51 protein-coding genes and 1 pseudogene (1 of these 52 only partly in view) are annotated in these 56718 nt (G+C 63.1%); 27 read left to right on the forward strand and 25 right to left on the reverse strand.

Annotated features, from left to right (window positions below; all coding sequences use genetic code 11):
- The first annotated feature begins 111 nt into the window (after window positions 1–111).
- A complete protein-coding gene (locus NKJ78_RS28040; RefSeq protein ID WP_352460732.1) occupies window positions 112–693 on the forward strand; it encodes an NAD(P)H-dependent oxidoreductase in 582 nt (193 codons plus the stop codon).
- Window positions 693–1274, forward strand: coding sequence for an NAD(P)H-dependent oxidoreductase (locus tag NKJ78_RS28045; protein ID WP_352460731.1), 582 nt, complete (start codon window positions 693–695; stop codon window positions 1272–1274). The genes NKJ78_RS28040 and NKJ78_RS28045 overlap by 1 nt, the downstream gene beginning before the upstream one ends.
- A gap of 169 nt (window positions 1275–1443) precedes the next feature.
- Here the strand turns inward: NKJ78_RS28045 and NKJ78_RS28050 are convergent, their stop codons facing one another.
- The 5 genes from NKJ78_RS28050 to NKJ78_RS28070 form a co-directional block, all read right to left on the reverse strand.
- The gene (locus tag NKJ78_RS28050; protein ID WP_352460730.1) at window positions 1444–3891 is read right to left on the reverse strand and encodes a GcvT family protein; all 2448 of its coding nucleotides are present in this window, start codon (window positions 3889–3891) and stop codon (window positions 1444–1446) included.
- Complete coding sequence (locus NKJ78_RS28055) at window positions 3888–5069, reverse strand: pyridoxal phosphate-dependent aminotransferase (RefSeq protein ID WP_023706109.1); 1182 nt, start codon at window positions 5067–5069, stop codon at window positions 3888–3890. The genes NKJ78_RS28050 and NKJ78_RS28055 overlap by 4 nt, the downstream gene beginning before the upstream one ends.
- Window positions 5069–5968, reverse strand: coding sequence for a homocysteine S-methyltransferase family protein (locus NKJ78_RS28060; RefSeq protein WP_023730672.1), 900 nt, complete (start codon window positions 5966–5968; stop codon window positions 5069–5071). Before NKJ78_RS28060 ends, NKJ78_RS28055 begins: the two co-directional genes overlap by 1 nt.
- Window positions 5965–8418 carry a GcvT family protein gene (locus tag NKJ78_RS28065; RefSeq protein ID WP_352562754.1) on the reverse strand — a complete coding sequence of 818 codons (2454 nt, stop codon included), beginning with the start codon at window positions 8416–8418 and terminating at the stop codon, window positions 5965–5967. The genes NKJ78_RS28060 and NKJ78_RS28065 overlap by 4 nt, the downstream gene beginning before the upstream one ends.
- A gap of 94 nt (window positions 8419–8512) precedes the next feature.
- Window positions 8513–9055, reverse strand: coding sequence for a helix-turn-helix domain-containing protein (locus NKJ78_RS28070; RefSeq protein WP_352460736.1), 543 nt, complete (start codon window positions 9053–9055; stop codon window positions 8513–8515).
- Between the two features lie 281 nt (window positions 9056–9336).
- On the opposite strand from NKJ78_RS28070, the gene NKJ78_RS28075 reads away from it, so the two are divergent.
- Window positions 9337–10041: a nitroreductase gene (locus NKJ78_RS28075; protein WP_023700347.1), complete on the forward strand. Its 705-nt coding sequence runs from the start codon at window positions 9337–9339 to the stop codon at window positions 10039–10041.
- Window positions 10042–10059: 18 nt separating this feature from the next.
- Here NKJ78_RS28075 and NKJ78_RS28080 read toward each other — a convergent pair whose 3' ends face one another.
- The 5 genes from NKJ78_RS28080 to NKJ78_RS28100 all read right to left on the reverse strand — a co-directional run bounded on the left by NKJ78_RS28080 (window position 10060) and on the right by NKJ78_RS28100 (window position 16841).
- Window positions 10060–11502: an MFS transporter gene (locus NKJ78_RS28080; RefSeq protein WP_352460727.1), complete on the reverse strand. Its 1443-nt coding sequence runs from the start codon at window positions 11500–11502 to the stop codon at window positions 10060–10062.
- Between the two features lie 153 nt (window positions 11503–11655).
- Window positions 11656–12273 (reverse strand): sarcosine oxidase subunit gamma, encoded by a 618-nt coding sequence (locus NKJ78_RS28085; protein WP_050588551.1) that lies wholly within the window; start codon window positions 12271–12273, stop codon window positions 11656–11658.
- Window positions 12266–15277 carry a sarcosine oxidase subunit alpha gene (locus NKJ78_RS28090; protein ID WP_352460726.1) on the reverse strand — a complete coding sequence of 1004 codons (3012 nt, stop codon included), beginning with the start codon at window positions 15275–15277 and terminating at the stop codon, window positions 12266–12268. The genes NKJ78_RS28085 and NKJ78_RS28090 overlap by 8 nt, the downstream gene beginning before the upstream one ends.
- The gene (locus tag NKJ78_RS28095; protein ID WP_023710790.1) at window positions 15274–15570 is read right to left on the reverse strand and encodes a sarcosine oxidase subunit delta; all 297 of its coding nucleotides are present in this window, start codon (window positions 15568–15570) and stop codon (window positions 15274–15276) included. The genes NKJ78_RS28090 and NKJ78_RS28095 overlap by 4 nt, the downstream gene beginning before the upstream one ends.
- A gap of 11 nt (window positions 15571–15581) precedes the next feature.
- Entirely contained in the window at window positions 15582–16841 is a 1260-nt protein-coding gene (locus tag NKJ78_RS28100; RefSeq protein WP_023699269.1) for a sarcosine oxidase subunit beta family protein, read from the reverse strand.
- Window positions 16842–17159: 318 nt separating this feature from the next.
- Here NKJ78_RS28100 and NKJ78_RS28105 point away from each other — a divergent pair, with 318 nt between their 5' ends.
- The 14 genes and pseudogenes from NKJ78_RS28105 to NKJ78_RS28175 all read left to right on the forward strand — a co-directional run bounded on the left by NKJ78_RS28105 (window position 17160) and on the right by NKJ78_RS28175 (window position 34499).
- Window positions 17160–19649 (forward strand): mechanosensitive ion channel family protein, encoded by a 2490-nt coding sequence (locus NKJ78_RS28105; protein WP_023739104.1) that lies wholly within the window; start codon window positions 17160–17162, stop codon window positions 19647–19649.
- A 145-nt stretch (window positions 19650–19794) separates the two neighbouring features.
- Complete coding sequence (locus NKJ78_RS28110; RefSeq protein ID WP_023670370.1) at window positions 19795–20058, forward strand: hypothetical protein; 264 nt, start codon at window positions 19795–19797, stop codon at window positions 20056–20058.
- Window positions 20059–20265: 207 nt separating this feature from the next.
- Entirely contained in the window at window positions 20266–21699 is a 1434-nt protein-coding gene (locus NKJ78_RS28115) for a UbiA family prenyltransferase (RefSeq protein ID WP_023739103.1), read from the forward strand.
- Window positions 21700–21702: 3 nt separating this feature from the next.
- Window positions 21703–23055, forward strand: a complete 1353-nt coding sequence (locus tag NKJ78_RS28120) for an FAD-binding oxidoreductase (protein WP_023739102.1) — start codon at window positions 21703–21705, stop codon at window positions 23053–23055.
- A gap of 124 nt (window positions 23056–23179) precedes the next feature.
- Window positions 23180–23623 carry an EamA family transporter gene (locus tag NKJ78_RS28125; protein ID WP_023688097.1) on the forward strand — a complete coding sequence of 148 codons (444 nt, stop codon included), beginning with the start codon at window positions 23180–23182 and terminating at the stop codon, window positions 23621–23623.
- Entirely contained in the window at window positions 23620–24627 is a 1008-nt protein-coding gene (locus tag NKJ78_RS28130; RefSeq protein WP_023739101.1) for an NAD-dependent epimerase/dehydratase family protein, read from the forward strand. Before NKJ78_RS28125 ends, NKJ78_RS28130 begins: the two co-directional genes overlap by 4 nt.
- 67 nt (window positions 24628–24694) lie before the next feature.
- Window positions 24695–26125 carry an aspartate aminotransferase family protein gene (locus tag NKJ78_RS28135; protein WP_352460735.1) on the forward strand — a complete coding sequence of 477 codons (1431 nt, stop codon included), beginning with the start codon at window positions 24695–24697 and terminating at the stop codon, window positions 26123–26125.
- Between the two features lie 33 nt (window positions 26126–26158).
- On the forward strand, window positions 26159–27385 hold the full coding sequence (locus tag NKJ78_RS28140; RefSeq protein WP_352460725.1) for a hypothetical protein: 1227 nt from the start codon (window positions 26159–26161) through the stop codon (window positions 27383–27385).
- Window positions 27382–28139, forward strand: a pseudogene (locus NKJ78_RS30860) (FkbM family methyltransferase). Before NKJ78_RS28140 ends, NKJ78_RS30860 begins: the two are co-directional and overlap by 4 nt.
- A 154-nt stretch (window positions 28140–28293) precedes the next feature.
- The gene (locus NKJ78_RS28155; RefSeq protein WP_352460722.1) at window positions 28294–30855 is read left to right on the forward strand and encodes a GcvT family protein; all 2562 of its coding nucleotides are present in this window, start codon (window positions 28294–28296) and stop codon (window positions 30853–30855) included.
- 90 nt (window positions 30856–30945) lie between these two features.
- Window positions 30946–31791, forward strand: coding sequence for a DUF1194 domain-containing protein (locus NKJ78_RS28160; protein ID WP_023691008.1), 846 nt, complete (start codon window positions 30946–30948; stop codon window positions 31789–31791).
- Window positions 31792–31889: 98 nt separating this feature from the next.
- Window positions 31890–32840, forward strand: a complete 951-nt coding sequence (locus NKJ78_RS28165) for an ABC transporter substrate-binding protein (RefSeq protein ID WP_023688106.1) — start codon at window positions 31890–31892, stop codon at window positions 32838–32840.
- A gap of 91 nt (window positions 32841–32931) precedes the next feature.
- Entirely contained in the window at window positions 32932–33705 is a 774-nt protein-coding gene (locus NKJ78_RS28170; protein WP_023688107.1) for an ABC transporter permease, read from the forward strand.
- Window positions 33702–34499 carry an ABC transporter ATP-binding protein gene (locus tag NKJ78_RS28175; protein ID WP_023696446.1) on the forward strand — a complete coding sequence of 266 codons (798 nt, stop codon included), beginning with the start codon at window positions 33702–33704 and terminating at the stop codon, window positions 34497–34499. The genes NKJ78_RS28170 and NKJ78_RS28175 overlap by 4 nt, the downstream gene beginning before the upstream one ends.
- 14 nt (window positions 34500–34513) lie before the next feature.
- On the opposite strand, the gene NKJ78_RS28180 is transcribed toward NKJ78_RS28175, so the two are convergent.
- The 3 genes from NKJ78_RS28180 to NKJ78_RS28190 all read right to left on the reverse strand — a co-directional run bounded on the left by NKJ78_RS28180 (window position 34514) and on the right by NKJ78_RS28190 (window position 36485).
- The gene (locus NKJ78_RS28180; RefSeq protein ID WP_348524244.1) at window positions 34514–35452 is read right to left on the reverse strand and encodes a GlxA family transcriptional regulator; all 939 of its coding nucleotides are present in this window, start codon (window positions 35450–35452) and stop codon (window positions 34514–34516) included.
- 349 nt (window positions 35453–35801) lie between these two features.
- Window positions 35802–35936, reverse strand: coding sequence for a hypothetical protein (locus NKJ78_RS28185; RefSeq protein ID WP_023681787.1), 135 nt, complete (start codon window positions 35934–35936; stop codon window positions 35802–35804).
- Window positions 35937–36299: 363 nt separating this feature from the next.
- Window positions 36300–36485 (reverse strand): hypothetical protein, encoded by a 186-nt coding sequence (locus NKJ78_RS28190; protein ID WP_023681786.1) that lies wholly within the window; start codon window positions 36483–36485, stop codon window positions 36300–36302.
- Between the two features lie 202 nt (window positions 36486–36687).
- On the opposite strand from NKJ78_RS28190, the gene NKJ78_RS28195 reads away from it, so the two are divergent.
- Window positions 36688–37587, forward strand: coding sequence for a LysR substrate-binding domain-containing protein (locus NKJ78_RS28195; protein ID WP_023670389.1), 900 nt, complete (start codon window positions 36688–36690; stop codon window positions 37585–37587).
- 123 nt (window positions 37588–37710) lie between these two features.
- Here NKJ78_RS28195 and NKJ78_RS28200 read toward each other — a convergent pair whose 3' ends face one another.
- The 10 genes from NKJ78_RS28200 to NKJ78_RS28245 form a co-directional block, all read right to left on the reverse strand.
- A complete protein-coding gene (locus NKJ78_RS28200; protein WP_023818043.1) occupies window positions 37711–38661 on the reverse strand; it encodes an alpha/beta hydrolase in 951 nt (316 codons plus the stop codon).
- 251 nt (window positions 38662–38912) lie between these two features.
- Window positions 38913–39080: a hypothetical protein gene (locus tag NKJ78_RS28205; protein WP_196813564.1), complete on the reverse strand. Its 168-nt coding sequence runs from the start codon at window positions 39078–39080 to the stop codon at window positions 38913–38915.
- Between the two features lie 186 nt (window positions 39081–39266).
- On the reverse strand, window positions 39267–41336 hold the full coding sequence (locus NKJ78_RS28210) for an ASKHA domain-containing protein (RefSeq protein ID WP_352460721.1): 2070 nt from the start codon (window positions 41334–41336) through the stop codon (window positions 39267–39269).
- Between the two features lie 7 nt (window positions 41337–41343).
- Window positions 41344–41694, reverse strand: coding sequence for a hypothetical protein (locus NKJ78_RS28215; protein ID WP_156929758.1), 351 nt, complete (start codon window positions 41692–41694; stop codon window positions 41344–41346).
- A gap of 22 nt (window positions 41695–41716) precedes the next feature.
- The gene (locus NKJ78_RS28220; protein ID WP_023688111.1) at window positions 41717–42697 is read right to left on the reverse strand and encodes a methyltetrahydrofolate cobalamin methyltransferase; all 981 of its coding nucleotides are present in this window, start codon (window positions 42695–42697) and stop codon (window positions 41717–41719) included.
- 80 nt (window positions 42698–42777) lie between these two features.
- On the reverse strand, window positions 42778–43869 hold the full coding sequence (locus tag NKJ78_RS28225; RefSeq protein ID WP_352460720.1) for a methylenetetrahydrofolate reductase: 1092 nt from the start codon (window positions 43867–43869) through the stop codon (window positions 42778–42780).
- On the reverse strand, window positions 43866–44489 hold the full coding sequence (locus tag NKJ78_RS28230) for a methylenetetrahydrofolate reductase C-terminal domain-containing protein (protein ID WP_352460719.1): 624 nt from the start codon (window positions 44487–44489) through the stop codon (window positions 43866–43868). The genes NKJ78_RS28225 and NKJ78_RS28230 overlap by 4 nt, the downstream gene beginning before the upstream one ends.
- Window positions 44482–44784, reverse strand: a complete 303-nt coding sequence (locus tag NKJ78_RS28235; RefSeq protein WP_023670397.1) for a virulence factor — start codon at window positions 44782–44784, stop codon at window positions 44482–44484. The genes NKJ78_RS28230 and NKJ78_RS28235 overlap by 8 nt, the downstream gene beginning before the upstream one ends.
- Before the next feature lie 188 nt (window positions 44785–44972).
- Complete coding sequence (locus NKJ78_RS28240) at window positions 44973–45755, reverse strand: formyl transferase (RefSeq protein WP_352460718.1); 783 nt, start codon at window positions 45753–45755, stop codon at window positions 44973–44975.
- Between the two features lie 110 nt (window positions 45756–45865).
- Complete coding sequence (locus NKJ78_RS28245) at window positions 45866–46441, reverse strand: DUF4893 domain-containing protein (protein WP_027050291.1); 576 nt, start codon at window positions 46439–46441, stop codon at window positions 45866–45868.
- Between the two features lie 84 nt (window positions 46442–46525).
- Between NKJ78_RS28245 and NKJ78_RS28250 the strand changes: the two genes are divergently transcribed.
- Window positions 46526–47092 carry a hypothetical protein gene (locus NKJ78_RS28250; RefSeq protein WP_352460717.1) on the forward strand — a complete coding sequence of 189 codons (567 nt, stop codon included), beginning with the start codon at window positions 46526–46528 and terminating at the stop codon, window positions 47090–47092.
- A gap of 15 nt (window positions 47093–47107) precedes the next feature.
- Here NKJ78_RS28250 and NKJ78_RS28255 read toward each other — a convergent pair whose 3' ends face one another.
- Complete coding sequence (locus NKJ78_RS28255; protein WP_352460716.1) at window positions 47108–47749, reverse strand: DUF1638 domain-containing protein; 642 nt, start codon at window positions 47747–47749, stop codon at window positions 47108–47110.
- A gap of 65 nt (window positions 47750–47814) precedes the next feature.
- Here NKJ78_RS28255 and NKJ78_RS28260 point away from each other — a divergent pair, with 65 nt between their 5' ends.
- On the forward strand, window positions 47815–47955 hold the full coding sequence (locus NKJ78_RS28260; RefSeq protein ID WP_023670401.1) for an entericidin A/B family lipoprotein: 141 nt from the start codon (window positions 47815–47817) through the stop codon (window positions 47953–47955).
- Between the two features lie 88 nt (window positions 47956–48043).
- Here the strand turns inward: NKJ78_RS28260 and NKJ78_RS28265 are convergent, their stop codons facing one another.
- Complete coding sequence (locus tag NKJ78_RS28265) at window positions 48044–48742, reverse strand: cobalamin B12-binding domain-containing protein (RefSeq protein WP_352460715.1); 699 nt, start codon at window positions 48740–48742, stop codon at window positions 48044–48046.
- 262 nt (window positions 48743–49004) lie between these two features.
- On the opposite strand from NKJ78_RS28265, the gene NKJ78_RS28270 reads away from it, so the two are divergent.
- The 7 genes from NKJ78_RS28270 to NKJ78_RS28300 form a co-directional block, all read left to right on the forward strand.
- Window positions 49005–50579 carry a trimethylamine methyltransferase family protein gene (locus NKJ78_RS28270; RefSeq protein ID WP_023670403.1) on the forward strand — a complete coding sequence of 525 codons (1575 nt, stop codon included), beginning with the start codon at window positions 49005–49007 and terminating at the stop codon, window positions 50577–50579.
- 89 nt (window positions 50580–50668) lie between these two features.
- Entirely contained in the window at window positions 50669–51355 is a 687-nt protein-coding gene (locus NKJ78_RS28275; protein WP_023830542.1) for a hypothetical protein, read from the forward strand.
- Window positions 51356–51458: 103 nt separating this feature from the next.
- A complete protein-coding gene (locus NKJ78_RS28280; RefSeq protein WP_352460714.1) occupies window positions 51459–52196 on the forward strand; it encodes a dienelactone hydrolase family protein in 738 nt (245 codons plus the stop codon).
- 95 nt (window positions 52197–52291) lie between these two features.
- A complete protein-coding gene (locus NKJ78_RS28285) occupies window positions 52292–53470 on the forward strand; it encodes a BaiN/RdsA family NAD(P)/FAD-dependent oxidoreductase (protein WP_352460713.1) in 1179 nt (392 codons plus the stop codon).
- 215 nt (window positions 53471–53685) lie between these two features.
- Window positions 53686–54246: an RNA polymerase sigma factor gene (locus NKJ78_RS28290; protein ID WP_023696454.1), complete on the forward strand. Its 561-nt coding sequence runs from the start codon at window positions 53686–53688 to the stop codon at window positions 54244–54246.
- Window positions 54247–54248: 2 nt separating this feature from the next.
- On the forward strand, window positions 54249–56357 hold the full coding sequence (locus tag NKJ78_RS28295) for a vWA domain-containing protein (protein ID WP_352460712.1): 2109 nt from the start codon (window positions 54249–54251) through the stop codon (window positions 56355–56357).
- A gap of 240 nt (window positions 56358–56597) precedes the next feature.
- Window positions 56598–56718: the beginning of a hypothetical protein gene (locus tag NKJ78_RS28300; protein ID WP_023724232.1), read on the forward strand. Its footprint extends 146 nt past the window's final position; 121 of the gene's 267 nt are visible here — the first part of the coding sequence; the start codon lies at window positions 56598–56600; its stop codon lies off the right edge, out of view.

Consider the following 56718-nt stretch of genomic DNA (forward strand, 5'->3'; position numbering starts at 1 on the left):
CAAGGGGGGAGATTGGCAGCCTGAACGCCGCGGCCAATCTCCCCCCTTGCGGGGGAGATGCCCGGCAGGGCAGAGGAGGGTGCCTCGCGCCCACCTCGCAAGTATTTCCCCATGAAAGTCCTCGTCCTCTACGCACACCCGGTGGAGACCAGCTTCAATGCAGGTCTGCACCGCACGATCGTCGAGCGGCTGACGGCCGCCGGCCATGAGGTCGACGATTGCGATCTCTATGCCGAGGATTTCGACCCCAGGCTGACGCGCGGGGAGAGGCTGGATTATCATAACCAACGCAGCCCTGCGGACCCGGCCGCGCCCTATGTCGAGCGGCTGCTCAAGGCCGAGGCGCTGGTGCTGTCATATCCCGTCTGGAACTACGGCTTCCCGGCCATCCTGAAAGGCTTTTTCGACCGCGTGTTTCTGCCCGGCGTGTCGTTCAAATTGGTCGACGGCAAGGCGCAGCCTTCGCTCCACAACATCCGCAAGCTGACCGCCGTCACCACCTATGGCGGCAGCCGCTTCCGCGCCATGCTGATGAGCGATCCGCCACGCAGATTGGTCAAGCGGATGCTGCGCGCGACGATCAGGCCCGGCGCCTCGGTGTCCTACCTCGCTCATTATTCGATGAACCTGTCGACCGACGAGACGCGGGCAGCCTTCATGGCCAAGGTCGCGGCCGGGATGGATGAATTCTGATGCGCGTGCTAGTGGTCTATTGCCATCCGGTGCCCGAAAGTTTTTGCGCCGCGATCAGAGATACCGCCGTCGACGTGCTGAAGGCGCGGGGTTGGGAGGTACGGCTGCTCGACCTCTATGCGGAGAAATTCGATCCGGTGATGGGCTGCGAAGAGCGACGCGCCTACAATGAGCGGGCGCCGGAGGATCCGGCCCTAAAACCGCATTTCGAGCATCTCGCCTGGGCTGAGGCGATCCTGTTCATCTATCCGACCTGGTGGTACGGGCTGCCGGCCATGCTGAAGGGCTGGCTCGACCGGGTCTGGGCGACCGATGTCGCCTTCAAGCTGGGCAAGGGGCGCATCACGTCGCTGATGACACATGTCACCAGGGTCGGCGTCATCACCACCTGCGGCGCGCCGACCTGGTGGAGCGTCGTCGTCGGCCAGCCCGGCCGCAAGACCTTGCTGCGCGGTATGCGCGCGCTGTGCGCCCGCCGCTGCCGGACGTTTTTCCTGGCGCACTACCTGATGGACGCCTCGACGCCAAGGACGAGGGCGGCGTTTCTGGTGAAAGTGCGGGCGAAGCTGGAGCGGTTTTGAGCTTCTTCACCCTACCCCTTGTGGGGAGGGTCGCGCAGCAAATGCCGCAAGGCGGCTTTTGCGAAGCGGGGTGGGGGGTCTCGTAGGGCGCACCCCCACCCCGTCTCGCAATCGCCGCTTCGCTCCGACTGCGAGCCGACCCTCCCCACAAGGGGAGGGTAAAAAGGTGCTACATCCTCGTCCGTTCCGCCTTGGGATCGTACATCGGCTTCAGCGATGCTTCCGCCGCAAAACGCTCGCCGGCGATCTCGATCTCGTAGGACGAGGCCAGCACATCCGCCTCGCTCTCGCCCTGGCAGGGCACATAGCCCAGTCCGATCGCGCCGCCGAGATGGTGGCCGTAATTCCCCGATGTGATCGGGCCGACGATCTTGCCGTCGCGCAGGATCGCCTCGTTGTGGAAGAGCAGGGGTTCAGGGTCTTTCAAACGGAACTGCACCAGCCGGCGCGACAGGCCGGCTTCTTTTCTCTTCAGCACCGCATCGCGGCCGATGAACTCGCCCTTGGCGGTTTTGACCGCAAAGCCGAGGCCGGCCTCCAGCACATTGTCCTCGTCGGTGATGTCGTGGCCGAAATGCCGAAACGCCTTTTCGATGCGACAGGAATCGAGCGTATGCAGGCCGCAAAGTTTCGGGCCGACATCCGCCCCCGCCTCATCGATCGCCTCGAAAACATGGGCAGCCTGGTCGGTAGAGACATAAAGCTCCCAGCCGAGTTCGCCGACATAGGTGACGCGGTGGGCGCGGGCGAGGCCCATGCCGATCTCGATCTCCTGGAAGGTGCCGAACGGATTGTTCTCGTTGGAGAAATCGTTAGGGCTGACTTTCTGGATCAGCTTTCGCGCATCCGGACCCATCAGGCAGAGCACGCTTTCTGCCGCCGTCACATCGGTGATGACAACGAATTCCTCGCCGACATGCCGCCGCAGCCAGGCGAGATCGCGTTGCAACGTCGCGCCCGGTACGACGAGGAAATAGGCCGTGTCCGACAGCCGCGACACGGTAAGATCGCTCTCGATGCCGCCGCGCTGGTTGAGCATCTGAGTGTAGACGATCTTGCCCGGCGCCACGTCCATGTCGTTGGCGCAGAGCCTTTGCAGGAACGCGCAGGCATCGCGGCCCTCGACACGGATCTTGCCGAACGAGGTCATGTCGAACAGGCCGACCTTGTTGCGGACCGCCAGGTGTTCCTCGCGCTGGTTGTCGAACCAGTTCTGCCGCTTCCAGGAATAGCGGTATTCGCGCTCTTGCCCTTCGCGGGCGAACCAGTTGGCGCGCTCCCAGCCGGCGACTTCGCCGAAGACCGCGCCGCGCGCCCTCAGGTGTTCATGCAGGGGCGATCGCCTGACATTCCTGGACGTTGCCATCTGCCGGTAGGGGAAATGGTCGGCATAGAGCAGGCCGAGCGTCTCGGAGACCCGCTCCTTGAGATACCTACGGTTCTTCTGGAATGGCTGGGCGCGGCGGATGTCGACTTCCCAGAGGTCGAAGGGCGCTTCGCCGTCATTGATCCACTGCGCCAGCACCATGCCGGCGCCGCCGGACGACACGATGCCGATCGAGTTGTAGCCGGTCGCCATCCAGTAGCCCGACAGCTCCGGCGCTTCGCCGAGATAGTAGCGGTCGTCGGGGGTAAAGCTTTCGGGGCCGTTGAAGAAGGTGTGAATGCCGGCGGTTGCCAGCATCGGCATGCGGTTGACGCCCATCTCGAGGATCGGCTCGAAATGCTCCATGTCCTCCGGCAACTGGTCGAAGCAGAAATCCTCGCTTATGCCGTCCATGCCCCAGGGCTTGGCCACCGGCTCGAAGGCGCCGAGCATCATCTTGCCGGCGTCTTCCTTGTAGTAGGCGCACTCATCCGGCACGCGCAGCACCGGCAGCCGGCCAAGGCCGGGGATCGGCTCGGTGACGAGATAAAAATGCTCGCAGGCATGCAGCGGGATGGTGACGCCGTTCTGGGCGCCGAGTTCGCGCGCCCACATGCCGGCGCAGTTGACGACGATGTCGGCCTCGATCGTGCCCTGGTCGTCGCCTTGCGCCCACGACACGCCGGTGACGCGACCGGCCTTGGTGTGGACCTTGGTGACCTTCACATTCTCGACGACTGTGGCGCCGCGCTGGCGGGCGCCCTTGGCCAGCGCCATGGCGATGTTGGCGGGATCGCACTGGCCGTCGAGCGGCAGATGCACGGCGCCAACCACATCGGACACGTTGAGATGCGGGTACATCTGTTTGACTTCGGTGGGCGAAATCTCGCGCACATCGACATCGAAGGCGCGGGCGAGCGAGGCCTGCCGGTAAATCTCGTGCTTGCGCTCCTCGGTCAGCGCCACGGTGATCGAGCCGACCTGGCGCATGCCGGTGCCGACTTCCGTTTCGGCTTCCAGCTTGACGTAGAGGTCGGCCGAATATTTGGCCAGCCGCGTCATGTTCTGCGAGCCGCGCAGCTGGCCGATCAGGCCGGCGGCGTGCCAGGTCGTCCCCGAGGTCAGCTGCTTGCGTTCCAGCAGCACGATGTCGGTCCAGCCGAGCTTGGCCAGGTGGTAGGCGACCGAACAGCCGGAGACACCGCCGCCGATAATAACCGCGCGGGCCTTGGTGGGAATGCTTCTGGTCATGCGGCCTCGCGGCGATAGCCGGATGCGAAGCGGCGCAGGCGTTTTGCGGCTTCCTGAAGCACCGGCTCCGGTTGGCAGAGGCTGATGCGGATGTGGCCGGCAGCGGCCTTGCCGAAGCTGGAACCCGGCATGACGCCGACACTCTCCTGGTCGAGAAAGGCCCAGGCGAATTTCTCGTCGTCGGGCTCGACGGCGGAGATGTCGAGCATGACATACATGCCGCCCTCCGAGCCGTGCACGCTGATATTGTTCATGCCGCGCACGGCGTCGAGCAGGACGGTGCGGCGCGCCGCATAGCGCTCGGCGATTTCCTTGACGCCATAGCGGTTCTCCAGCGCCTCGGCGCAGGCGATCGAGATGAAGGCCGGCAGGCCGTAGGTCGTCACCAGATTGAGATTGGTCAACAGCGTGATCATCTGCGTCGGGCCGGTCAGCCAGCCCATGCGCCAGCCGGTCATGCCGTGGCTCTTGGACATCGAATTGATGACCAGCGTGCGCTCGGCCATGCCGGGCAGGCCGCGCGGCGAGATGTGCTCGCCGCCGCCGAGCGTCCAGTAGACCTCGTCCGACAGCAGCCAGAGATCGTGCTCGCGGCAGATCTCGGCCAGCTCTTCCAGACGCTCACGCGAATAGACGGCGCCGGTCGGGTTGTTCGGCGTGTTGATCAAAATGGCGCGCGTGTTGGGCTTGAGCGCCGCGCGGATCATCTCGGCGTGCGGCTGGAAACCGTCTTCGGCCGGTGTCTCGACGACGGTGAAGCTGGCGCCGGCGGCGCTGAACGTGTTGGGATAAGTCGCGTAGTAGGGCGCCACCACGATAGCGTGGTCGCCCTGGTCGAGAACGGCCTGCACGGCCGCGTAAAGGGCAGCCTGGCCGCCCGGCGTGGCGATGACTTGGTCAGGTGCCGTCTCGACCCCGGTGCAAGCGGTCGAGGCCGCCGCCATCGCCCTGCGCAGGCGCGGAACGCCGGGAAGCGGGGTGTAGTGGTGGTTGCTGCCGCGAACCGCCGTCACGCAGGCTTCGATCGTCTGGCTCGGCGTATCGAAATCATGGTCGCCGACCGACAGCATGATGATGTCCTGGCCGGCCTCCTTGCGGGCCCATGCCTCGGTGTGGACCTCCCAGCCATCTTTGCCCGAAGGCACGATGCCGGAAATGCGCGATGAGGGTCTGGGCATCAGGATACTCCCGAGATTTCGTGGCCGGCCTGTTCGAGCTGATCGCGCAACGCGGCGATGTGGGCAGGGCCGACTTCGCAGCAGCCGCCGACGATGGTGGCGCCAGCGGCGACCCAGCCGAGCGCCTGGTCGGCATAGGCATCCGGATCAAGGTCGTGGCGTGCGTGCAGCACTTCGACCGTTCCGCCATGCTTGAGCGCTTCGACAGAGGTGAAGCCATTGGCATAGGCGCCGACCGGGCCGCCGAGGGCAATCAATTCGGGCAGTGCCGCGGCGATAGTTTCTGGCCGGCAGCAATTCACCAGGCGCGCTGCAACCGTCAGGCCGTCGAGGGCGTCCGCCGCTGCCGCTATTGTTTCGCCGCTGCGCAGCCGCGCCGCGCCGTGATCGGCGAGCGTCCAAGATACCCAGACAGGTTTGCCGCTTTCCGACGCAGCGGTAACGGCCGCACGGCCTTCCTCGGCTGAGGCCATGGTCTCGCACAGGAACAGGTCGACGCCATCGGCCTGCTCTGCGACGATGCGGCGATAGATGTCCAGCGTCTCCTGGAACGATATGGTCAGCGCCGGCGCATAGCTGCCGAACAGCGGTGACAGGCAGCCGGCGATCGCTGCATCGCCTGCCTCGTCGCGTGCCTGTCTTGCCAATTCGATGCCGCGCTTCTGCAAGGGCTTGAAGAGGTCTTCTGCTCCTTCCCGCGCGAGCCGCTCCGGCGTTGCCGAATAGGTGTTGATGGTGATGACGCGAGCGCCGGCCCGGATGAATTCGGCATGCAGGTCACGCACCAGATCCGGCTCGTCGATCAGCACCCTGGCCGACCAGAGCGGCGTCGGCTCGGAGCTGCTGCGGCGGACCAGTTCCTGGCCCATGCCGCCATCGGTGAGAATGACTTTCTTCATGCTCTCAGTCTTTCGTTTTTCGGATCCCACAGCGGCTCGTCTTTCTGCACGACTGCCTTGAAACGATCGCCAAAAATTTCAATCTCGATCGCGGTATCGGGTTCAGCCAGGTCGGCGCGCAGCATGCCGAGCGCGATCGATTTGTCGATGCGATGCCCCCAGCCGCCGGACGTCGTCTCGCCGACGATCTTGCCGTCATGCCAGAGCGTCGACACGGACGGCGCGTCGCAATCGCCTGGGTTTTCGACCACCAGCGTGACGAAGCGCTTCTTCACGCCTTGCTGCTTTTCGTTCTGCAGGGCTGCCTTGCCGCGGAAGTCGGGCTTGTCCCATTTGACGAAGCGCTCGAGCCCGCCCTGCAGGACCGTATAGTCGGTCGACAGGTCGCCCTTCCAGGTCCGGTAGCCCTTTTCGAGGCGCAGCGAATCCAGCGCATACATGCCGAACGGTTTCAGACCGTGTTTTTGTCCCGCCGCCCAGATGGCGTCGAAGATGGCGGCGGTGTCTCCCACCTTGGTGTGGATTTCCCAGCCGAGTTCGCCGGCGAAGGATACCCGCACCAGCTTCGCCCAGCGGCCGGCGATGGTGGTTTCCTGATGCGTCAGCCAGGGCAGCGAGAGATCCGCGCCACAGACATCGGCCAGGATCTTGCGCGAATTGGGGCCGGCGAGGATTTGCGTCGAATAGTCTTCGGTCCTGTCGGTGAGGGTGAAAGCCGCGTCCTTCGGCAGGCGCGACTTCAGCCATTCGAAATCGTGCCACTGCGCTACCGCCGCGGTGATCAGCGTCATCTGCTCTTCGCCATGGCGCACCACCGACATCTCGGTGACGATGCGGCCCTTGTCGTCGGCGAAATAGGCGAGGCCGATTCGGCCGGGCTTGGGCACCAGACCGGTGACCTGCAGTGCCAGCCATTCGGCTGCACCAGGACCTTCGAGGTTGAAGCGCGAGAAGCCGGGCAGGTCCAGAATGCCGGCGGCGTCGCGCACCGCCAGGCATTCTTCGCGCACGCGGTGCTGCCACGGCCCGTCGCGGCGGAAGGTGAGTGTTGCTTCTTCCGACGTGTCGTCACCGGGTTGCGCATACCAGGTGGCACGCTCCCAGCCATTATAGGCGTCGAACTGGGCGCCGAGTGCCTTGATGCGATCGTGGATCGGCGACAGCTTGCGGTCGCGCCCGGCCGGCCAGGCATGGCGCGGAAACTGGATGGCGTATTCGTTGCCGTAGATCTCCATACCCTTGGCGACACTATAGTCGGGGGCGGCCGCAAATGAGGTGAAGCGGCGCGGGTCGCAGGACCACATGTCCCATTCGGTCTGGCCTTGCGTCACCCATTCGGCCAGCACCTTGCCGGCACCGCCGCCCTGGGCGATGCCGAAGGTGAAGACACAGGCCTCGAACGCATTGGGAACGCCGGGCATCGGACCGATCAGCGGATTGCCGTCCGGCGCGTAGGGGATCGGCCCGTTGATCACCTTGGACAGGCCGGCAGTGCCCAGGATCGGCACGCGGGCTACGGCATCGGCAAGGTAGTGCTCGAGACGGTCGAGATCGTCGGGGAAGAGCTGGAAGGAAAAATCCTCCGGCATCGGGTCGTTGTGGGTTGCCCAATGCGCGCGGCAATTGCGCTCATAGGGACCGAGATTCATGCCGTTCTTTTCCTGGCGCAGATAGTAGGAGGTGTCGACGTCGCGCAGCAGCGGCAGCTTCTTGCCCTGCTCCTTCGACCACGCCACCAGTTCCGGGATTTCCTCGAACAATATGTATTGATGGCTCATCACCATCATCGGCACGTCTCGGCCGAACATCTTGCCGACTTCCGCCGCACGGTAGCCGGCGGCGTTGACGACGATCTCGCAGCGGATCTCGCCTTGCGGTGTCTCGACCACCCATTCATCGTTCTCGCGGCGCACGCCCGTGACCGGGCAGAAGCGGACGATTTTCGCCCCCATGTCGCGCGCGCCCTTGGCCAGCGCTTGCGTCAGCTGCGCCGGGTCGATGTCGCCATCGCTCGGGTCGTAGAGCGCGCCTTTCAGATCATGCGTCTCGATGAAGGGGTAGCGGCGCTTGATCTCGTCGGTGCCGACAATGTCGATGTCCATGCCCTGGTAGCGGCCCATGCCCTTGGCGCGCTGGAACTCCTGCATGCGTTCCTTTGTATGGGCAAGCCGCAGCGAGCCGGTGACGTGATAGTTCATGGGATAGTCGACCGCGTCGGCGAGGCCGCGATAGAGCTCGGTCGAATAGCGCTGCATGTTCATCAGCGACCAGGACGACGAGAAGGTCGGCACATTGCCGGCGGCATGCCAGGTCGAGCCTGACGTCAGCTCGTTCTTTTCGAGCAGCACGCAGTCGGTCCAGCCCGCCTTGCACAGATGGTAGAGCGAGGAGGTGCCGACGACACCGCCTCCGATGATCACCACGCGCGCCGTGGTCGGCAAACCGGCCATATGCTTCTCCCAAACCTGAAGCGCGCTGCGCTTCTATCTTTTTGCTTGATGCATGTCGTTTCCCAAACCGCTGCACACTTTGGGCGACATGCATTCAATAAACAGGCGGCGAAACCACCCAGATGACCACGGCCGGCTCGGTGCCGGGATTGCGCCAGCGGTATGGCTTGCGCTCGAAGCGGAAGGAATCGCCTTCGACGAGCCGGTGCCAGACGCCGGCTATCTCGATCTCGAAAATGCCAGAGGCGATGTAGCCGGCTTCCTCGGTTGGCCGCAGCTGCTCGCTCTTCATCTCGGCGCCCGGCGCGAAGATCGAACGCACCATCTCGAAACTACCGCCGAGATCGGGCGACAGAAGCTCCTCCACCAGGCCAGATTCGCTTGTGCCAAGCGTGCGCCGGCTGCCGGCGCGCACGACAAAGCCGCGCTCCTTTTCGATCGGCACGTCGTGGCTGAAGAACAGGCTGAGCGGCACGCCGAACAGGTCTGCGAAAGCCCTGAGGTCGCCAAGTGAAGGGATAGACAGGCCGCGCTCGACCTGGCTGACCCAGCCGACAGAGCGGCCAAGCTTCAGCGCGATCTCAGCCAGCGTCAGCCCGCGCGCCTTGCGCAGCGCACGGATGTCGCTCGCCAGCAGGCGCTCGTCAGGTCCCTGCAATGTTTTGGGAATAGCTGGGGCCAAAACGCTCACTTGATGAAAATCTGGAATGAATTTCATGAGAGCTCATGTCCGTGAAAAAATCAAGCGGATTTTCATGGGCACACAAGATTTGCTTGCGCCATTTTGGCGGTTCATGCAAAGGCTCTGGCACGAGCGGCGGGTGTGGGAATGCGGGTCGGCGACCAAGGATTGAAATCTGCGCAAGGTCTTCTCCGATAGCCGGTTCGGCTTTCGAAGTGTGCGCAAAGGGACGGCCCATGCTGGAAAAAAACGGCCTGGCAGCGCATAACGCGGCTGTTGTCGACGAGGCGATCATCTCGCGCCGTTCAGTGCGCGCCTTCCTGCCCGACATGGTCGATGACGAGACGATCCGAGCCATTCTTGGCGTCGCCGCGCGCGCGCCTTCGGGCACCAATATGCAGCCCTGGCGGGTCTATGTCGTCAAGGGCGAGGTCAAGCAGCAGATCACCGATGCCATCCTGAATTCCGGTATCCGCGCCGAAAAGGCCGATTGGGACGAGTATCGCTATTACCCCACCCAGTTCTTCGAGCCGTATCTCACCCGCCGCCGCGCCAACGGTTTCGGGCTCTACGGGGCACTCGGCATCGGTCGCCGCGAGGTCGACAAGATGCGCGCCCAGCACGACCGCAACTTCGTCTTCTTCGACGCGCCGGTCGGCATGATCTTCACCATAGACCGGCGGCTGAACCAAGGCTCGTGGATCGACTACGGAATGTTCCTGCAGAACATCATGGTGGCGGCGCGAGGCAGGGGCCTGCACACCTGCCCGCAGGCCGCCTTCGCGCCCTATCACCGGCAGATCCGGCCGGTGCTCAACATTCCCGACGAGGAGATCGTCGTCTGCGGCATGGCGCTAGGCCTCGAGGACACCTCCAAGCCCGAAAACGACTTCCGCACCGACCGCGTGCCGCTGGAAGAGTGGGTGACGTTCAGCGAATAGGGCTCGGCTAACGGCGCCTTATTCCACGTTCATCTGCGCGCCATGGCCGCTGACATGGGCGCCGTCCTGCGGTGTCAGTCTGAGATAGGCGATCAGCGCGCAGAGCGTGATGACGCCCTCGACCACGAACAGGATGCGGAAATCGTTGGTCACCGCCGGCCCGCCGCCGGCCAGGAACGACAGCAGCGCCGCCGCCAGGCCGACGCTGATCGCCACCCCTAGCTGCCACAGTATGTAGTAGAGCGCGCTGAAGCGGGCGAGCTGGTCGGGCGCGATGTCGGAATAGGCGAGATTGCCGGTCGACGCCCACTGCGCCGAGCGCAGGACACCGAAGGCAAAGATATAGGCAAGCACGATCCAGACCGGCGTGGTTGCCTCTATCAAGGCGAAGCCCGCTACCATGGCAGCAACGATCGGCGTGTTGACGACCAGCACGCGGCGAAAGCCGAAGCGGTTGAGCAGGCGCGGCATGAAGACACGCATGATCAGCGAGCCGATTGCGGCAACGAAAGTCAGCGATCCCGCCTGCACCGCGCTCATGCCGAAGCCGAGCTGGAACATCAGCGGCAAAAGAAAAACGACCGAGCTCAGGCCGATCGTGTCCAGCCCACCACCGGTGAGGAAGGAGATGCGAAAGGTGCGGATGCGCAGGAGTTTCAGGTCCAGCAAGGGGTTGCGGGCGCGCAGGCAGTAGAAGGAAGCAAGCGTCAGGATGACGATCGCCAGCGCCAGCTCGGCCGCGATCATGCTGCCGGCGGCGTCTTTCGCCGCAAGCGAATCCATGCCGAAGACCAGCAGGACCATGCCGCCGCCGACCAGCAGGAAGCCCGGGAAATCGAACGGCGTGCGCACCGGTTTGGTAACAGTCGGAAACAGCGAGGCGGCAAGAACGGCCGCCGCCAGCGCGAACGGCACGTTGATGAAGAAGATCCAGCGCCAGGAGATATAAGTCGTCAGCGCGCCGCCGACCAGCGGGCCGACCAGCGGTCCGGACTGGCCGGCCAGCGAAATATACATGTTGATCTTCAGCGTGCGGCTGCGCGGGAAGGTCGACAGGATGACGACCTGGCCGAGCGTCCCCATCAAGGCGCCGCCGAAGCCTTGCAGCGCGCGGGCGCCGACCAGCGTCCAGATGTCGTTGGACAATCCGCACAGCGCCGATGACGCGGCGAACACCAGCAAGGCGAAGCAGTAAACGTTGCGCAGGCCGAAGCGGTCGGCGGCCCAGCCGCCGAGCGGCATCGAGATGATCAGGCTGGCGACATAGACGGTGATCAACAGGCCGAGCTGGCTCGGCGGCCGGCCGAGGCTGTCGCTGATGCCGGGCAGGGCGGTGACCACGACATTCTGGTCGAGGCTGGTCATGAACACGCCGCAGGCGACCGTGAGCGGCAGCAGGAGCAAGGCTCTGGCCGACACATCGGCGCAATCCGTGGCGCCGGCGGATAGTTCTGCGGTCATGGGGATGTTCGAACCAAACGACGATGCCGACTCTGAGACGGGATCTTTTTAATCCCCTGGGCCGGTTGGGCCACGTTCCCCACCATGGGCTTCCATTGGAGCATTCTCTAGCGGCAGAACCGGCTGGCCTTGAGGCCAGAACGGCTTTTGGCCCTACTGAACCTCGTAGCCGACCTCCTCGCTGGCATGGCAGAGCGCCTTCCAGAACGATCGGGCGAAGGAGCGGAAGACATAGATGTCGAACTGGTCGGCGCCGGTGCGCTGGATCTGCGCAAAGACGTCGTGATGGGTGGTCGAACGGCCGGAGCCTGTGGGGAAGGCGGGCAGGGCGAAGTCGATGGCGAAGAATTTCGCCAGCACCCATTCGGCCTTAGGGCCGGCGATGCGGATAGCGGTGCGGCCATGCGACAGGTCGGTGATCGTGCCGATTGCCGGGGTTACGTCCCCAGCAAAACTCGCCGCCAGGCCCTCGGCCTCGTCGACGACTGTGAATTTTCCAGGCGCGAAACCGAACACGGCCTTGCCGTCCTTGGCGAGACCGCCGCCGGCGCCATCGGGCAAATCGAGGCCGGTGACCTTGCCGATCACGTCGATCAGTTGCTTTTCCGCGCCCGGCCACGCGGCCAGCTGCAGGATCGAGCCCGGCCGGGTCTCGGTCAGGATGACATCGACGCCATGCTCGAAATTGCCGTGCGAACCCGGATGGGACACCGGCTCGAGCGGCGAGAGGCGCTCGGGTGATTGGCGTTCGGGTGATTGGCGCTCAGCCATGCATGCGGCTCCCGTCCGGGTCGTAGAAATGGTTGGAGACGATCTCGACCGGCCCGAACCGCTTGCGCAGCGGATCGGAGACGAATGCCCGGGTGCCATGGCGCGCCTTGCCGCCCTCGACCAAAGCCAGCGCGATGTGCTTGCCCAGCGCCGGCGAGTAGCAGCAGGCGGTGATATGGCCGATGGAGTCGTGCGGATTGGCTTCGTCCAGTTCCTCGACGAGGTGGGCTCCGCCATTGAACGGCCGATTGTCGAGCGAGACTAGGCCGACCAGCTGCAGCCGCTCGGGCGCGATCAGGCCTTCGCGGTCCATCATCGCCGAGCCGATGAACGGCTTCTTCTTCGACAGCATCCAGTCGAGATGCAGGTCGCGCGCCGTAGTGCGCCCGTCGATCTCCGCGCCGGTGACATGGCCCTTTTCGATGCGCATCGTGCCCAACGCCTCCAGCCCGTAGGTGACCAGGCCGAACGGCTTGCCGGCTTCGACAAGCGTTTCCCAGACATGGGTGCCGTAGCCGGCGCCGCAATAGACCTCGAAGGCCATTTCTCCGGAGAAGGACAGCCGGCAAATCATCACCGGCACGCCTGATATCTCGCCGCGCACGATGCCCATGAAGGGCAGGGCTGTGTTGTCGACGGCGGTGCCGGTGACGCAGGCGGCGAGGATGGCCCGCGCCTTCGGCCCGCCGATGGCCGCGCCCGCCCATTCGTCGGTTACCGAGGTGACATGCACTTTGAGTTCCGGCCAGATGACGTCGAGGAAATATTCCAGATGCTGCATCACCTTGCTGGCGTTGGCCGTGGTGGTCGTCATCAGGAAATCCTGTTCGCCAAGCCGCCAGGTGGTGCCGTCGTCGAAGGCCAGCCCGTCCTCACGCAGCATCAGGCCGTAGCGGGCCTTGCCGACGGGGAGGGTGGAAAACATGTTGGTGTAGACGCGGTCGAGGAATTCGCCCGCATCCGGCCCCTGAACGGCGATCTTGCCCAGCGTCGAGACGTCGACGATGCCGGCGCTTTCGCGCGTCGCCCTGGCTTCACGGACATAAGCCTGCTCGACCGTCTCCCCGGCAAGGCCGTAGATCATTGGTCGATACCAGAGGCCAGCGGAATACATCGTCGCGCCATTGGCGAGGTGCCAGTCATGCATCGGCGTCAGCCGCTCCGGCTTCAGATCGCCGAAACGCTCGGCAGCGAGCGAGCCAATCGACACCGCGGAGTAGGGCGGGCGGAAGCGGGTCGTGCCGACTTCGGGGATCGGCTTGCCCAACGCCTCGGCCATGATGGCGAGACCCGGAACGTTGGAGTTCTTGCCCTGGTCGGTCGCCATGCCGAGCGTGGTGTAGCGCTTCAGGTGCTCGACCGAGACGAAGCCTTCGCGATGCGCCAGCCGCACGTCTTCGGCGGTGACATCATGCTGGAAGTCGACGAAGCTTTTGCCTTTCACCTTGATCTCGAACACCGGAGCCGGATCTGGGTTTCCCGGGGCTGCTTCGACATCCGGCAAGGCTGCCGGCGCAGCCGCTCCGCCCGCTGCGGACAAGCCGGCTGCGCGGCCCTCAGTGATTGCTTCGATGGTCGAGAAGCTTCCGTTGAAAGCACCCGCACCAATCCATTGCTGATTTGGCCAGCGCTGTTGCGTTTGCTTTGGCGGCAGGAAGGCCTGGCGCGCAGGATTCCACTCGGCTCTCGCGCCAGCCTGGCTGGCGAGGTGGATGGTCGGCGACCAGCCGCCCGACATCAGCAGGCTATCGGCGTGGATGCTGCGGGCGTCACCGCTGAGCGCGCCCGAGGTCATGTCGAAGCGCTGCACCTTGAGGCCGGAGAGCGCCTTGCCGCCTTCGGTGGCGACCACGGCATGGCCGGAGAGGATTTCGGCTTCGGCCTCGGTGGCGAGGCTGCGCATTTCGGCCGAAAGCTCGGGGCGCACATCGACGATGGCGACAATAGCCGCCCCGGCCTTCCTCAGCGCCAGCGCCGAGCGATAGGCGCTGTCATTGTTGGTGAACAGCGCGATCCTGTCGCCGGGCAGCACGCCATAATCGTTAGCATAGCGCTCGGCGGCATGCGCCAGCATGACGCCCGGCCGGTCATTGCCGGGGAACACAAGCGGCCGCTCGAAAGAGCCGGTGGCCAGCACCACCGTCTTGGCGCGGATCGCCCAGTAGCGATGGCGCGGCTCGCCCTTGCCGGGCGTTTCCTTGTGGTCGGTGACGCGCTCGAGCGCGGCTAGCGTGTTGCCGTCGTAATAGCCCCACACCGTGGTGCGCGGCAGCAGGCGGACCGTGTCATGGCCTTCGAGTTGGCTGACGGTGCGCGCCGCCCAGTCGGCGGCCGGCGCGCCGTCGATGGCCTCGCCGGACCAGTTGGCCGAGCCGCCGAAACGCGGCCCGAGTTCGGCCAGGATGACGCGCGCGCCCTGGTCGGCAGCGGCCTTGGCGGCTGACAGGCCGGCCGGGCCGGAGCCGACCACCAGCACGTCGCAAAACGCGTTCATGCGCTCGTAGCGCGAGGTGTCGGCGGCAATACCGGCGCGGCCCAGGCCGGCGGCGCGGCGGATGAAATGCTCGCAGAACATCCAGAAGCGGGTGCCTTTCAAGGGGCCGAAGACAGGGCCCATGAAGGTCTTGTAGTAGAAGCCGGCGGCCAGGATCTTGCCGCCGAGCTGGTTGACGGCGTTGATGTCCCAGGCGAGCGAGGGAAAGCGGTTCTGGCTGACGGCCACCAGCCCGTCATAGATCTCGACCATGGTTGCGGCGATGTTGGGCTCGCGCACTTCGCCGCGCAGCACCGTCACCAGCGCGTTCGGTTCCTCGACGCCGGCCGAGAGCAGGCCGCGCGGGCGGTGGTATTTGAACGAGCGGCCGAAAAGCGTCACGCCGTTGGCAAGCAGCGCCGAGGCCAGCGTGTCGCCGCCATGGCCGGTGTAAGGCGTGCCGTCGAAGGTGAAGCGGATGGTGCGCAGGCGGTCGATGCGGCCGCCGGTCTCGGTGCGGCGCGGGCTCACGACTTGCCTCCGGCCTTGTGCCGGGCACCGGCATTGTGGTCGACGCGGGCGAAACCGGTGCTGGAAATCTCATGCGTGACCGTGTTGCGCACCATCCTCAGATGGGTGCGGCAACCGCCGGAATGCTGCCAGATCTCATTGTGGTCGCCGGCCGGGTTCAGCCGGTCGTAGACATAGGCGTTCCAGGCGTCGAGATCCTGCGAGGCGGGCTGCGGGCGCTCGCGGTTGCCGTCGCCTTGATAGGTGAACTCGATGACGTCGCGCGGGCCGCAATAGGGACAAGTGATAAGCATTTGTTTGAACCCTAATGCAGCCGGGGCGTTGCGCCCTGGCCCTTGTCGTCGATCACCAGGCCGCGATAAAAACGGTCGAGCGTGAAGGGCGCGTTGAACGCGTGCGGCTCATCCTTGGCGATGGTGTATGCAAAGCACCAGCCCGAGGCCGGCGTCGCCTTGAAGCCGCCATAGCACCAGCCGCAATTGAGATACATGCCCGGCAGCGGGCCGGTGGTGATGATCGGCGAACCGTCCATCGACATGTCGCAGACGCCGCCCCAGGAGCGCAGCATGCGTACACGCGCAAGGCCGGGAAACAGCGCCAGCATCTCGCTCATCACCTCGTCGACGATGGGCAGGTTACCGCGCTGGGCGTAGCTGTTGTAGCCGTCGATATCGCCGCCATAGACGAGGCCGCCCTTGTCGGACTGCGACATATAGAAATGGCCCATGCCGAAGGTCAGGACCGTGTTGCAGAACGGTTTCAGCGACTCTGTCACGAAGGCCTGCAGCACATGGCTCTCGATCGGCATCCTGTCGATGCCGGCAAGCTGCATCACCCGTCCGGTGCTGCCGGCAACGGCCACGGCGACTTTCTTGCCGCGGATCTCTCCGCGCGTCGTCTGTACGCCGGTGATGCGGTCGCCGTCGCGCAGGAAGCCGGTGACCTCGCAATTCTCGACGATGTCGACGCCGCGTCGGTCGGCGCCGCGCGCATAGCCCCAGGCAACCGCATCGTGCCGGGCGGTGCCGGCGCGTGGCTGCATCAGGCCGCCGACGATGGGAAAGCGCGCGGAGGCCGACATGTCCAGCGCCGGGACCAGGCGCGCGATCTCGGCGGTGCTCATCAGCTCGGCATCGACGCCGAGATGGCGCATGGCGTTGCCGCGCCTGGCCAAGTCGTCGAACTGGCCCGGCGTGTGAGCCAGATTCAGGCAGCCGCGCTGCGAGAACATGACGTTGTAGTTGAGGTCGTGCGAAAGGTTCTCCCACATCTTCATCGAATGTTCGTAGAAGCGGGTGTTGGACGGCAAAAGGTAGTTGGAGCGCACCGCCGTGGTGTTACGGCCGACATTGCCGGAACCCAGCCAGCCCTTTTCCAGCACCGCGACATTGGTGATGCCGTGCTCCTTGGCCAGATAGTACGCCGTCGACAGGCCGTGGCCGCCGCCACCGATGATGATGACGTCATAGGAAGCCTTGGGGTCGGGCTTGCGCCAGGCCGGCTTCCAGTCCTTGTTTCCCTTGAGCGCGTTCGTGAGAAGCGAAAGGGCTGAATATTCCGCCATTCTTCATGTCATCCCTAGAGCATGATGCCGAAAAGTGTGAAGCGGTTTTCGGACGACATCATGCTCTATATCTTTGATTTCTAGAGCCGGATGATTTCAGGTCCAACAGACCTGAAGCCATCCGGCTCGGGTGCGATGCGGCAGACTATAGAGCAGGCGGCGTGCGCAAAGCCAAGATTGCGCCATGGCTTTTCGACTGGCCGACTCCCGCAAGGCGCCCAACTGTCATGCTTCGCCACGACTTGCCCCACGGGATGAGCGTCTCTATCAAGGACCGCTTTAGAGGCGGCCTTTGCCGCCCTTTGAGTCGCCACCATTATGTTTTTTCGCTTCTTTCGCCTGATCCTGGTCCTAGCGCTCGTTGCCTTGGCGCCGCATTCGTTCGGCGCCATGGCGCAGGGGCTGGGCCAGGCGCCTGCCGGGCTGGTCGCCGACCAGCAGAAAATCCTGCAGGGTTTGGCGACGAAGACCGACGCTCTGGAGAAGAAAGTCCAGGAGGACGGCGTCGACGACACCACCCTTGTCGAGATCCGCCTGCAGCTGGAAGAGCTGTCGCGCGCTGCGCTGAACAGCGCGCTGGCGTTTCGTTCGCGGCTGGGAGAGATCAATTCGAGGCTCGAGCAGCTTGGCGCACCGCCGGCTGCCGGACAGCCCCCTGAACCGGACATCGTGACCGGCGAGCGCCAGGCGCTGGCGTCGGAAAAGGCGGAGATCAACGCCGTCATCGCCGGCGCGCAGAACCTGTCGATCCGCATCAATGCGCTGATCGAGAAGATCGGCAACATGCGCAGCGAGCTGTTTCGCAGCGGGCTGACCAAGCGCTATGTGTTGTCCGATGCACTGAGCCCCCAGGTGTTTTCCGACGCAAGGGACGAATACGCCAACTTCTACAGGGCGGTGTCATCGTGGCTGAGCTTTGCCTTCAAGTTCAAGTTCCAGGCGATGCTCGCGGCGACCCTCATGGCGCTTGCTTTGGCGGTGGTGCTTCTGGTCGGTGGGCGCCGCCTGTTTGGGCGCATCTTCGAGCCCGACGCGTCGGTTGAAGATCCGACGTATCTCAGTCGCCTGTCGGTGGCGTTCTGGTCGACCTTGCTGCCGACGCTGGCGGTCAGCGCCTTCCTCGCCTCGACGGTGTTCCTGTACAATTATTACAATGTGCTGCGCGGCGACATAGGCGTGTTCCTCAACGCGCTGGCAGCCGTCATCGCCATAGTGTTCTGTGTCAACCGCCTGACCAATGCGGCGCTGTCGCCTAGCATGCCGAACTGGCGCCTGATCCAGGTCGAGACCGGCCCGGCGCGTTGGCTGGTGCGACTGACGACGGCCATGGCAGTCGTCATCGGCATCAACAATTTCCTGTCGATCGTCAACGACAAGATGGGCTCGCCTTTGTCGCTGACGGTGGCCAGGAGTTTTGTCGCCACCGTGATCGTCGGGGTCATCCTGATCCTGATGGCGCTGCTGAAGCCTTACAAGGACGTCGCTGGGCGCTGGCGCCGCTGGCCGGCCTGGCTGCGCTACACCTGTGTCGCGCTCGGCCTGTTCACGATTGCGGCGGCGCTGTTCGGCTATATCGGTCTTGCCATCTTCGTCTCGTTGCAGGTCGTGGTCACCGGCACCATCCTGCTCACCGCCTATATCGGCTTCCTGTCGGCGCGCGAGATCGGCGAGGAGGGTGGTTTCGCCGGCACGTCCATCGGGCGCTGGCTGAAGACCAATTCCAGCTATGAGGACACCGCGCTCGACCAACTCGGCCTCGTCGTCAGCGTTGCCATCAACCTGATGATCGTGCTGGTGTTCCTGCCGCTGATCCTGTTGATGTGGGGCTTCCAGCCCGGCGATATCCAGGCCTGGGGCTATAAATTGGCGACAGGCGTCACCATCGGTTCGGTGACGATCTCGGTCACCGGCATCCTCACCGGCATCGTCGTCTTCATCATCGGCTATTTCCTGACCCGCTGGTTCCAGGGCTGGCTCGACGGCTCGGTGATGGCGCGCGGCAAGGTCGATACCGGCGTGCGCAACTCGATCCGGCTGGCGGTCGGCTATGCCGGCGTCGCGCTCGCCGGCCTCGTTGGCATCTCGGCGGCGGGCATCGATCTCTCCAATTTGGCGCTCGTTGCCGGCGCACTCTCGCTGGGTATCGGCTTTGGCCTGCAAAATGTCGTGTCCAACTTCGTGTCCGGCCTGATCCTGCTCGCCGAGCGGCCGTTCAAGGTCGGCGACTGGATCGTCGCCGGCGACACCTCAGGCACGGTCAAGAAGATCAGCGTGCGCGCCACCGAAATCGAGACCTTCCAGCGGCAATCGGTGATCCTGCCCAATTCGAACCTCATCAACAACGCCGTCGGCAACTGGACGCACCGCAACAAGCTCGGACGTGTGGAGATCAAGGTCGGGGTGGCCTATGGCAGCGACGTCAAGCGGGTACACGCGGTCCTGCTTGAGATTGCGCGCGGCCATGCGCTGGTGCTGAAGAACCCGGAACCCTTCGTGCTGTTCACCAATTTCGGGCCGGCAGCACTCGAGTTCGAGATCCGCGTGTTCCTGGCCGATGTGCTGAACGGCGCCATCGTTCAGAACGATATCCGCTTTGCCGTTCTCGATGCTTTTGACGCCGAGCACATAGAAATCCCCTCGACGCCGCGCGCCGAGGTCAAGGTCAAGAAGACCGACGCATGGCCGATCGACGACGACAAGGTCGAGGTCGAGTTCGCCGAGAAGGAGCAGGCGGAGGCCAGAGCCGCCGCCGAGGCGAAGCGGCTGGCCAAAACTGGTCGCAAGGCCCGCAAACCCGATCCCAGCTAAGGCCCCAAGCTCCTCCCAAACCAATTGCGGCATGAATGCGGCATTCAGTTGCGGTTCAGCTTGCATCTCATATAAGCTCACATGCAAAGGCGAGAATGCCTTGCGAAATGCAACAGAGGCGGTGTGGAAGCACCGATATTGCAAAATGTGGAAGTCGCTCGTCGTCGCCATCGCTCTTACCGCAGCGAGTGGCTCGGCCTTTGCCGCCAGCGCGGTCAACAAGGATGCTGAGACCCGTACGCTGATCGTGACGGAAGGCGGCGGCAAGACGGAACTGGCGCTGGCCGCCGGCGAAACCGTGGAATTCTGCCCGAACGGCTGTTTCGTCACCTTGCCCAATGGTGACCTCGAGGCCCTGACCGGCTCGGAAACGGTCGAAATCTCGGGTGGCGTTGCCCGCATCAAGTAAAGTCGGCAGGCAGCTCTTGCAGAGGCCGGGCAATGCCCGGCCTTTTCTCGTCTACGGCAACGGTTGCTTAACGATGACGAGGGAAATACCCCGGCGCATATCCGTTGCAACCAGACGTTTTAACGTTCGTTGCGCCGTTGCTCGCTATGCCGGATACCAAGCCGCCGAAACGTGGCGCGACGGGTTTTTGAGCTGAGCAGGAAAGATATGGATGCGCGGTCGGACAAGAACGCAATCCCGCTTGCGGTCGACCTCGACGGCACGCTGATTGCGACCGATCTTCTTTGGGAAGGCCTGTTCATCCTGCTCAAGAAGAATCCGCTCTATGTTTTCCTGGTTCCGTACTGGCTGGCCGCCGGCCCGGCGCGGCTGAAACAAGCGATTGCCGACCGCATCGACATCGATCCGGCCTCGCTGCCCTATCGCGAAGCGCTGCTGCAGCGGCTGCGCGCCGACCATCGCGACGGACGCAAGATCGTGCTGGCGACCGGTACGCCACGCAAGTTCGCCGAGACGATCGCCGCGCATCTGGGCGTCTTCGACTATGTGCTGGCGACCGACGGTCCCCACAACATGACCTCGGGCCGCAAGCGCGACGCGCTCATCGCCGCCTATGGCGACGGCGGTTTCGACTATGCCGGCAACAGCCGGCACGACCTCAAGGTTTTCGGAGCCGCACGCAACGCCATCGTCGTGGCGCCCGACCGCCGTGCGAAGCGCTGGCAGGCCGCGCATAGTGCCGAAAGGATGCCGGCGCCGAAAAGGACATTGAAGACATTCGTCAAGATGCTGCGCGTGCATCAGTGGCTGAAGAATTCGCTGATCGCGGTGCCGATGGTGCTGTCGCATGAATACTTCAACATCAACATGATCTGGCAATGCTTGCTGGCGTTCGTCTCCTTCAGCGCCGTGGCTTCCGCCATCTACATTCTCAACGATTTCTTCGACCTTGCGCTCGACCGCAAGCATCCGACCAAACGCAACCGGCCTTTCGCCAGCGGCGCTTTGTCGATCCCGTTCGGTCTCGGCGCGATGGCGGTGCTGCTGGCGATCGGCATTGCCGCCGGGCTTCTGTTGCCGATCGAGTTCCTGGGCGTGCTCGCCGGCTATCTGGTGGTGACCACAGCCTATTCGCTGTCGTTCAAGCGCATGCTCCTGGCCGACGTACTGACGCTGGCCGGGCTCTACACAGTGCGTGTGCTGGCAGGTGCTGCGGCGACCGGGGTCGAAGTCTCGTTCTGGCTGCTCGCCTTCTCGATTTTCTTCTTCCTGTCGCTGGCGCTGGTGAAGCGCTATGTCGAACTGCGCACCACAGCCATTCCGGTGGGCGAGCGCATTGCCGGTCGCGGCTACCGCATCGAAGATCAGGAGATCGTCGCCCAGGCGGGCATGGCGTCGGCCTTCTCCTCGGCGCTGGTGCTGGCGCTCTACATGGACAGCGTCTCCGTGCGCGAACTCTATCCGCATCCCTGGCTGGTCTGGCCGCTGGCGCCGATCGTGCTGTATTTGACCATGCGGGTCTGGATCCTGGCGCGCCGCAACGAGATGAATGATGATCCGGTCATCTTCATCATTCGCGACTGGCGAAGCCAGATCGTCGTGGTGATCGGCGCCGCCCTTCTGGTCGCGGGAGGCTGGTAGGGCATGGCCGGCGAACGGTACCGGAGTTTTGGCCTCGCCACGCCGGCCGCAAAGCGAGCCATCGCGGCCGACGATGCCATCGCGCTGATGCGAAGCGGCAAGGCGACAAAGAACGCTCTGCTCGCCTATGGCAATGGCCGCTCCTACGGTGATTCCTGCCAGAACGAGCCAGGTGCGGTCGTGGACATGCGGCCGCTGAACCGCATCGGCGCCTTCAATGCCGAGACCGGCCTGCTCGAGGCGGAGGCCGGCGTGTTCCTCTCCGATATCATTGCGCACACTGCACCTTACGGCTTCTTTCCGACTGTGGTCCCAGGCACCCAGTTCGTCACCCTTGGCGGCGCGATCGCCAATGACGTCCATGGCAAGAACCATCACCGGCGCGGCACTTTCGGCTGCCATGTCGAGTCTCTCACCCTGTTGCGCTCGGACGGGCGGACCTACACCTGCTCGGCAACCGACAATGCAAGGCTGTTCGCGGCGACGATCGGCGGCATGGGGCTGACCGGCCTGATCCTGTCGGCCTCGATCCGGCTGATGCGGGTGCATTCGCTCGACATCGCCGAGAAGGTAACGCGGTTTGCCGATCTTGGCGAATTCTTCGAACTGGCCGAGGCCGCCGACCAGGCCAATGAATATGCCGTCGCCTGGATCGACCAGCTTGCCGGTGGCCATGGCCGCGGGCGCGGCCTGTTGTTGACCGGCAATCATGCCGAGTACGGTTCGCATGCGGCGTCTCGCGCCGGCTCCCGTTTTTCAGTGCCGTTCCAGCCGCCGTTCAATGTGCTCAACCGGCCGTTCCTCACCGCCTTCAACGCCGCCTATCGGTGGAAGAAGGGGCGCTCGCCGGGGCCGAGCCAAACCGGCTACCAGGGCTTTTTCTTTCCGCTTGATGGTGTCGGCGACTGGAATCGGCTGTATGGCCCGAAAGGTCTCTACCAGCACCAGAGCGTGGTGCCGGAAAATGTCGCGCGTCAGACCGTGCCGGCGCTGCTCGAGGCGGCGCGACGGGCCGGGCAGGGCTCTTTCCTCACCGTGTTGAAGCGCTTCGGCTCGATCCGCTCGCCGGGGCTGCTGTCCTTTCCGCGGCCAGGCTTCACGTTGACGCTGGATTTCCCCAATCGCGGCGACAGGACGCTGGCCCTGCTCAGCGAACTCGACCGCATCACGGTCGCGGCCGGCGGCGCGGTCAACCCGTACAAGGATGCGCGCATGGGCGCTGATACTTTCGCGGCCTCCTTCCCGAATTGGCAGCGGCTTGAAGCGCTGCGCGACCCGGCGTTCGTGTCCAGTTTCTGGCTGCGGACGGCGAAAAAGCTCAACGTCCGGCCAGGGCGTGTCGAGGCAGCTGAATAGGTACAATCCGAATAGGTCATAGTGAATAGATCGTAAGTTTCGTGGTTTACTCAAAGCATTGTCGTGACTTCACGAAATGTTTGCAGGTTAGTAATAGGACCGTTGCGAGTGGCGGGTGCAAAATATGAAATATATCGTCTTCATTCTGTTTACGGTCATGACCAATGCCGCGGCGCAGCTGATGCTGAAGCAAGGCATGATGTCGCTCGGGCCGATTTCGTTCGAAGGCACCAATCCGCTTTTGAAGCTGTTGCAGATCGTTTTCAGCCCATGGGTGTTTCTCGGCCTGTGCACCTTCGTCATCTCGATGGCTTCGCATCTGTATGTGCTGTCCAAGGTCGAGCTCAGCTTTGCCTATCCGTTCCTCAGCCTTGCCTATGTCGCGGTTGCGATCTTCGCCTATTTCATCTTCCGCGAGGACCTCAATGCCTGGCGCATTGCCGGCATCGCCTTCATTTGCATCGGCACCGTGCTGATCGCGCAAAGCGGTCGAGACTTGGGCGGGAGCGGGCATGACGACCAAACCGCTTCCATCATCCCCGACAAGACCAGCGAGATCGTTCGATGAGACATGTTATTTTCGGCGGCGACGGCTTCGTCGGCCGTCATCTTGCCCCGAAGCTTGTGGCCGATGGTGAAGAGGTTGTCGTTGCCGACATCGTCAAGAGCGACCTGACGCACTATCGCAACGTTCGCTTCGTCACCTGCGATGTCACGGATACGGCCTCGGTGGCCAACATCGGATTGAAGGCCGACGACATGGTCTACAACCTGTCGGCCAAAATGCTGTCGCCGATCCAGGTGCGGGCCAAGCGTCACGACTTCTTCTTTCCGGTGAATTTCCACGGCACCGAACACATCATGCAGGCGATGGACAAGGCCGGCGCGTCCAAGCTCGTCCACTACACCACCGACATGATCTACGGCCACACGGTCACCCAGCCGATGACCGAGGAGCACCCGGTCGCACCGCTCGGCGAATATGGCTGGTCGAAGCAGAAGACCGAGGAGCTCGCCGCTCAATGGCGCAAGCGCGGCATGTCGATCTCGCTGTTTCGCCCGCGTCTGATCATCGGTCCCGGCCGGCTCGGGATCCTGGAAAAGCTGTTCAAACTGATCGACTGGAATTTTCCTGTGCCGATGATCGGCTCGGGCAAGAACCCCTATCAGTTCATCTCGGTGTTCGATTGCGCGGAAGCTGCCCGCGCGGCCTGGAAGGCAGGCGTGCCCAACCAGGCCTATAATCTGGGCTCCCTCAATCCGCCGCCGGTGAAGAAATTGCTGGGCGACCTGATCAAGCATGCCGGCTCGAAATCGCTGCTGATCCCGACGCCGGGCTGGGCGGTCAAGCGCACCCTCGACCTGCTCGATCTCATGAACATGCCGATCATGGATCCCGAACAATATCTGATCGCCGATGAGGAGTGCGTGCTCGACGTATCCAAGGCCGAGCGCCAGCTCGGCTGGGTGCCGCAATATCGCGACGAAGACATGCTGATCGCCGCCTACAGCGAATACCGCGCCAAGAAAGACGGGCTTGCCGTCACCGCCAATCATGCCCCCGCCGAATAAGTGGGACGACCAGGAGAACTCCGAAATGACCGTCATGGCCAAGCCTGAGCAGACGAACGCGCGCACCATGGTCGGCGCGCCGGCGTTGTCGCCTACCGCCATCGCCAAGCCCGACCTGATCAGCGTCGAGCAGGCGAAGGCGATGGATGTCGCGCGCATGACCGACCTGTTCAAGGCGCATCTCAATCCGGGCCAGCTGCATTTCATGAAGCTGCTCGGCTTCCACAAGATCAAGATCGAGCGTGCCGAAGGCATGTTCTACATCGACCAGAACGGCCGCAAGATTCTCGACTTCTTCGGCGGCTTCGGTTCGCTGGCCTTCGGCCACAACCATCCGCGCATCCTGGAGGCCCGGCGCAAATTCCAGGAGGAGAAGCGCCAGGAAATCGCCATCGCCTTCATGTCGCAATATGCATCGGCCCTTGCGCACAACATCGCCAAATGCTCGCCCGGCGATCTCGACATGGTGTTTCTGGGCTCGTCGGGTTCGGAAGCGATGGAAGCGGCGGTGAAGCTCGCCGAGCGCGCCGCCGGGCCGAAGAGGCCAAAAATCGTCTATGCCGAGAATTCCTTCCACGGCAAGACCAAGGGCGTGCTCGGCATCACCGACGGCCAGCTCTACCGCGCGGACTTCAAGATGGCTGAGAACACCGTGCGCATTCCGTTCGCCGATATCGAAGCGGTCGAGCGGCTGTTCCGCTCCGACCCGGAGGTCGGCGTCATCGTACTCGAGACCATCCAGGGCGGCGGCGGCATCATCCAGGCAGAGGCGCAATACTGGCAGAAATTGCGCGCGCTCTGCGACCACTATGGGGTGCTGTGGGTGGCTGATGAAGTGCAGTGCGGCTATGGCCGGTCCGGCCGCTTCTACGCCTTCGAACATTATGGCGTCGTGCCCGATGTGACGGCGCTGGCGAAATCGCTCGGCGCCGGCAAGGCGGCGGTCGGCGCGATGATCGCCCGGCGCGAGGTCTATATGAAGGCCTATGGCACGCCGAAGACGGCGATGATCCATGCCATGGCCACCTTTGGCGGCATGGGCGAGGCCTGCGTCACCGCGATCGAGGGCATCAACGTGCTCTATGATGAGGGGCTGATCGACAACGCCGCCACTACCGGCGACTATCTGCTTCAGCGCCTGCAGGCGCTGAAGCAGAAGTACCCGAAGATCATCAAGGATGTGCGCGGCAAGGGCTTTATGGTCGGGCTCGAGTTCCACGACTTCTCGCAGACCTTGCCGATCGTGCTGCGTCCGATCGTCAGCGTCCTCGACGACAAGCTGAAGGGCTCGCTGTCGGGCTTCGTCGGCGCGCTGTTGCTGCGCGACTATGACGTGCTCGTCGCCTTCACCGAATACAACCGCAACGTCATCCGTCTCGAGCCGCCGCTGATCTGTCAGCGCGAGCATGTCGACCGTTTCGTCGATGCTTTCGATAGCCTGCTGTCGCGCGGCATTGTGGGAATCGTGAAGGATTTCGTCAAAAGCCAGGTCCGTTAAAGAAATCCGTTGAGCGAAGTCCCGAGTCCGACAATGCTGAGCAAGTCTCCCGCCCCGCAAAACACACTCGACCGGCTGACCGCGGCCGCTCTCGCGCGGGGCGAGGGGACTTATGCGCGATGGGCGGCTCCGGTCGGCGCGATCGCGTTTTCGCTCTATATCCTGCTGACGGCGTTCATGGCCTGGACGATGCCCGACGCCAATTGGGACATGCTGCCTTATCTCGCAATCGCCGAGGAGGGCGCTTACCCGGATGCGCAGGCGTTGCATGACTATGCCTACAGGACGGTCCAGGCCGGCGTGTCGGCCGCCGACTACAAGACGCTGACCGACGATGGCGGCGGTTTCCGCAGCCATATGGCGCAAGATGCCGCCGACTTTCACTCGCTGCTTGGCATGTACCGGATCAAGTTTCTCTATGCCGAGATGCTGTCGACGATGAGTTCGGTGATGTCGCCGGTCGAGGCGATGCGGGTGCTGCAGGTGGTCTCGGTGCTGCTGTTCGGGATGATCACGCTGCTTTGGCTGCGAACCGAAGGCGCGCTTGCGCTGGCGCCTGTGGTCGGCGCGGTGCTGATCATGGCCGATTTCGGCGATGCCGCACGCGCCTCGACCCCGGATCTGTTGTGCTCGGCGCTGTTCCTCGGCGGGCTGCTTGCCTATGTGCGCGGCCGCGAGGCAGCGACCGCTGTCCTGCTTTTCCTGGCCTTCATGGCGCGGCCGGACAACATCGTGTTCCTGGCCATTTTCGCCGTGCTGCTGCTGGTCTTCCGGCAGCGGGCGTGGGGCGCGCTGGCCGGCTTTGCCGCGTCCTTCGTCGCCTATTTCGCGATTTCGCACTGGGCCCAGCATCCCGGCTGGTGGCCGCATCTGTGGTTCTCCAGCATCGAGCAGCACTACAATATGGATGGCTTCGAGCCGCCGTTCTCGGTTGGCGCCTATCTCAAGGCGTTTGCCGCATCCTTCATTCGCGCTATCAGCATCAACAGCTGGGTCGGGGTCTCGGTTCTGGCGCTGGCCGCGTGGTTTGCGCTCGGCCGCGCCGGCTTCCGGCTCGATCGTCGCGCCGGCATCCTGCTTGCAGCGCTGGTGCTTGGCGTGCTGGCGAAATTCACCGTCTTTCCGATCCACGACACCCGCATCTACTTCCCGAACCTTCTGCCGCCCTACCTTTTGCTTGTCGGCCCGATCATGGCGCTGTGGGCGTCGGCAAGCCTGAATGGAAGGCGGCCCATCGCCATACCTGGAGATAAGCCATGAGTTCCATTTCCGGGCTGGCGCGCATCGCCCTTTCACTCGGCCTGCCTGCCGGTCTGCTCGATCGCGGGCCGGCGTTGCGTGGCACGAAACTCCTGGCCAAGGCGGCGCTGAAGGCGCGGTTTGGCGGTGGGCAAGCCTTCCAGATGGTCAATGTCGGCGCTTGCGACGGCGCGCTGTTCGACGACGTCACGCCGTGGCTGCACCGCATTCCGCGGGCCCGGGCCGTGCTGGTCGAGCCGATCCCGTACAAGATCAGAAGCGGTTGCGCGCCAACTATCCCGACACGGAACGCTTCGTCATCGAACCGGTCGCGGTGACGAAGACCAAGGGCACGATCACCGTCCACACTTTCGATGCCGCGGCACTCGAGGCCGGCACGCTGCCGATCGAGTTCATCGGCTGCTCGTCGGTCACCGACACCAATCTGATGTCGGGCAAGAATGCCTGGGGCGAGGACGACGCCAATTTCAACAAGTTCGCGCCGCACGTGAGGGATATCGAGGTGATGTCGGAAACGCTGCAGACGCTGCTCGACCGCAACGGCATCACGCATATCGACGCCTTCCTGGTCGATTGCGAGGGCGCCGACTGGATCGTCTTCGAACAGCTCGACCTCAAGCGCTACCGCCCCGGCATGATCAAGGTCGAGGTCGGCGCGCTGCCGGCGGCTGAAATCGGCGAGGTCGTGGTCAAGCTCCAGACATCAGGCTATCAGGTCGGCTTCCAGGCCGAGGACATCTGGGCCTTCGCCTGAGATAGATCGCCACTGGCGGCCCGCCGGCGCGCCGGGTCGCGTCGCATCTGCGACGTGTCGCAAACAGGCGGTAGCTCCATCCACGTCCTCTGCATATTGTGCGCCATTCGAACGGGCGCGGACACGCCCGCTTTATCCCCTTGGAGTCGCGGCAATGGCAGAGTTTCCGAAACAGGCGAAGGTCGTCATCGTCGGCCTGGGTGGCATTGTCGGCGCGTCGATCGCCCATCATCTGATCGAACGCGGCTGGACCGACATTGTCGGCATCGACAAATCGGGCATCCCGACCGACATCGGCTCGACGGCGCATGCCTCGGACTTCTGCTACACCACCAGCCACGACTTCTTGTCCTGCTGGACGACGCTCTACTCGATCGATTTCTACGAAAAGATGGGCCATTATGCCCGCATCGGCGGCCTCGAAGTGGCGCGCGTCGGCGACGACAGCCGCATGGACGAGATCAAGCGCAAGATCGCCTCGGCCAAATCCTTCGGCACCCGCGCCCGGCTGATCGAACCGGCCGAGATCAAGGAAAAATTCCCGCTGATCGAAGAGTCCATGGTGCAGGGCGGCCTGTGGGATCCGGACGCCGGCCTGGTCATCCCGCGCTCGCAGACCGTCGCCGGCAAGCTGGCCGACCAGGCGGAAGCTACGGGGAAACTCAAATCCTTCGCCAACACGCCCGCCAAATCTCTCATCGTCGAGGAAGGCCGCATCAAGGGCGTCGTCACCGACCGCGGCACGATCATGGCCGATTATGTCATCGTCTGCGCCGGCATCTGGGGCCGGCTGATCGCCGAGATGGTCGGCGAGGACCTGCCGGTGATGCCGATCGACCATCCGCTGACCTTCTTCGGGCCTTACAATCAATTCGCCGGCACCGGAAAGGAGATCGGCTGGCCGCTGCTGCGCGACCAAGGCAATTCGGCCTATATGCGCGACACCGGCGATCCCAAGACCGCCGAAGGCGGCCAGATCGAATGGGGTTACTACGAAGAGACCAATCCGCGTCTTTGCCATCCGCGCGATTTGCTGGAAAAGGATCAGGCGCGGCTGTCGCCGTCGCAGCGCGATCTCGACATGGAGCAGATCCTGGCGCCGCTGGAGCGCGCCATGGAACTGACGCCGATCCTGGGCGAACTCGGCTATAACGAAAGCCATTCCTTCAACGGCCTGTTGCAGGTGACCGCCGATGGCGGCCCGTCCATGGGCGAGAGCCAGAAGGTGAGGGGCCTCTGGTACGCCGTCGCCATCTGGGTCAAGGACGGCCCCGGCATGGGCAAGCTGATCGCCGACTGGATGACGGACGGCCGCACGGAAATCGACCATCACGCCATCGACTATGCGCGCTTCTATCCGCACCAGACGAAAGAGCAGTTCATCTGGGATCGCTGCACCGAGACGGCGATGAAGGTCTACAATCCAGCGGTGCATCCGCGCGAGCCGTTCTCCAAAGGTCGCAACATCCGCCGCTCGCCGTTCTGGGAGCGCGAGAAGGAGCTTGGCGGTTACTTCATGGAGCTGGGCGGTTGGGAGCGCGCGCATGGCTATGCCGCCAACGAGCATCTGCTGGAGAAGTATGGCAACCGGGTTCCCATACGTGAGAACGAATGGGACAACCGCCATTTCTGGCGGGTGTCCAATGCCGAGCACCTGGCGATGAGCGAGGATTGCGGCATCGTCAACCTCTCGCATTTCTCGATGTACGACATCGAAGGGCCGGACCATGTCGCGCTGCTGGAGTGGCTGTGCGCGGCCAAGATTGGTGGCGACAACAATATCGGCAAGGGTATCTACACCCACTTCCTCGACGAGGAAGGCATGGTGCGCGCCGACTTCACCGTCATCCGCATGGCCGACCGCTGCCGTCTGATCGACGGCGCCGACGCCGGTCCGCGCGACTTCCGCTACATGCAGCGCACCGCGCAGGACAAAGGCTTTGACGTCACCATCACCGACGTGACGGAAAAATACGTCACCATCGGCATCTGGGGACCGAACGCGCGGGCGACACTGCGGAAAGTGGTCGAAAATCCGGATGGTCTCTCGCTCGAGAACTTCCCCTTCGCGGCGATCAAGCCGGTCAGGATCGGCGGCAAGGACGTCACCGCCTTCCGCATCTCCTATGTCGGCGAGCAGGGCTGGGAACTGCACATGCGCTACGAGGACGGCCTGGCCGTTTGGGACGCGCTGCGCTCGACCGGCGTCATGCCGTTCGGCGTCGAGACCTATGCCAACACGCGGCGCATGGAAAAGAGCCTGCGCCTGCAGAACGCCGACCTTCTGACCGAGTACAATCTGCTTGAGGCCGACCTTGCCCGACCGAAGGTCAAGGAGAACGATTTCTGCGGCAAGGCCAAACATGTCGAATACCGCGCCCGCGAGCACCAGCCGGCGATCCTGTGCACGCTGGTGATGACGGAAAACGTCGATTCGAAGGGTGTTGCCCGCTATCCCGTCGGCACCATGCCGGTGATGGATCCGAAGACCGGCGAGACGCTGGTCGACGAACTCGGCCGCCGCTCCTTCACCACATCGATGGCCTACGGCCCGACCATCGGCAAGAACATCGGCCTCGCCTATCTGCCCTGGGCCCATGCCCAGGAGGGCCGCAAGTTTGCCATCGAATATTTCGGCGAGACCTACCCGGTCGAGGTGGCTGCCGTCGGCTACAAGCCGCTCTACGATCCAGAGAATCTGAAGCCGAGGAGTTGAGCTTCATCGGTTCCAACCAACATATCGAAAAGCCGGCACCTCGCCGGGCTTTTTGCTTTGTCAGCAGCCGGTTTTCGCTTACCTTCGGGTATGTCTGCTTTTTCTTGCGCACGACATTTCCTTTCAGGCAGCGCCGCGCTGGCGCTGGGGCTCTGGCTGGTGCCGCCGGTTCAAGCCGCCGAGCCGGTCGACGTCGAGCTGGTGCTGGCCGTCGACGTGTCGCTGTCGATGTCGCCGGGCGAACTTGAAATCCAGCGTCACGGCTATGCTGCTGCGCTGACGCACGACAATGTTCTGCAGGCCATCGCCGATGGCGCCTACGGCAAGGTCGCCGTCACCTATGTCGAATGGGCGGGAGCGACCACGCAGCAGGTCGTCGTGCCGTGGACGGTGATCGCCAGCCGGGCCGATGCCGAGCGGGTGGCCGCGCAGCTTTCCGCCCATCCGCCGGCCAGCGCCCGGCGCACCTCGATTTCCGGCGCGCTGGAATTCGGCAGCGATCTGTTCGCCGAAAGCGGTTTTCAGGGGACAAAGCGCGTCATCGATATTTCCGGCGACGGGCCCAACAACCAGGGCGCGCCCGTCGACATCACCCGCGACGCGGTGGTCAAGCAAGGCATCATCATCAACGGCCTGCCGCTGATGACGCGCGGCGGGTTCGGCGGCGCCTATGACGTCAACAATCTCGACCGCTACTACAGCGACTGCGTCATCGGCGGTCCCGGATCCTTCATGATCCCGGTCAATGACTGGACGCAGTTTCCCGAAGCCATCCGCCGCAAGCTGGTGCTGGAGCTGGCCGGCGCCGCTTCGCCGCAACGGGCGCGCGAGGAGGCCGGGCATCCGCCGGTGGTGCTGGCGCAGGACCGGCCGACCGACTGCCAGGTCGGCGAAAAGATGTGGCGCGACCGCAGCTGGATGTTCGATGCCCGTTAGCGTTCGCATCATCACGCTGCCGTGAAGGGCCGGTTTCATTGACAAGCCCATGGGCGTCTGTGACACAATTCGGCATCCGAAAAACAAGGGGAACCGACATGAACAAGACCATCGTCGCTGCCGCGGTATTGGCGCTTGCGGCTGCAATATCCGTGCCGGCCGAGGCTGCCACATCGGTCACCATCGGCATCAGCGGATGGACCGGCTTTGCGCCGCTGACGCTCGCCAAGCAGGCCGGCATCTTCGAGAAGCATGGCCTCGACGTGACCCTGAAGAAGGTGCCGCAGGCCAGCCGGCCGCTCGCCATCGCCAGCGGCGATCTGCAATGCGCCGCCACCACGGTCGAGACCTGGCTGGTGTGGAACGCCAGCGGCGTCACCACCAAGCAGATCTTCCAGCTCGACAAATCCTATGGCGCCGACGGCATTGTCGTGCGCAACGACATCAAGACCGTCGCCGACCTCAAGGGCAAGAATGTCGCGTCCTCGGCGCCGGGCACGTCGCCCTATTTCATGCTGGCCTGGGTGCTGAACAAGAACGGCCTGTCGACCAAGGATGTGACCGTCGTCAACCTGGAACCGGATGCGGCGGCGCAAGCCTTCCTCGCCGGCCAGAACGATGCGGCGGTCACCTATGAGCCGTTCATCTCGGCGGTGCGCGACAAGTCCGATCAGGGCCACATATTGGCGACCACGCTCGACTACCCGATGGTGCTCGACACGGTCGGCTGCACGCCTGAATTCCTCACCGCCAATCCCGACGCCGCCAAGGCGCTGGCCGACAGCTATTTCGAAGCGCTCGACCTGATCAAGAGCGATCCGCAGAGATCCTACGAGATCATGGGCGCCGACGTGAAGCAGTCTGCGAAAGAATTCGAGGATTCGGCGAAATACCTGAAATGGGCCGACAAGGCGGAGAACAAGCAGTTCTTCACCAAGGAATTCCAGGACTTTTCCAAGACCGCCGGCGAGCTTCTGCTGCAGATGGGGTTGATCAAGGAAGCGCCAGACGTTGCCACGCTGGCCGACACCAGCGCGGTGGCGAACTGACAGGCCTCGCCTTTGACCATTGTGCGGCGGCGCCTAGGGCCGCCGCTCTCTCCTGGACAAGTGATGATTTGACGATGCGGACGATCTGAAGATGCGCCCCTTGCATCCGGTGTCGCCGGGCATTCGAACCGTGCTTGGCATTTCCTTCTTCGTGCTGTTCGTCGCCTTCTGGGCGTGGATCACGCTTGGCGGCCACGTCAACCGCATCTTCCTCGCCGACCCGCTGTCGATGCTGCGGGATGGTTGGCGGCTGCTGGTCGAGGACCGCTTCTGGCTCGACATATTGATCACCATCTGGCGGGTCTTCGGCGGGTTCCTGCTGGCGTCGATCGTCGCCGTGCCGATCGGCATCGCCATGGGCGCCTGGAAACCAATAGAGGCGTTTCTGGAGCCGTTCGTCTCCTTCGCCCGCTACCTCCCGGCTTCGGCCTTCATTCCGCTGCTCATCCTGTGGGCCGGCATTGGCGAGCTGGAAAAGCTGCTGGTCATCTTCGTCGGCTCGGTGTTCCAGATCATCCTGATCGTCGCGGTCAAGGTGGGCTCGACGCGGCGCGACCTGGTCGAGGCGGCCTATACGCTGGGCTCGACCAACAGCGGTATCGTCAAACGGGTCATCATGCCGGCCAATGCGCCCGAGATTGCCGAGACGCTGCGGCTGGTGCTCGGCTGGGCTTGGACCTATGTCATCGTCGCCGAGCTGATCGGTTCGTCCTCAGGCATCGGCTACATGATCATCAATAGCCAGTCGCGGCTGGCGACAGGGCAGATCATCTTCGGCATCATCGTCATCGGGCTGATCGGACTGTTGTCCGACTTCGCCTTCAAGGCGTTCAATCGCTGGCTCTTTCCCTGGAGCCTGGCATGAGCAAGTTGCTTATCGAAGGCGTCTCGCGAACCTTCGCCGGCGTGCGCGGCGGGCAGCCGGTCAAGGCGCTGATGCCGGTCGACCTTGCGGTCGCGGCCAACGACTTCATCACCATTCTGGGGCCGTCCGGCTGCGGGAAGTCGACGCTGCTCAGGATCGTTGCCGGCCTGGAAGCGCCGAGCGAAGGCCGTGTGCTGCTCGACGGCAAGGCGGTGACGCGGCCGGGACCGGATCGCGGCATGGTGTTCCAGTCCTACACGCTGTTTCCGTGGCTAACGGTGGCGCAGAATATCGCCTTCGGCCTGCGCGAACGTGGCATGGCCGAAAAGGAGCGAGACGGGATCGTCGCTTCCTATGTCGACCTCGTCGGGCTCAAGGGCTTCGAGAACCATTGGCCAAAGCAGCTGTCCGGCGGCATGCAGCAGCGCACGGCGATCGCCCGGGCGCTGGCCAACGACCCCGAAATCCTGTTGCTGGACGAGCCGTTCGGTGCGCTCGACAACCAGACGCGCGGACTGATGCAGGAACTGCTGCTCGGCATCTGGGAGCGGCGCAAGAAGACAGTGCTGTTCGTCACCCACGACATCGAGGAGGCGATCTTCATGGCTTCGCGGGTGATCGTGATGAGCGCGCGGCCAGGCCGCATCAAGTCGGATGTCGCCATCGACCTGCCGCATCCGCGTCACTATACGCTGAAGACCAGCCGGGAGTTCTCGGCGCTCAAGGCGCGGCTGACCGAGGATATCCGCGTCGAGGCGATGCGCACAGTACAGGCGCAGCCCGCCGAAGCCTGAGTGCGTTTTCGGGATCAGGCCGCCAGCAATTGCTTGCGGTCGACGCGCTCCTGCTGCGGCGAGCGGGCATAGAGTTCGCGGTAGCATTTGGAGAAATGCGACGCCGAGACGAAGCCGCAGGCGACCGCTACCTCGACCACCGGCATCGAGGACTGGATCAGCAGGTGCCGGGCGCGGTCGAGGCGGATTTCCAAGTAGTAGCGGGCAGGGGATCTGCCCATCTCGGTGCGGAACAGGCGCTCGATCTGGCGGCGCGACAGGTCGACATGGTCGGCGATCTCGATCAGCGACAGCGGTTCGGAGAGATTGCCTTCCATCAGTTCGATGATGGTCAGCACCTTGGAATTCTGCACGCCGAGGCGGGCGCGCAGCGGCAGGCGCTGGCGGTCGGTGGGGCTGCGCACGCGGTCGGTCAGCACCTGCTCGCACACGCGGTTGACCAGATTGTCGTCGAAATCGTCGCCGATCAGCTTGAGCATCATGTCGAGGGCGGCGGTGCCGCCGGCGCAGGTGTAGATGTTCTGGTCGATCTCGAAGAGGTCGGCAAAGACGTTGGCCTTGGGAAAGGCCTCGGAAAAGCCCGGCAGGTTTTCCCAATGGATGGCGCAGCGCTTGTTGGAGAGCAGGCCGGCGGCGGCAAGGATATGCGCGCCGGTGCACAGGCCGCCGACGGCGACGCCTCTGTTGTATTCCTCGCGCAGCCAGGCGAAGGCCGACCTATTCTGGTAGCGCTCGACATTCATGCCGCTGCAGACGATGGCCATGTTCGGCCGATCCGGCCCGGCCATTTTCTTGCGCTCTTCCTCGAGCGAGGTGTTGACGGCGCATTCGACGCCGTTGGAGGCGCGCACCGGCTTGCCGTCGATGCTGGCGAGGCGCCAGCGATAGGCCTCATAGCCGAGCATGCGGTTGGCCGAGCGCAGCGGGTCGAGCGCCGTCGCAAAGGCGATCATGGTGAAGTCCGGGACAAGGAAGAATACAAACGATCGCTTGATCGGATGCTTTACGGCGTTCAAGGGAACCTCACGCGGCCATGGCGCGAACAGGATGTCGCGAACAGCACAGCGACATCAGGAAAAACCATTCCTGTCAATCGGCTAGGGGGCTAAGCGGAAACTATATTTGCGACATGGGTCGCAAATGAGCAATCGTCCGGGATGACAGGCACGGGCTGCCGACGGATTGGGCATGGTGGCGGCGGCATAGGTGCCAAAAATGAGAAACGCCGCTTCGGTCAAGCCGAAGCGGCGCTGTTATCGACTATCGGCAGCGGCAGGGAAGCGCTGAGCGCTAGCCGTTATCTCAGGCAACGAAACCGAGGCGCACCGCATTCATGGCACCGGTCTGGCCGGGCATGGTATTGGCAAGGCGCTGGCGCTCGAGAGCGGTCGTCAGGTTCATTTCGCGGCGGGCAAAGAGGCGGGCAAAAAGCTTCATTATCATCTCCTATCGGTTGCTCAGACGGGTCGCCTTCGCTTGATGGAGTGGGGCAGCTCGTTTGCTGACGGTGATATAGGCCTGCGTGAGCAGAAACTAAATCGCAAATGCGAAGCGCTTGAATGGAAATGCGACATCGTTTGCGACATTATTGGGCATGGTGCCCAAAATTTACGATTACTTACAGTGTGTTACCGGCGACATTGAGGCGCCATGCAAGTGACGCATATGCGCCATGCAGCGGCGACACGGCTCTGAAAATCATTTGAGTGCAAATAAGTTGGAGAAAGCCTGCAGGGCCAATAGAGAAGGCCTGCCGGGCTGGTCTGCGCGGCAGGCCTTCAGCACAAGGTACACAATGGTTTACTTTGCTCCAGCCCAGGATCCGACGCCGTGGCGTGCACCGGTCTTGGTGTCGGCAGCTTCAGGCCAGCCGATATCCTTCTGCAGTTCGATCGGCAGCGAGCGGATCGCACGTTCGGTCTGGAAGCGGGCGCGGGCCGCGCTCAATTCGGTCGCAAGCCGACCGATGGATGACAGGATAGACATTTCATTCTCCTTTGGTTGTGGCACGTCCCGCATGAACGCGTTCCGTCGCCTGGATATTCCGCATCGAGTGCAATTCCGTGTCAGGAGCGTTGGAGCCATGGCACGTCCTGCCTTCGATGGAGTTGACTATCCTCCCAATCTGATGTTCAATCAAACGAAATGGAATGATGCTTCACATCAGAAAAATTGAAGGTCGATCCCGATGAACGCCCCACTCAATCATCCGCTGCCGCTGCTCGATCTCGACGTTTTGCGCACCTTCGTGGCCATTGCAGAGACCGGCAGTTTCACCACGGCGGCCAATGCGGTGTTCCGCACGCCGTCGGCGGTCTCCATGCAGATCAAGAAGCTCGAGGACATTCTCGGGCGCTCTGTTTTCGCGCGGGATGCGCGCTCGGTGACGCTGACCACGGATGGCGAGATGCTGCTCGGTTATGCCCGCCGGCTGTTGTCGATCAACCGCGAGGTGGTGTCGAAGTTCATCATCCCCGAGATCGTCGGCGTGGTGCGGCTCGGCTCGCCGGACGACTATGGCGAGCGCGTGTTGCCGCATGTGCTGAAGCGTTTCGCGCAGTCGCATCCGTCGATTGCCGTCGACGTCACCATCGACCAGAGCAGCAATCTGCGCCGCCGCATGGACGACCGGGCGCTCGACATCACGCTGCTGACCAATTCCTACAAGACCAGCGCACTCGGCGCCGAGGTGCTGCTCACCGAGCCGATCGTCTGGGCCGGCGCCAAGGGCGGCAGCGCGCATCTGCGCGAGCCTTTGCCGGTGTCGCTGTGGGAAGAGGGCTGCGCCTGGCGGGCCGGCGCGCTCGATGCGCTGAGCCGTGAAGGCCGCAATTACCGCATCGCCTATATGAGCGCCCACACGGCAGGCCAGCGCGCCGCCATCATGTCGGATCTCGCGGTTGCGCCGCTGCCGAAGTCGTTCCTCGGCAACGACATGGTCGAGCTTTGCCCGAAGGACGGCATGCCCGATATCGGCACCTACAATCTGGCGATGGTGGTGTCGCCGGACGCCAGCGCGCCGGTCAAGGCCGTCGCCGACCATATCCGTGCGACGTTCGAGCTTTTCCGCGAAACCGGCAAGTTCTAGAGCGGTTCACCGTTTCACGGAAACGCGAGCCGCTTTAACTCCTTGTTTTGACGCAATTCCCAAGGGAAAGCGCTACACGCTTTTCCCGGGAAACCGTTTTACACTTTTCCTGGAATTGCTCTGCTATTCCGCTGCTTGGGCGGGGCGCGCCGCGAGAGCGGGTCGCGCCGTGCGCCGCGCAGTTGGCTCACCTTCAAGGAAGGTGACGATGCTGTCCCTGGCGCGACGCGCCTCCGGCATCTCGATCAGCGGCCAGACGTGGAACATGCCTTCCTCGTAGACGACCTCGACGTCGACGCCGGCAGCGCGCGCCTTTTTGGCGAAGATCAGATTGTCGGGGCTGAGCAGGTCGTGCGAGCCGGTCAGAAGCAGGGTCTTCGGCAGCACCGCGAGGTCGCCATAGAGCGGGCTGATGTGCCAGTCGCTGCGATCAATGCCGGCACTGTACATGCGGATCGCTTCCAGCCCGCCGGAAATGCCGAGCCACGGATCGTTGCGTTCCGCCTCGAACACTTCGGGGTTGGACAGCGACATGTCGAGGCCGGGTGAAATCAGCACGTGGCGCGACGGCAAGGGCAGGCCTTCCTCAGCCGCCATCATGGTCAGCACGACGGCCATGTTGCCGCCCGCGGAATCGCCCATGAAGACGATGTCTTCAGCGTCGGTCTCATCCAGCATCTGCCGGTAGACGTCGCCGACCATGCCGAACATGGCGTGGAAATCATGCTCCGGCGCGATGGGATAGATCGGCACGGTGATGCCGAAACCCAAGCGCTCGGCGACCTCGGCGATCAACCCCCAATGATAGGATGTGATCTGGAAGACATAGGCGCCGCCATGCATGTAGAGGATGCGCCTGCGTTCGCCGGCCTTCGGCGCGATTTCATAGACAGGGAAGCCATCGACGCTGCGCTCGGTGATATCGAGCCGCTCCCGCAGCAATGCCGGGGGATGATGATCCTCGGTCTTGCGGGCATAGGCGATCCAGCGCTGCAGGTTTTCCGGGCTGGCAAATGCCTTCTTGCGGCTGTGCCGGAGGATGAAGGAAACGAGGTGGCTTTTGAAACTGGGCATTCGCCTAAACAAGCTCGGCCGCAGCCGACTAAGAGAATTCCCCCACTGTCGCGAAGATCGTACCTCCAGCCGAAATGTCAAGATTCTGGCCCAAGCCAACACGGTTGTTTGATCAGCCAGGTCCGCTGTTTTGCGCAGCGCGGCTCAGCGCCGGGGCAGCAGCGCGGCGCGAAGCTTGATGTCGGTCGCAGCCGGGACCATGCGGCGGCCCCGGCGCTTAGTCAGCAATTTGCACTTGTCGGCGAAGGTCATCAGCGGCCCGAGCCCAGGATCAGACGCGACAGGTTGGTCTGGGCGTCGATGCGCGGCGACACGGGCCAGCCGATGTCCTTCTGGATTTCGGGTGGCAGGTTGTTCATGGCGCGCACGGCCTGTGCATTCTTCATGGCCGCACGAAAACGGCCGAGGGTCTCGAACATCTCTATTCTCCTTTGGAGCGTTGTGGCGGCGGAATAGTCCGGTCCGCCATTCGATGTCCGTTAAATGCTTCACGTCTGTATCGGACGTATTGCGCCAAAACAGCGTTTCGGTTTCCAGATCGGTGCGATCTGGAAACATTTGCATACAAATGAAATTGGTCGAATTGGCGGCCTTCGTAAGGTGGCTTATTCCCGGCTGCGCCTGGCGGCATGGCCTTCACGCGAACGCCGGCGCGGGGCGGCGTCGCCGGCGACGCCATCCTGGCTGACGGTCCTGCGTGGCGGCAATTTCACCGCCGCCGACAGTTTCGGGAACGGATCGACCTTGTTGGGAAGCGCCATGGCGTAGACGAAATGCTCCTGGAATTTCGGCTCCAGTGCGGTCTCGATCTTCTCGATGTGGCTGACCGTGTCCTCGATCTCGCGGCGATAGCCACGATTGAGCAGGGCCATGCGCGCACCGGCGCCGGCGGCGTTGCCGACGGCCGAGACCTTGTCGAGGTCGCAATCCGGGATCAGGCCGAGCACCATGGCGTATTTCGGATCGATGAACGAGCCGAACGCGCCGGCGAAATGGATGCGGTCGACGTGTTCGGTGTTCTGCTTTTCCATCAGAAGCTTGGTGCCTGCATAGAGCGCCGCCTTGGCAAGCTGGATGGCGCGCACGTCGGTCTGCGTGATGGTGATCTTGGGTTCGCCTTCCTTCAAGACATAAGAGAAGGTGCGGCCGTTGACCGTGACGCGCGGCGAGCGCTCGGCCAGCGACCCGTCGATCACTCCATCCTCGGAGATGATGCCGGCGAGGTACATTTCGGCCACGATCTCGATGATACCGGAGCCGCAGATGCCGGTGACGCCGGTCGCCTGCACGCTGTCGACGAAGCCGGGATCGTCGGACCAGAGTTCAGAGCCGATGACGCGGTATTTCGGCTCCAGCGTATCGGGGTCGATGCGCACGCGCTCGATTGCGCCGGGGGCGGCGCGCTGGCCGCCGGAGATTTCGGCGCCCTCGAAGGCCGGGCCGGTGGGCGAGGAGGCTGCGACCACCCGCTTGCGGTTGCCAAGCACGATCTCGGCATTGGTGCCGACGTCGACGATCAGCATCATCTCGTCCTGGCGGTGCGGGCCTTCCGACAGCGTCACCGCCGCCGCATCGGCGCCGACATGGCCGGCAATGCAGGGCAGCATATAGAGGCGGGCGCCCTGGTTGAGCTTCAGGCCGATATCGGAGGCCTTGATGCGCACCGCGCCCGAGACGGCGAGCGCGAAGGGCGCGCCGCCGAGTTCGGTCGGATCGATGCCGAGGAACAGATGGTGCATGATCGGATTGCCGACAAAGACGGAATCCAGGATGTCGTTGCGCTGGACATTGCCTTCCGCGCAGACCTTGTCGACCAGGCCCGAGATCGCCTCGCGCACGGCGACCGTCATGCCTTCGCGGCCGTCCGGGTTCATCATCACATAGGAGACGCGGCTCATCAGATCCTCGCCGAAGCGGATCTGCGGGTTCGACGTGCCCGACGAGGCGGCGACGCGGCCCGACAGCAACGACACCAGATGCATGGCGATGGTGGTCGAGCCGATGTCGCAGGCCAGCCCATAGGCTTCGTTCTTGAGGCCGGGCCAGAGTGCTATGACGCGGGCGATGTCGCTTTCGGCGTCCTTGTGGATGGCGGCGGTGGCGGTCCAGTTACCCTTGCGCAGTATGCCCTGCACCTGCGGCATCAGGTAGAAGTCAAATTCGAGGTTTTTGAAGCCCCAATCCTTCATCAGCGCGATCTTGAGGCGGTCGAGATCGCCGAGCGGCTTGTGCATGTCGGGCTGTTCGATCTCGACATAGCACATGCGGATCGCTGAATCGCGGGCGATGACGCGGGTGTCGGCATCCTTGCGGATGGTCTGTGCATTGATGACCGTGTCCTGCGGCACGTCGATGACGAGGTCGCCGAGGATCTGCGCCGAGCAGGAGAGGCGGCGCCGCTCGGGCAGGCCGCGGACGCGCTCGTAGCGCTCTTCCTTGGCGCCCTTGGGCGAGATGTGGTCGTTGGACGAGACGATCTTGTGCTTGGCGAAATTGCCTTCCTGCACCTCGATCTGGCAGCGCCCACAGGTGGCGCGACCGCCGCAGACGCTTTCGACATAGACACCGAGCTGGCGCGCGGCGTCGAGCACCGGCGTGCCGACAGGAAACCGCCCGCGCTTGCCTGACGGCATGAACAGCACGAGCGGATCGGTAATGTTTGCAGGCGAGTTCATATTTTCATTACTCGACTAAGCCGGCACTGGGAAAAGATTTCACATATGCGAGGCTTGCCAGATAGGAAGCGATGAGCGGCAGCGGATACCATCGCAGCCAAAACATGGAGAAATTGTCCAGTCTTTGCCGGTCCAATGTCCTTGCGGGAATTGCCCCGAGCAGAAGTGGAAATGCGATCAGGACAAACATTAGAAAGGCAGTGGCGTAGATACACAGAACAAAATACCGGAGGTATTCATGACTCAGATAGCCGAAGGCATAGGACCCGGCCAAAAGCATAAATACGCTGCAAAAAGCCACTCGCAGAATTACCTGCCAGTTCGGCATTTCAGGCCTTGTGCGGTCTTGATCTGTCAAGAAAACCGTGTCCTGTCTCGCTCTATCCCCTGGCCATGCGGGCTTCACGGCCGCCGCGACGGCGACCGCCATTGCCATTGCCGCCGCCTTCGCCCGGAGCGTTAACCGCGGTGGGCGCTGCGACCGCCTGGCCGCCTTCGGCCGGCTTGTAGTCCTTGTAGGTCCTGATCCAGTTGGTGCAGTTCTCGTCGGTGCCGTTGAGCACATTGGCGCCGCGCACGGCTTCCATTTCCTGCGGGCGCACCGGGTTCATGATCGCCGAGGTCATGCCGGCGCCGATCACCATCGGGATGAAGGCGGCGTTGATGCCGTGGCGGTGCGGCAGGCCGAACGAGATGTTGGACAGGCCGCAGGTGGTGTTGACCTTGAGCTCTTCACGCAGGCGGCGCAACAGCGCGAAGACCTGGCGGCCGGCATCGCCCAGCGCGCCGATCGGCATCACCAGTGGGTCGACGACGACGTCATGCGCGGGAATGCCGAAATCGGCGCAGCGCTGCACGATCTTTTTGGCGACGGCAAAGCGCACATCCGGATCCATCGAAATGCCGGTCTCGTCGTTGGAGATGGCGACGACCGGAACGTTGTACTTCTTGACCAGCGGCAGGATGGCTTCGAGCTTTTCCTCTTCGCCGGTCACGGAGTTGACCAGCGGCCGGCCCTTGGCGACCTTGAGCGCTGCCTCGATGGCGGCGGTCACCGACGAGTCGATCGACAGCGGCAGGTCGACAAGGCCCTGGACGATCTCCAGCGTCTGCACGAGCAGGCCGGGTTCGGTTTCGTTCGGATTAACGGAGGTGACGCCGGCATTGACGTCGAGCATGGTGGCGCCGCAGGCGGCCTGTTCCAGCGCATCCTTGATGACGGTCTCGAAATTGCCGGCGATCATCTCGGCGGCCAGCTTCTTGCGGCCGGTCGGGTTGATGCGCTCGCCGATGACGCAGAAAGGCTGGTCGAAGCCGATGATGATCTCTCGTGTCGCCGAGGCGACGATGGTCCGGGTCATGAAGTCTCTCCGCCTGATATAAAGATTTCTTTATATCGTTGTCTGGTTTCATTCAAGCGAATGGCTGGCCGTCCGCGCTGTCAGTGCGCGGTCTTCACCATATCCACCTGCGTTTCGGTAATGTCGTCGTGCAGTATGCTCTCGAGCCGGTCGGCGACCATCTGATCGTCGTGGCGGATCTCACGTTTCCATGGCTGGCGGCCTTTCAGCACACCCGATTCATCGACGATCTCGGCGACATATTCCTCCTGGCGGTAGGCCATCACATGGATGCCGGAGACACCAGGAATTTCCTTCACCTCGTTGATGATGTCGGTGCAGAGCTGCTTGCCTTCCTTCTTCTGGTCCTGCGCGCATTCCAGCCGCTTGATGATGGTATCGGGAATATGAATGCCCGGCACGTTGGAGCGGATCCATTTGGCCGTCTTGGCCGAAGCCAGCGGGCCGACGCCGCACAGGATGAAAACTTTTTCCGTATGCCCCAAGTCCCGCGCCCTCTGCATGAAGGTTCTGAACATCGGCACGTCGAAGCAATACTGCGTCTGCACGAACTGCGCGCCGGCGGCGATCTTCTTGCCGAGATGGATCGGGCGGAAATCGAAGGGTGGCGCGAAGGGGTTGACGGCGGCGCCGAGGAAAATTTGCGGCGGCGTCGTCAACTTGCGGCCGGACAGGAACTTGCCGTTGTCGCGCATGATGCGGCAGGTTTCCAGCAACGACATGGAATCGAGGTCGAAGACAGGCTTGGCGCCGGGCTGGTCGCCGGCCTGGACGCCGTCGCCGGTGAGGCACAGCATGTTGGCGACGCCCATCGCCGCACCGCCCAGCACGTCGCCCTGGATGGCGATGCGGTTCCTGTCGCGGCAGGCGATCTGCATGATCGGCGCGTAGCCCATGCGGGTGAGCAGCGCGCAAATGCCGACCGACGACATGTGGCAGTTGGCGCCGGAGGCATCGACGGCATTGATGGCGTCGACCCAGCCGTCGAAGATTTTCGCCCTGTTGTAGACGTCTTCCGGATCGGCGCTGTCGGGCGGGTTGAGCTCGGTGGTGACCGCGAATTCGCCGCGCCGCAGCACGCGCTCCAGCCGGCCACGCGAGGAGTGGCCGGGCAGCGGATCTAGCGGCAGATGGATGCCGGCCGGGTTTTCGTCGCGCTGGCGGCCGATCACGCGGCCGCTCCGGTATTGGCTTTGGCAGCGGCTTCACGGGCCGCTGCCGACTGCGCCGTCACCCGCAGCCAGGCCGAGGTTTCGCGCAGCGACTGGTCGACCGGCTTCTGCACGGTCAGGATCCTGTCGCCATGCTCCATGTTCCGCGAGCCTTCCCAGGCCTTGACCCATACGCAAGGCATATCGGGCTCGACCTCGCAATTGCCATTGGCGCGCACGCCGCCACACGGGCCGTTGCGCAGCTGCTTGGGGCAGTTCATCGGGCACGACATGCCGGTCGAGGACAGGACGCACTGGCCGCACATGCGGCAGTCGAACATGAAGCCCTTGACGCGCCTTTCGACAAACTTGATCGGCGCCTCGACGCGCCCATAGCCGAGGCCTTTCCAAAGCGGATGAAGAAGCAGGAACATGTCTGCGAATCTGGAGTAGAACCATTCGAGCAATCGCGAATGGCGGATCGACCACAGCCTGATGGCAAACGAGCGCTGCACGCGCCGCTGCGGCGATACGTCGGCCGGCTTGTAGTCGGATTTCGGCGCTGCTTTCTTGACCTGAGTGGCCTGGGTAACCGGCTGGGTAATCCTTGGCCCCTCTTTGGCAGGAGTGGTTTCAGACATTTTCTTTCCCGCCCGCCTTGACCAGAGCGACCAGCCGCTCGCGGTCGTATTTCGCGTCGATGTCGCTGAATGCCTTCTCGACCTCGGCTTCGAGGTCGTCGCCGACCGGGATCGGATCGGCCTTGCGCCATTCCGCGAGGTAATCGTCGGTGCCGCCGGCGCCGGTGCGCATGGCGCACATATCGATCGCCTCGGTGAAGCGCAGCGGCAGTTCGCGCTTGGCGTTCTGCCGGCCCTTCTTGACGATGACCTGGGCGGGGATGTCGCGCCAATAGACGACGATCAGATCGGCCATGAATTCTCTCACTCCCTGTAGAGCGCCGTGCGTCCATGAGGGAAACGACGTTCCACCACTTTATCCAGCTGGTGTGAGCATTGCCGGATGCGCAGTGGGGCTGCTTGTTATGGGACGACGCGCGCGCATTCAAAAGCGACGCTATTGAGAGTCGCAAAAAGAAAGGCGAGATTCCGAGGGAAGGCTGGCTACCAAACCCGCTTGGTCAGGCCGGTCCAGAGATAGAACCAGATCGTCGGGTGGTACCATTGTTTCGAGGGCAGGTCCGGCTTGATCGTGGCCAACTTTCCGTCCAAGGCACCGCGGACCGCCTCGACGCAGATGTCACGCGAGAACGCCGCCTGGCGCAACGCATAGCTCGAAATAGTGTCGCCGGGCTCCGGCTTGCCGCGCGCCTGTTTCAACACGCCGCCGGTGTCGCCGCCGGCGTCGACCAGATGCACGGTGGTGCCGAAATTCTGGGGATCGCCGCAGGCCAGCGCCCAGTAGCCGCCATTCATGCCGCGGTATTTGGGCGCGATGCCGGCGTGGTAGTTGAGCACCGGGCAGGGCATTTGCGCCAGCGTCTGCCGGGACAAGAGCCGGCAGCCGGCGAGCAGCACCACGCCCGGGCGGATGTCGGCGATCGCCTGCAGGCAATCGGCTGCGTTGGCGGAGGAGACGTGGATGATCTTTTGTCCCGGCTTCGGCTCGGTCTCAAGCTTCTGATCGGCGATGAGCCGCTCTGCGTGGCCAGCGAAGAAGCGCTTGCCGAGCCTCGTCAACACCATCGTGCCGAGTTGACCGATGGCCGAAAACCAGCCCTGGCGGCGCGCGCGGCCGAGCAGCAATTGCTTTTTGGATTCAGGGCTTTCGAGGATGACGCTGACAGGGTCGAGCTGGTCGGCGATGGCGTTGACGATGGCCCAGATGTGCGGCCCGCCTTCGGTGACGATGACGATCGCAGCACTTTTTTCAACCGCTGATGCCATGGCGCGCTTTCTTGCCGGCGCGCAACCATTTGCCGTGCGCTGCCCGGCTCAATTCTGTGCCGGGCGAGGTTAAATCTTGATGACCGCCCGGCCAGCGAGAGACCAACGGATCAGCGCTTGAACTCGATGATGTCGAGTTTCGATTCGTAGTAGGGCGCCGGGAATTCGATGCGCCATTCATTGGCGCTGGTGCGGAAGGCATAGCCGACCTGGTCGCTTTCCGGGCCGCTGCCATAGGGTTTTGGCTTGTTGTCATTGACATAGCCGGAGCCGAGATAGATCGCGCGTTTTTCGCCATCGTCGAAGAAACGGCCCTTGGTGCGTTGCGAGCCGCTGACCTTTTCCAGCTGCCAGCCGGAGCCATCGTCCGTGACCTTGCACTTGAACCAGCCATAGATGACCAGCGGGCCGGTCAGGCCCACCTTGATGGTTCGGCATTGCCAGTTGCCGCTCAGGTCCTTGTCGGAAAAGGCCACTATCGGCTTTGCCAGCAGCGCGTCGAGTTGGCTGACCTCAGCCGGGTCTCCCGCTTTTGCCTCGGCCAGCGCCGCCTTGCGGGTCTCGCCATATTTGTCGAGGCGAACCTTGTCGGCAGGCGTGATGATCTTCTGCACCTCGCCGTCGGCGCGAGCGGGCAGGGCGAAACAGAGCAGGCAAACGGCGGCGAGCAGGACGCGAGCGGTCATCGGTGGTATCCATGTTGGCGCGGCTGGAGCAGCCGATTCTATCTTCCAGCGCACAACTTACCCATTCGCGGCGGCCTGTCATCCGTGCTTAAACAGCGGTATGTTCCGCGGGAGGTGCGCGTGGGGGTTACAATCCATTTTGAGGGACAACTGCGCGGAGAGGAACAATATCTTGCGCTGTTGCAGGAAGTTGAAGCGCTTGCCATCGCTCGAGACTGGCGATTTCGGCCGATAGACGAGGCCGAAATGGTTCTCAACCGGGTCATCGACGAACGCAGCGTTGACTATATCGGCCCGGTCATGGGGATAGAATGCCTGCCGCATCCCAAGTCGGATCGCCTAAGGTTCGAGTTCGACAGGGACCTCTTCATGCAGCAATATTGCAAGACCCAGTTTGCGGGGTCGGAGGCGCATATCGAGATCATCGAGTTGCTTCGCAAAGTTGCTCCTTTTTTCGACAAGTTCGACGTCTTCGATGAAGGCGAGTACTGGGAACTGGGCGACCGCAAAATTCTGCAGGTCAATCTCGACACAGTCGACGCTCTGCTTGCAGAGGCTTTGCGCAAGGATCCAACTGCAAGAGGGCCGATCCGGTTAGACAACGGCCGCGTTGTCGATTTCGTGTCGGATCCGCAACCGGAGAGCAAATAATCCGAAGTCGGGCGCCTAACGCAATTCTTCTGGATGTGCCGCCACCCGCGCCAATTCAGCCGTCAGGTCGCCATAGCCGGTCGAGCGGCGCTCATAGGCGAGGCCAAGCATCTTCGCGGCCTCCTCGGCGACCTTGTCGAGTTCCGGATCGTCGGTCTGGGCGATGTAGATCAGCTTCTGGTAGTTGCCGAAATAGTCCTTGATCAGCTCCGGGTGCTTGTCGAGGCCGAGCGGCTTCATGAAGAAGGCGTCGAACTGGCGGCACAGGAAATCGGTCATGTAGAACGACATCATGTCGTCGTCGGCGACCTTCGCATAGGCGTCCATGCCCTGGTAGAAGGCAAAGCAGTGCGGGCCGGCCATGCGTTCAACGCCGTGCTTCTCCAGGACCCGGTCGAGCATGCCGCCGGTACCGCAATCGGCATAGCCAACGAAGATGTTGCTATAGCCTTCCGCCTTGGCCTTTTCGATCGCCTTGTCCATCGCCGGTGCGATGCGGTCGGGGTAGAAATGGAACTCCGCCGGCAGGCAGGTCAGGTCGAGATGGTCGAGCTTGAGCTGCTCCTTGACGGCCAAAACTTCGCGCGCAATCATTCCACAGGCGATGACCAGCAGCCTGTCGTCTTGATTCGGTTTCGTTTTTTGCATTCTGGCCATGGAACCCGGTCGAAGCGGCCTTCGTTGCTGTGGGGCGAATCTATCGAGAGAGGGATAAACCGTCCATGAAACTGTTACGCGTTGCGCCGATTGCAATCCTTGCCTGCGTCCTGGCGCTTACGGCCTGTGCCAACACCGTCCGTGGTGTCGGCCGGGATATCAAATCGACTGCCAAAGCCGTCGACGACACCGTCACCAAACCCTGACGCAGCCATCCGTTCCAATAGCTGGAACAAAAAAGCCGCGCTGCAAGGCGCGGCTTTCGATTGTGGCCCAGACGCCTTGCGTAACAGATCAGGCTGAAGCGCGCACGTTATGCTTGCGCTTCATGAAGTCCTTGGCGGTCTCGACCGCCACAGCCGCGTCGCGGCAATAGGCATCGGCGCCGACGGCCTTGCCGAATTCCTCGTTTAGCGGCGCGCCGCCGACCAGGACGACATAGTCGTCGCGGATGCCCTTTTCCTTCATCGTGTCGATGACGACCTTCATGTAGGGCATGGTCGTGGTCAAAAGCGCTGACATGCCGATAATGTCGGGCTGGTGCTGCTCGATGGCGTCGAGGTATTTTTCCACCGCATTGTTGATGCCGAGATCGATGACGTCGAAGCCGGCGCCCTCCATCATCATGCCGACGAGGTTCTTGCCGATGTCGTGGATGTCGCCCTTGACGGTCCCGATCACCATCTTGCCCTGCTTCGGCGCGCCGGTGGCGGCCAGCAGCGGGCGCAGGATGAACATGCCGGCCTTCATGGCGTTGGCCGACAGCAGCACCTCGGGAACGAACAGGATGCCGTCGCGAAAGTCCTCGCCGACGATGCGCATGCCTTCGACCAGAGCTTCGGTCAGCACCTTGTAGGGCACCCAGCCGCGGTCGAGCAGGATGTTGGTGCCTTCCTCGATCTCTTCCTTCAGTCCGTCATAGAGATCGTCGTGCATCTGCTGCACCAACTCGTCGTCGGAAAGCTCGGAGAGGATGATCTCGTCGTCGGCCATTTTTCTCGGGCTCCTTGCCGCACGGGATGCGATCACGGCGGCTTAAAATAATCGCGTCAATACCTAACCCGGCGGGGGCAGGTATCCATAGCTGATTTGCGACTTCCCGCAAAAGGAAAGCGACCGCAAATCTATTGGAATTCTTGTCGATTTTGCGACAGGCGTTGGCGCTGGCGGGCCGTTTCGAATAGGGTGCATGACTACGATCCGGGCGAGAAGCCGCCATACGCGGCCGCAAACGGTTTTTAGGGAAAAAACGATCATGAGTGAAAACGCGTCAGTCGACCAGGAAGCGTCCAATGCGCGACGTGGACGTGCTGCCAGCGGCGGCGCGGCTGCAAGGCGGGCGGCGCGCTCGGGCGGCGGACCGGGCACCCAGCTCACCTATATCAAGCGCAAGATCAACATCTATGAGGTCCTCAACGAGGAAGGCCTGGCGATTATCGAAAACAACACCGATACGGTGCTGGAAGAGATCGGCATCATCTTTCGCGACGACGCCGAGGCGCTGCAGCTTTGGAAAGAGGCGGGCGCCGACGTCAAGGGCGAGCGCGTGCATTTTCCCAAGGGCCTCTGCCGCTCGCTGCTGAAGACCGCGCCGCCCATCTACACCCAGCATGCGCGCAACGCCGAGCGTTCGGTGCAGATCGGCGGCAACGCCACGGTCTTCGCGCCGGTCTATGGTCCGCCCTTCGTGCGCGATCTCGACGGTGTCAGGCGCTACGCGACGATCGAGGATTTCCGGAATTTCGTGAAGCTCGCCTATATGGCGCCGTCGATCCACCATTCGGGCGGCACGGTGTGCGAGCCGGTCGATGTGCCGGTCAACAAACGCCACCTCGACATGATCTACAGCCACATCAAATATTCGGACAAACCGTTCATGGGTTCGGTGACGGCGCCGGAGCGGGCCGAAGACACCGTCGCCATGGCCAAGATCGTGTTCGGCGACGATTTCGTCGAAAACAACACCGTGCTGACCAGCCTGATCAACGCCAATTCGCCGATGGTGTTCGACGAAACCATGCTGGGCGCGCTGAAAGTCTATTCGCGCCACAACCAGGCTTGCATCGTCACGCCGTTCATCCTAGCCGGCGCGATGAGCCCGGTGACCGTTGCCGGCACGCTGACGCAGGTTCTGGCAGAGGTGCTGGCCGGCGCCTCTTTCACGCAGTTGATCCGTCCCGGCGCGCCGGTGCTGTTCGGCACCTTCGCCTCGTCGATCTCCATGCAGTCTGGTGCGCCGACCTTTGGCACGCCGGAGCCGTCGCTGGTTTCCTACGGCGCCGCACAGCTTGCACGCCGCCTCGGCCTGCCGTTCCGCACCGGCGGCTCGCTCTGCGCCTCCAAGGTTCCGGATGCGCAGGCCGCCTATGAGAGCGCCAACACGCTCAACTCGACCATTCTTGCCGGCACCAATTTCGTCCTGCATTCGGCCGGCTGGCTCGAAGGCGGACTGGCGTCCTGCTACGAAAAATTCATGATGGACATCGACCAGCTCGGCATGACGCAAAAGTTTTCCGAAGGCGTCGACCTCTCGGAAAACGGCCAGGCGATGGACGCCATCCGCCAGGTCGGCCCGGGCAGCCACTATCTCGGCTGCGACCACACCCAGGCCAATTTCCAGACCGCCTTCTACCGCTCCAGCATCGCCGACAACAATTCCTACGAGCAATGGCTGGCCGAGGGCGAGAAGACAGCGCCGCAGCGCGCCAACGAACTCGCCCGCCGCTGGCTGGAGACCTATGAGGCGCCGTATCTCGATCCGGGCATCGACGACGGGCTGAAGGACTACATCGCGACGAAGAAGGCGTCGATGGCTGACGCCTTCACCTGAAAGGAGCCCGAGTCAGGCGGGGCTAAAGTCGCCAACATCATCCACAAGGAAGTCTGGCGGAGCGCTTTCTCCGACCCGGACAAGAAGGGATGATTGCGCGGCGCCGGGCTGACGAGATAGCGGCCGCGCTTTCCGCTGACGGCCTCATCCTGCGCGGTGGCTTCAATTTCGCAACAAGCGAAACGCCGCCGCATGGCCCTTCAGTTGCCCCCGCCAAATCCGTGCTGTTGGTCGGGCAGGCGGGAGCGGCACCCTGGCCGCATTTCCTGCGCTGGCGCGACCGGCAACCGCAAACCATTGCTAATCCGCTCGACACATGGTCGCGCGAAGTGATCGGTGCGGTGGCGGAGAAATTCGGCGCGCGCGCCGTTTCGCCTTCGGACAGACCTTATCTGCCGTTCCAGCAATGGGCGATGCGAGCGGAGGGGCTGAGACCGTCGCCGCTGGGCATCCTGATGCATCCGCAGTACGGGCTCTGGCATGCCTATCGCGGCGCGTTGCTGTTCGAGGATGAGATCGCGCTTCCTGAACGTCGCGAAGCGATTCACCTTTGCGACGCCTGTGTCGCAAAACCTTGCCTGAAATCCTGTCCGGTCGATGCCTATTCCGCGGATGGTTTCGCTCATCAGGCTTGCCTGGCGCATGTGCGGGGATCGAAGGGCGAACCATGCCGCGGCGGCGGCTGCCTCGACCGCAACGCCTGTCCGTATGGCACGGCCCATCGCTATCCGCCTGAGGTTCAGGCCTTTCACATGACGGCGTTTGCCGGCCTGTAGCCGGGTCGAAAGCCCGCACAAAGTGTTGAACGGGATTGTCAGGGAACGGCTTGCCCTGACAATGCCTGCTTATATGTACACACGACAATCAACGGGGCGCGCCATGGCGAAGCAGGACATTGAGATAAAAACCGAGGACGGCGTAGCGAAAGCCGGGCTGTTCCGTTCGGCGACCGCTTCCCCGTCCAGGGCCGGTGTCATTCTCTATATGGACGCCTTCGGTCCGCGACCGGCGCTCGACGCAATGGCGGAGCGGCTGGCTGGCGAGGGCTGTGCGGTGCTGGTGCCGGATCTTTTCTATCGCAACGCACCCTACGGGCCGTTCGAGCCCAAGACCGCTTTCGTCGTCGAGGAGACCAAGGTCGCGCTGACGGCGTTGGTCCACGGCACGACACAGGACATGACCATCCGCGACAGCAGGGCGTTCCTCGACACGCTTACCGCTGGAGGTGTCACCGGACCGGTCGGTGTCGTCGGATACTGCATGGGCGGGGCGCGGGCTTTGAATGCGGCTGCAACCTATCCCGATCGCATCCTGGCGGCGGCAAGCTTCCATGGTGGCAATCTGGCCAGCGATGCCGCCGACAGTCCGCACCGCAAGGCTGCAATGATCAAGGCGCGGGTCTATGTCGGAACGTCTGGGGTGGACCGCAGCTTTCCGCCGGAGCAGTCGGCGCGACTGGCCGAGGCGCTGCGCGTGGCGGAGGTTGACCATTTGTTGGAGAACTATGCCAGCATGGCGCATGGCTGGTGCGTGTCGGATCACAGCGTCTTCAACGCGGCCGGCGCCGAACGTCATTGGAAGCGATTGACGACGCTGTTCGCCGAGACGCTGATCTAACGAGGCGTTGCCTGAAGTCGCAACGAACGGGTAGAGACTGCACGATTGGCGCGGCCCGTTAAAACATCGCCAGTCGAGCGGGAACGAACAGCCTGATGCAATCCTATGATGTCGTGGTGATCGGCGCCGGTGCGGCCGGAATGATGTGCGCCATCGAGGCCGGCAAGCGCGGCCGCTCGGTCCTGGTGCTCGATCACGCGGCAAAGCCCGGCGAGAAGATCCGCATCTCGGGCGGCGGCCGCTGCAATTTCACCAACATCCATGCGAGCCCGAAGAATTTCATCTCCGGCAATCCGCATTTCTGCATCTCGGCGCTGAGCCGCTACACGCAGCGCGATTTCATCGAGCTCGTCGAACGCCACGGCGTCGCCTATCACGAGAAGACGCTGGGACAGCTGTTTTGCGATGGCTCGGCGCGGCTGATCATCGACATGCTGGTCTCTGAAATGCAGGATAGCGGCGTGGAGCTGGCGCTGTCGACCGAGGTGAGGAACGTCAGCAAGGCCGCGGACGGTTTTGTGCTGACGCTCTCCACTGGCAGCGTCGCCTGCAATTCGCTGGTCGTTGCCTGTGGTGGCAAGTCGATCCCCAAAATGGGCGCGTCCGGTTTCGGCTACGAGCTTGCGGCGCAGTTCGGCCTGGCGGTGGTGGAAACACGGCCGGCGCTGGTGCCGCTTACCTTCGACGCAAGAACGCTGGAGCGGCTGGCGCCCTTGGCCGGCAATGCCGTCGATGCCGAAGTCGCCTGCGGCAAGACGCGGTTTTCGGAGGCGATGCTGTTTACGCATCGCGGCTTGAGCGGGCCTTCCATCCTGCAGATCTCGTCCTATTGGCGCGAGGGCGACGAGATCCGCATCGCCATGCTGCCGGGGAGGGATGTGGCGGAACTGCTGCGCGCCGCCCGGCGCGTCAACGGCAGGCAAGCGGTGCAGACGGTGCTTGCAAACCATTTGCCGAAGCGCCTTGCGCAAGCAGTCGCCGAGCGCAGTGGGATCGATGGCAATCTCGCTGATTTGACAGACCTGCAAATGAAAACCGTCGAAGCCGCCGTCAACGACTGGCGCATCAAGCCGGCCGGCTCCGAGGGTTACCGCACGGCGGAAGTGACGCTTGGCGGTGTCGATACCAACGGGCTCGATCAGAAGACGATGCAGGCGAAATCCGTGCCGGGGCTGTTTTTCATCGGCGAAGTCGTCGATGTCACGGGCTGGCTGGGCGGCTATAATTTTCAGTGGGCTTGGTCGTCCGGCTGGGCCTCGGGCCAGGTGTGCTGATATTCAGGTGAGGCCGGCCTGCAAACGACGGCTTTCTGTGCTTCCGGTGCTCGCGTACCAAAAGTACGCTCCGCTCCGGTTCTCGAAATCCATCGTTTTCGGCTCGGCCTGACCTGAATCTCAGCGCACCTGTTGCGCGTGCATCCGTCGCCTCGGAAAAAAATCTTTCCATAACCCCAAGGATTGGCCATTAGCCTTCGTCCAACAGGCAAATGATGGCGATGATGCTGGATGAAAGCGAAGCCTCCGACGCCGAATTAATCGGGCGGGCGAAGGGCGGAGACAGGGGCGCCTTCGGCAAATTGCTGGAGCGGCACTACGACTTCGTCTATCGCGCCGCCTATCGCTGGTGCGGAAAAAAGGCCGATGCCGAAGACATCGCCCAGGAGGTCTGTGTCCGTCTCGGCAAGGCGATCCGCGACTATCGCGGCGGCGGCGCGTTCACGACATGGCTCTATTCCGTGACGCTGAACGCGGCGCGCGACATGATGCGCAAGACCACGCGCGAAAACGTCAAGACCGAGGCTTTCGGCGCCTACAGCATGATTTCGGGAGAGGCCTCGGCCGAGCCCGAAGATCCGACTGAGGCGCTCTGGGCAGCGGTGCGGCAATTGCCGGACAAGCAGCGCGATGCAGTACTTCTGGTCTATGGCGAAGGTTTGAGCCACGCGGCCGCCGCCGAGGCGATGGCAATCTCGGAGACGACGGTTTCCTGGCACATCCATGAAGCGAAGAAACGGCTGAAGACGTTGATGCGTTCAGCCGGGGAAGTGTGACCATGGTCGACGACAACGAACTCAACAGGCTGCGCGACGCAGCAGTACCGGCGCCGGGCGAAAGCGCGAAGGCACGCGCCTTCGAAGCCGCCATGAGCGCCTATGATCAGGAAAATATTTCTGCCGTCACCCAAGGATCGGTCGGCGGGCTTCGTCTCACAGAGCGAGCACAAAAGCTCTGGAGCGAGATCATGCAAAAGAAACTCATCGCCACGCCGGCCATTGCCGGGCTCGTCGCCCTGCCGATCGCCGGATACGCCACCTTCCATATGCTGAGGGAACAGCCGTTGCCGTTCGGCGGCGACGAGAAGATCACCGAGACGCTGGCCGACAAGCCGGCAACCAGTGAGCCCGCCATCAATGCGCCGGACAAGGCAAAGCAGACGCCTGAAGGCGACAAGAAGGCCGACGCGGATGAACGAAGCCGCGTGATTATGTCGCTTACGCCGCCCGCGCCGCCGAAACCCGAATCGACCGTTGCTGTCGCCCCGGCGCAGCAGGATGCGCTGGGGCGCGGCGTGTTGGCCGAGCCCGCGCCGGTTGAGAGCCGCGAGTTCTCGCTTGACGGCACGGCTGCCCCGGCCGGCACCGCGCGGGTCGACCGCATGGCGGGTGCTGGTGAGTCCAAGTACCTGGCGCAGCCCTCGACCATGCCGGCCGACCAGATTGCGCCGCAGGAGCCAAACCGCGACCGCGTCGAGGATTTCAAGACCAATCCGGTGCATGCAGCGCTTCAGGATCCGGTCTCGACCTTCTCGATCGACGTCGACACGGCTTCCTATTCCTTCGTCCGCGGCTCGCTGAAGCAGGGCTACCTGCCGCAGGCCGATACGGTCCGCGTCGAGGAGATGGTCAATTACTTCCCCTATGACTGGAAGGGTCCGGACTCGGCTTCGACGCCGTTCAACTCGACCGTCAGGGTCATGCCGACGCCGTGGAACGGGCACACCAAGCTGATGCACGTCGCCATCAAGGGCTTCGACATCAAGCCGGTCGAGCAGCCCAAGGCCAATCTGGTGTTCCTGATCGACGTCTCGGGTTCGATGGATGAGCCGGACAAGCTGCCGCTGCTCAAGTCGGCTTTCCGGCTGCTGGTCAGCAAGCTCAAGGCGGACGACACCATCTCGATCGTCACCTATGCCGGTGACGCCGGCACCGTGCTGATGCCGACCAAGGTCACCGAGAAGGACAAGATCCTCAACGCCATCGACAATCTGCAGCCGGGCGGCTCGACGGCCGGCGAGGCGGGTATCAAGGAAGCCTACAAGCTTGCCCAGCAGTCCTTCGTCAAGGACGGCATCAACCGTGTGATGCTGGCCACGGACGGCGACTTCAATGTCGGCCAGACCGATGACGACGATCTGAAGCGACTGATCGAGCAGGAGCGCAAGACCGGCGTCTTCCTGTCGGTGTTCGGCTTTGGACGCGGCAATCTGAACGACCAGATGATGCAGACCATCGCCCAGAACGGCAACGGCACCGCCGCCTATATCGACACGCTGGCCGAGGCCGAGAAGGTTCTGGTCGAGGATGCCTCCTCGACGCTGTTCACCATCGCCAAGGACGTCAAGATCCAGGTCGAGTTCAATCCGGACAAGGTCTCGGAGTACCGGCTGATCGGCTATGAAACCCGCGCCTTGAACCGCGAGGACTTCAACAATGATCGCGTCGATGCCGGCGATATCGGCTCCGGTCATTCGGTGACCGCCATCTACGAGATCACGCCGAAGGGTAGTGGCGGCGAGCAGATGGATCCGCTGCGCTACGGCCAGGCAACGGTCAACAATGGCGGCGTCGCCAATGCCGACGAATATGCCTTTGTGAAAATCCGCTACAAGCTGCCGAACGAAGACGTCTCGAAGCTGATCACCACGCCGGTGACCTCGGCCAACGAGGTCGCGTCCTTCGACCAGGCCAGCACCGACCAGCGTTTCTCCGTCGCTGTCGCCGCCTTCGGCCAGAAGCTGCGCGACGAGGATGCGACCGCGAAGTTCGGCTACGACAAGATCATGGAGATTGCCACCGCCGCCCGAGGAGCCGACCCGTTTGGGTACAGGTCCGAGTTCCTTTCGCTTGTGCGCCTTGCCTCGGCGCTGGGCGGTAACCGGTAGTGGCAATACAGCCGGTTCCTTTCAGACGGGGGTCGTTCTGATACGGGGAACCGACTACGGGCGGGTGAGGCAGGCCGGCGGGGGAAACCCTGCCGGCCTTTTTTTCGGATCGATTGATCCGAAGCGCACAGATGATCCGCCTGATCGTTAAATTGCGCGGCTTTTCCGGAACGTCATCGCAATGCCCTGCTATTATTGCATGGGGTCGGGACTGGGCTTGGGGAGCCGGGAATTGCAGATATGAACATTGGAAACACGACGCCGGCGGTGAGACACACGCAGGCGTCGGGAACGCTGTCGCCAGAATCCAGGCGCATCATGGATGACGTCGACGCAGCCCGGAATACCGCAAAGTCGGCGC

The organism is Mesorhizobium sp. M0037 (genome assembly GCF_040323635.1).
Taxonomy (GTDB): domain Bacteria; phylum Pseudomonadota; class Alphaproteobacteria; order Rhizobiales; family Rhizobiaceae; genus Mesorhizobium.

Excerpts from the sequence above, each read along its gene's own strand:
- NKJ78_RS28040 (WP_352460732.1), top strand. The coding sequence starts at position 112 with ATGAAAGTCCTCGTCCTCTACGCACACCCGGTGGAGACCAGCTTCAAT.
- NKJ78_RS28045 (WP_352460731.1), top strand. The coding sequence starts at position 693 with ATGCGCGTGCTAGTGGTCTATTGCCATCCGGTGCCCGAAAGTTTTTGC.
- NKJ78_RS28050 (WP_352460730.1), bottom strand. The coding sequence starts at position 3,891 with ATGACCAGAAGCATTCCCACCAAGGCCCGCGCGGTTATTATCGGCGGC.
- NKJ78_RS28055 (WP_023706109.1), bottom strand. The coding sequence starts at position 5,069 with ATGCCCAGACCCTCATCGCGCATTTCCGGCATCGTGCCTTCGGGCAAA.
- NKJ78_RS28060 (WP_023730672.1), bottom strand. The coding sequence starts at position 5,968 with ATGAAGAAAGTCATTCTCACCGATGGCGGCATGGGCCAGGAACTGGTC.
- NKJ78_RS28065 (WP_352562754.1), bottom strand. The coding sequence starts at position 8,418 with ATGGCCGGTTTGCCGACCACGGCGCGCGTGGTGATCATCGGAGGCGGT.
- NKJ78_RS28075 (WP_023700347.1), top strand. The coding sequence starts at position 9,337 with ATGCTGGAAAAAAACGGCCTGGCAGCGCATAACGCGGCTGTTGTCGAC.
- NKJ78_RS28080 (WP_352460727.1), bottom strand. The coding sequence starts at position 11,502 with ATGACCGCAGAACTATCCGCCGGCGCCACGGATTGCGCCGATGTGTCG.
- NKJ78_RS28085 (WP_050588551.1), bottom strand. The coding sequence starts at position 12,273 with ATGGCTGAGCGCCAATCACCCGAACGCCAATCACCCGAGCGCCTCTCG.
- NKJ78_RS28095 (WP_023710790.1), bottom strand. The coding sequence starts at position 15,570 with ATGCTTATCACTTGTCCCTATTGCGGCCCGCGCGACGTCATCGAGTTC.
- NKJ78_RS28100 (WP_023699269.1), bottom strand. The coding sequence starts at position 16,841 with ATGGCGGAATATTCAGCCCTTTCGCTTCTCACGAACGCGCTCAAGGGA.
- NKJ78_RS28105 (WP_023739104.1), top strand. The coding sequence starts at position 17,160 with ATGTTTTTTCGCTTCTTTCGCCTGATCCTGGTCCTAGCGCTCGTTGCC.
- NKJ78_RS28110 (WP_023670370.1), top strand. The coding sequence starts at position 19,795 with ATGTGGAAGTCGCTCGTCGTCGCCATCGCTCTTACCGCAGCGAGTGGC.
- NKJ78_RS28115 (WP_023739103.1), top strand. The coding sequence starts at position 20,266 with ATGGATGCGCGGTCGGACAAGAACGCAATCCCGCTTGCGGTCGACCTC.
- NKJ78_RS28120 (WP_023739102.1), top strand. The coding sequence starts at position 21,703 with ATGGCCGGCGAACGGTACCGGAGTTTTGGCCTCGCCACGCCGGCCGCA.
- NKJ78_RS28125 (WP_023688097.1), top strand. The coding sequence starts at position 23,180 with ATGAAATATATCGTCTTCATTCTGTTTACGGTCATGACCAATGCCGCG.
- NKJ78_RS28130 (WP_023739101.1), top strand. The coding sequence starts at position 23,620 with ATGAGACATGTTATTTTCGGCGGCGACGGCTTCGTCGGCCGTCATCTT.
- NKJ78_RS28135 (WP_352460735.1), top strand. The coding sequence starts at position 24,695 with ATGGTCGGCGCGCCGGCGTTGTCGCCTACCGCCATCGCCAAGCCCGAC.
- NKJ78_RS28140 (WP_352460725.1), top strand. The coding sequence starts at position 26,159 with ATGCTGAGCAAGTCTCCCGCCCCGCAAAACACACTCGACCGGCTGACC.
- NKJ78_RS28155 (WP_352460722.1), top strand. The coding sequence starts at position 28,294 with ATGGCAGAGTTTCCGAAACAGGCGAAGGTCGTCATCGTCGGCCTGGGT.
- NKJ78_RS28160 (WP_023691008.1), top strand. The coding sequence starts at position 30,946 with ATGTCTGCTTTTTCTTGCGCACGACATTTCCTTTCAGGCAGCGCCGCG.
- NKJ78_RS28165 (WP_023688106.1), top strand. The coding sequence starts at position 31,890 with ATGAACAAGACCATCGTCGCTGCCGCGGTATTGGCGCTTGCGGCTGCA.
- NKJ78_RS28170 (WP_023688107.1), top strand. The coding sequence starts at position 32,932 with ATGCGCCCCTTGCATCCGGTGTCGCCGGGCATTCGAACCGTGCTTGGC.
- NKJ78_RS28175 (WP_023696446.1), top strand. The coding sequence starts at position 33,702 with ATGAGCAAGTTGCTTATCGAAGGCGTCTCGCGAACCTTCGCCGGCGTG.
- NKJ78_RS28180 (WP_348524244.1), bottom strand. The coding sequence starts at position 35,452 with ATGATCGCCTTTGCGACGGCGCTCGACCCGCTGCGCTCGGCCAACCGC.
- NKJ78_RS28185 (WP_023681787.1), bottom strand. The coding sequence starts at position 35,936 with ATGAAGCTTTTTGCCCGCCTCTTTGCCCGCCGCGAAATGAACCTGACG.
- NKJ78_RS28190 (WP_023681786.1), bottom strand. The coding sequence starts at position 36,485 with ATGTCTATCCTGTCATCCATCGGTCGGCTTGCGACCGAATTGAGCGCG.
- NKJ78_RS28195 (WP_023670389.1), top strand. The coding sequence starts at position 36,688 with ATGAACGCCCCACTCAATCATCCGCTGCCGCTGCTCGATCTCGACGTT.
- NKJ78_RS28200 (WP_023818043.1), bottom strand. The coding sequence starts at position 38,661 with ATGCCCAGTTTCAAAAGCCACCTCGTTTCCTTCATCCTCCGGCACAGC.
- NKJ78_RS28205 (WP_196813564.1), bottom strand. The coding sequence starts at position 39,080 with ATGTTCGAGACCCTCGGCCGTTTTCGTGCGGCCATGAAGAATGCACAG.
- NKJ78_RS28210 (WP_352460721.1), bottom strand. The coding sequence starts at position 41,336 with ATGAACTCGCCTGCAAACATTACCGATCCGCTCGTGCTGTTCATGCCG.
- NKJ78_RS28220 (WP_023688111.1), bottom strand. The coding sequence starts at position 42,697 with ATGACCCGGACCATCGTCGCCTCGGCGACACGAGAGATCATCATCGGC.
- NKJ78_RS28230 (WP_352460719.1), bottom strand. The coding sequence starts at position 44,489 with ATGTCTGAAACCACTCCTGCCAAAGAGGGGCCAAGGATTACCCAGCCG.
- NKJ78_RS28235 (WP_023670397.1), bottom strand. The coding sequence starts at position 44,784 with ATGGCCGATCTGATCGTCGTCTATTGGCGCGACATCCCCGCCCAGGTC.
- NKJ78_RS28240 (WP_352460718.1), bottom strand. The coding sequence starts at position 45,755 with ATGGCATCAGCGGTTGAAAAAAGTGCTGCGATCGTCATCGTCACCGAA.
- NKJ78_RS28245 (WP_027050291.1), bottom strand. The coding sequence starts at position 46,441 with ATGACCGCTCGCGTCCTGCTCGCCGCCGTTTGCCTGCTCTGTTTCGCC.
- NKJ78_RS28255 (WP_352460716.1), bottom strand. The coding sequence starts at position 47,749 with ATGGCCAGAATGCAAAAAACGAAACCGAATCAAGACGACAGGCTGCTG.
- NKJ78_RS28260 (WP_023670401.1), top strand. The coding sequence starts at position 47,815 with ATGAAACTGTTACGCGTTGCGCCGATTGCAATCCTTGCCTGCGTCCTG.
- NKJ78_RS28265 (WP_352460715.1), bottom strand. The coding sequence starts at position 48,742 with ATGGCCGACGACGAGATCATCCTCTCCGAGCTTTCCGACGACGAGTTG.
- NKJ78_RS28270 (WP_023670403.1), top strand. The coding sequence starts at position 49,005 with ATGAGTGAAAACGCGTCAGTCGACCAGGAAGCGTCCAATGCGCGACGT.
- NKJ78_RS28275 (WP_023830542.1), top strand. The coding sequence starts at position 50,669 with ATGATTGCGCGGCGCCGGGCTGACGAGATAGCGGCCGCGCTTTCCGCT.
- NKJ78_RS28280 (WP_352460714.1), top strand. The coding sequence starts at position 51,459 with ATGGCGAAGCAGGACATTGAGATAAAAACCGAGGACGGCGTAGCGAAA.
- NKJ78_RS28285 (WP_352460713.1), top strand. The coding sequence starts at position 52,292 with ATGCAATCCTATGATGTCGTGGTGATCGGCGCCGGTGCGGCCGGAATG.
- NKJ78_RS28290 (WP_023696454.1), top strand. The coding sequence starts at position 53,686 with ATGGCGATGATGCTGGATGAAAGCGAAGCCTCCGACGCCGAATTAATC.
- NKJ78_RS28295 (WP_352460712.1), top strand. The coding sequence starts at position 54,249 with ATGGTCGACGACAACGAACTCAACAGGCTGCGCGACGCAGCAGTACCG.